Consider the following 57058-nt stretch of genomic DNA (forward strand, 5'->3'; position numbering starts at 1 on the left):
GCGACCAGCCAGCCCTGGACGGCGTCGCAGCCCAGGTCGCGCAGGCGCTCCCAGGTCTCGTCGTCCTCGACGCCCTCGGCGACGACGAGCAGCCCGAGCGAGTGCGCCAGGTCGACGGTGCAGCGGACGATCTCCGCGTCCTGCGCGTCCACCGCGAGCCGCGCCACGAACGAGCGGTCGATCTTCAGTTCGCTGACCGGCAGCCGCCGCAGGTGCACGAGGGAGGAGTAGCCCGTGCCGAAGTCGTCGAGCGACATCTTCACGCCGTGCCCGGTCAGGCCCGCCATGGTGTCGGCGGCCCGCTGCGGGTCCTCCAGCAGCACGTGTTCCGTTATCTCCAGCTGGAGCCCGCTGGCCGGAACCCCGTGCCGGGCCAGCCGGGCCGCGACCGCGCCCGCGAAGCCGGGGGTGTGGACGTCGCGCGGCGAGACGTTGACGGCGACCGGGACCTTCAGGCCCTGTGCGCGCCAGCGCGCCACCTGGGCGAGGGCGGTCTCCAGCACGTACTCGGTGAGGTGGGGCATCAGCCCCGAGGTCTCGGCGATCGCGATGAACTCGTCCGGCGACACCCGGCCGCGCTCCGGATGCACCCAGCGCACCAGGGCTTCGAGCCCGGCCACCTGGCCGTCGAAGCGGACCTTGGGCTGGTAGTGGAGTTCCACTTCGCCGGCGTCGAGGGCGCGGCGCAGATCGCCGAGGAGGCCGAGCCGGTCGGGTGTGTTGCTGTCGCGCTTGGACTCGTACACCTCCACGCCGGTGCGGTCCCGCTTCGCCTGGTACATCGCGACGTCGGCGCGGCGCAGCAGCCCCTCCGCGTCCAGCGCGTGGTCGGGGTAGACGGCGAGGCCGGCGCTGGCCTCCAGGACGAGGGTCAGTCCGTCCAGGTCGAGGGGGGAGCTGAGCTCGGCGACGAGGTGGCGGGCGACCCGCTGGGCGCTGGTGGTGGAGTCGGCGACGGGCAGGAGCACGGCGAACTCGTCGCCGCCGAGGCGCGCGGCCTCGGCGTCCTCGGGCAGGGCCTGGCGGAGCCGGTCGGCGATCTGGAGCAGCAGCCGGTCACCGGCGAGGTGGCCCAGCGTGTCGTTGACCGCGCGGAACCGGTCCAGGTCGATCAGCACAAGAGCTGACCGGGTGCCCAGACGTTCAGCCTCGTCCAGAGCGGACCAGGCCCGCTCCAGCAGCCACTGCCGGTTCGGCAGCCCCGTCAGCGGATCGCGCAGCTGCTCCTCGGCGCGCGCCCGGGCGATCCACAGCGTGGAGTCCAGGGCGATCAGGGGTACGGCGAACAGCGGCAGCAGCACCGGCTGCGTCACGGCGACCACGCAGATCAGCGGGGCGATGCCGAGCAGGGCGACCGCCACTAAGGCCTGGCGGAGCAGGGCCGTGCGGGCGACGGTGGGCAGGGCGCCGCCGCGCGGGGTCTGCGCGAGCCACAGCAGCACCTTGGTGACCAGCAGGTAGGCGAGGGCCACCAGGACGATCTCGGGGACCGCCTCCAGCCCCCAGGCGGTGGGCCGCCAGGGGGTCTCGACGGTCGGCGCCTCGCCGAACGCGGCGAGTACGAGGGCTCCCGCGCCGATGCCGAGGATGTCGGTGGCGCCGTGCAGCAGCCCCTGCCGCCAGCGGTGCCGGCGCGCGGCCCCGACCAGGGAGACCACTGCGAGCGAGACCAGTCCCGCGGGCACCCAGCCGTAGAGGACGAGCACGCCGAGGGTCAGCGCCGCACCCGAACCGGTGCCGCCCCACCAGCGGTCGCGGCCCAGCGCGACGAGGTGGCCGACGATGATGCCGGTCAGCAGCGCGAGCGCCCAGCCGACCGGGCCGCCGGGGAACAGGGCGTGACGCTCGCTCAGCGCGGAGGCGATGCCGATCGCGAGGACGACGGCGGACAGGCCCACGACGATGAACGGCAGCACGGTGCGCTGCTCCGCTCTGCCCGATCCCGTGCCGCCGTCGAGCGGGCGGGTGTCCGGCGTCCTGGCACCCAGGACACCGAGCCGGCCCGTCCGCATGGACGGGATCTCGCCGCCGACATCAGGTGACGGGTCGGCGCTTTCGGTGGGTTTCATGCCCGTCCCTCTCACAGCCGGCAATGCCGATGCCACGCGATGGCCCCGATGTCATGCCATCACGGCTGGAAGCGCATCACGCAGCCGTGCATGACGGGCGCCCCCCTCAACAGTAGGACGCGAGAGGCCCCCAGGGGCAGCGGTCGGCGGCGGTTGCCCGAATGCGACCCAGCCATCCTCATCAGTACGGTATCCGCCGAACGGGTGAGTTTGGACCAGGACTCCCGGGTCACCCATCCGATGATCCGACAGGTCACCGCCCTGCGAACAGCCCTGTACCGGCCTTTTACCACCGGGAGTTGCGCCTGGCGTGCGCCCGCCCGTACGGCCGCACGCCACGCATCCGTTCGCCTTCGCTACTCCCCCGGTACGAGACCTGCGTGTCGGCCGGGGGGTGTTACTCCGCTTCGGCTCCGCCGTCCACCGGGAGCGCCGCCTCGCGCGCCGCGTCCGGGCCCTGTTCGAGCAGCACCGCGAAGCCCGCGTCGTCGAGGACGGCCAGTTTCAGCTGCATCGCCTTGTCGTACTTGGAGCCCGGGTTCTCGCCGACCACGACGAAGGAGGTCTTCTTCGAGACGGATCCGGTCACCTTGGCGCCGCGGCTCTGCAGGGCCTCCTTCGCGCCGTCGCGCGTGTGGCTCTGCAAAGTGCCGGTGACGACGACGGTCAGGCCCTCCAGCGGGCGCGGCCCCTCCTCCTCACCGGAACCCTCCTCCTCCATCCGTACCCCGGCCTCCCGCCACTTGCGCAGGATCTCCTGGTGCCAGTCGACGGCGAACCACTCCTTCACCGCCGCCGCGATGATCGGTCCGACGCCCTCGGTGGCGGCGAGCTCCTCCTCGGAGGCCTGCTCGATCCGCTCGATCGACCGGAACTCGCGGGCCAGGGTCTCCGCCGCGACGGGCCCCACGTGCCGGATGGAGAGGCCGTTGATGAACCGGGCCAGCGGGCGGTCCTTGGCGGCCGCGATGTTCTCCAGCATGGAAAGGGCGTTCTTCTTCGGCTCGCCCTTCTGGTTGGCGAAGACCGTGACGATCTTCTCCTCGCCGGTCTTCGGATCGCGCTTGGGCAGCCCGCTGTCGGCGTCCAGGACGTACGCCTTGATGGGCAGGAGCTGCTCGATCGTGAGGCCGAACAGGTCGCCCTCGTCGAGCATCGGCGGCTCGGCCGGCTCCAGCGGGTTGGTGAGCGCGGCCGCGGCCACCGCGCCGAAGTTCTCGATGTCCAGGCACTGGCGGCCGGCCAGGTAGAACAGCCGCTCGCGCAACTGGGCGGGGCACGTCTGCCCGTTGGGGCAGCGGAGGTCGATGTCCCCCTCCTTCATCGGCCTCAGCGCCGTCCCGCACTCGGGGCACTCGGCCGGCATGACGAACTCGCGCTCGCTGCCGTCGCGCAGGTCCACCACCGGGCCGAGGATCTCGGGGATGACGTCGCCGGCCTTGCGCAGCACCACGGTGTCCCCGATGAGGACGCCCTTGGCCTTGACGACCTCCTGGTTGTGCAGGGTCGCGAACTCGACCTCCGAGCCGGCCACCGTCACCGGCTCCACCTGCGCGTACGGGGTCACCCGGCCGGTGCGGCCGACGCCGACCTTGATGTCGACCAGCTTGGTGTTGACCTCTTCGGGGGCGTACTTCCACGCGATCGCCCAGCGCGGGGCGCGGGCCGTGGAGCCGAGGCGGCCCTGGAGCGGGATCTCGTCGAGCTTGACGACGACGCCGTCGATCTCGTGCTCCACGGAGTGCCGGTTCTCGCCGAAGTAGGCGATGAACTCGCGGACCTCCGCGAGCGAGGACACCGCCTTGTTGTGCCGGGCGGTGGGCAGGCCCCATTCGCCGAGCAGCTCGTACGCGTGGCTCAGCTTGTCGATCTCGAAGCCGGCGCGCGCGCCGATGCCGTGCACCACCATGTGCAGCGGGCGGGTCGCGGTGACCTTCGGGTCCTTCTGGCGCAGTGAACCGGCCGCCGCGTTGCGCGGGTTGGCGAAGGGCTTGTCGCCGGCCTCGACGAGCCGCGCGTTGAGCTCTTCGAACTTCTCCATCGGGAAGAAGACCTCGCCGCGGATCTCGACCAGCTCGGGGATCCGGTCGCCCTTGAGGCGGTCCGGGATCTCCGCGATGGTGCGGACGTTGGGCGTGATGTCCTCGCCGGTGCGGCCGTCGCCGCGGGTGGCGGCCCGGGTCAGGCGGCCCTTCTCGTACGTGAGGTTGACGGCGAGGCCGTCCACCTTGAGCTCGCACAGGTAGTGGAAATCGGGGGTGTTGACGTCCCGGGCCACCCGCTCGGCCCAGGCCGTCAACTCCTCGTCGTCGAAGGCGTTGTCGAGGGAGAGCATGCGCTCCCGGTGCTCGACGGACGCGAAGTCCGTCTGGTACGCCCCGGCCACCTTCTGGGTGGGCGAATCGGGCGTGCGCAGCTCCGGGTACTGCTCCTCCAGCGCCTCCAGCGAGCGCAGCAGCTTGTCGAACTCGGCGTCGCTGACGACCGGCTGGTCGTTCACGTAGTACCGGAAGCGGTGCTCCTCGACCTGCTCGGCCAGCAGCGCGTGCTGCTCACGCACCGCCGCCGGTGCGGCCGTGCCGCCGCCGGCCTGCTTCTGTTCGGCTGCCATGCCGTGTCCTCCCGTGGCCCGTCCGTTTACGTCACTCAGGGTTGTCGGCGAGCGACCTCGCCGCCCTGACGCAGTGCGCCTGCGCGGCGCGGGCGTAGGCGGGCGAAGCGCCCGCCAGACCGCACGCGGGGGTGACCACGACGGACTCCGCCAGAGTCCCCGGGGCCAGCCCCAGCCTGCGCCAGAGCTTCCTGACACCCATGACGCTACCGGCAGGGTCCGACAACGGGGCGTCGGTGCCCGGCACCACTCCGGCGAAGAGTTTCGTGCCGCCTTCGACGGCCTCGCCGATGGCGTCGTCCTCGCGCTCGGTGAGCAAGGAGAAATCGAACGACACACCCGTGGCACCGGCCCGCCGGAGCAGCCCGAAGGGCACCTCGGGCGCGCAGGAGTGGACGACGACCTCCCCGTCGTGGACGGCGAACAGCTCGCGCAGGGTGCCCTCGACGACCTGCCGGTCGACGGCCCGGTAGGTCCGGTACTTGCTCGCGGACCGTACGCGCCCCAGCAGCACCGCGGTCAGGGACGGCTCGTCGAGCTGGAGCACGATCTCGGCGCCGGGGATGCGCCTGCGCACGTCGGCCAGGTGGTCGCGCAGGCCCTCCGCGAGCGATCCGGCGAGGTCGCGGCAGGCGCCGGCGTCCTGGAGCACGGCCTCGCCGCCGTGCAGCTCCAGGGCGGTGGCCAGGGTCCACGGGCCGACGGCCTGGACCTTGAGCTTGCCGGTGTACCCCTGGGTGAACTCCTCCAGGGCGTCGAGGTCCTCGCCGAGCCAGGAACGGGCGCGCCGGGTGTCGCGTCCCGGGCGGTCGCTGATCCGCCAGCCGCTGGGCTCGACGTGGGCGTACATCTCGACGAGCAGCCCGAGGGAGCGGCCGATCATGTCCGCGCCGGGCCCGCGGGCGGGCAGCTCGGGGAGGTACGGGAAGTCCTCGAAGGACCCGGTGGCGGTCTTGGCGGCCTCGCGGGCGTCGCCGCCGGGGAGGGAGCCGACGCCGGTGGCGCTCGCGGTCATCGGCCGGGCCGCACGCTCAGGTCGTTGACCTCGGCGTCGCGCGGCAGGTCGACGGCCATCACGATGGTGGTCGCCACGGACTCGGGGTCGATCCACTGGCCGGGGTCGTACTCCTTGCCCTCCTGCGAGTGCACCTTGGCCTGCATGGCGGTCGCGGTGCGCCCGGGGTAGACGGAGGTGACGCGGATGCCGTTCGGCTTCTCCTCGGCGCGCAGCGAGTCGGCCAGGGCCTTGAGCCCGTGCTTGGAGGCGGCGTACGCGCTCCAGTCGGCGTGGGCGGTCAGGCCGGCGCCGGAGTTCACGAAGACCACGGTGGCGCGGGAGGCGCGCAGGGTGGGCAGCAGCAGCCGGGTGACCTCGGCGGGGGCGATCAGGTTCACGTTGAGCTGCTGCTGCCAGGTCTTGGGGCGCAGCTCGCCGACGGGGCCGAGGTCGACGATCCCGGCGATGTGCAGGAGCGAGTCGATCCGCTCGGGGATGGGCTGCTTGGAGAAGGCCCACGAGAGCCGCTCGGGGTCGGAGAGGTCGCCGACGAGGGCGCGGGCGCCGGGGTAGCGCTCGACGAGCTGCTTGCCGCGGGCGGCGTCGCGGGCGAGCAGGACGAGGTCGTCGCCGCGGGCGTGCAGCCGCGCGGCGACGGCGGCGCCGATGCCCGCACCGGCACCGGTGATCAGGTGAGTAGCCATACCGCCCATGCTCGCAGGTCGCCGCCGCCGGACAGGGCCTGGCCCGGACGCCGCCCGCCGGTGCGGTGGCCCCGTCCGGTCAGTGGCCCCCGGCCGCGCGGTGGGCCGCCGCGATCGCGGCGCGGGCGGCGGCCGCCCGTTCGGCGGTGACGGCGGGTGCGAAGCCGTGGCCGGCGGTGATCTGCGGATGCGCCGCGACGAGCCGCGCCCGCGCGTCGGCCCGCGGCCCGGACCACCGCTCCGGGGTGGCGGGCCGGTTGCCCGTCAGCGGCTGGATTCGGCGCGCAGGCGGGCCGCCGTCTTCTTCGCGTCGTAGCCGGGTGGGACGCCGTCCGCCAGGATGACCTCGCCCGGGATGTGGCGGGTGCGCAGCGGGATCAGGGCCTGGTAGGCCGGGGAGGCGTACCAGGCGCGGGCCCGCTCGATGTCCGGGAAGCCCAGGACCACCACGGTCCCGGGGAAGGGGCCCTCCATGACCTCGGGCTGCGCTCCGTGGACCAGGAAGCGGCCCTCGAAGGGGTCCATCGTCGACTGGATCTCCTCGATGTAGCGGAGGATGTCCTCGTTCATGGTCTCGGGCCGTATGTGGGCGATGGCGTACGCGGTCATGGGCCTGGCCTCCGAGGTCTCAAGTGGTGCGCCGGATCGGACTGTTGATCCGATCGTGCCAAGACGGGGAGTCGAAGGCCATGACCTCCGGGGTCATGCCCCCACGGCCACCGGGCTGCCGGGGCGGTAGGTCCGGCGGTAGGCGATCGGGGAGATGCCGAGGGAGGCCCGCATGTGCTGGCGCAGCGAGTTGGCGGAGCCGAAGCCCGACCGGTGCGCGACCAGGTCGACCGGCAGGTCGCTGGACTCCAGCAGCTGGCGGGCGACTTCGAGGCGCTGGACGGTGAGCCACTGCACCGGGGTCATGCCCACCTCGTCGCGGAACCGCCGGGTGAAGGTGCGCAGGCTCATCCGGGCGTGGGCGGCCAGCTCGGCCAGCGTGACCGGCTCGGCGAGCCGCTCCAGGGCCCAGGCGCGGGTGGCGGTCGTGGTGGCGACGGTGGGTTCGGGGACGGGCCGGTCGATGTACTGGGCCTGCCCGCCGTCCCGCCACGGCGGTACGACGCACAGCCGCGCGGCGCGGTTGGCGGCGGCGGTGCCGTGGTCGGCGCGGATCAGGTAGAGGCAGAGGTCGATGCCGGCGGCGACGCCCGCCGAGGTGAGGATGGAGCCGTCGTCGACGAAGAGCACGTCCTCGTCGAGGAGGACGCGCGGGAAGGCCCGCTGGAACTCCGGCGCGTGCGCCCAGTGCGTGGTGGCGCGCCGCCCGTCGAGCAGCCCGGCGGCGGCGAGCACCTCGGAGCCGGTGCAGATGGACACGATCCGGGCGCCGGGCCGGATGGCGGCGAGGGCGTCGACGAGGGGCTGCGGCAGGGGCTCGCCCCGCAGCAGCCCGGGCATGGCGTGGGTGGGCGGAACGATCACGGTGTCGGCCGCGGCGAGGGCCTCGGCGCCCGCCGTGACGCCGATGGTGAAGCCCGCGTCGCTGGTCACGGGCTGCCCGTCGGCGGTGCAGACGGTGACCTCGTACAGGGCGCCACCGTCCTCCGCGTGGGCGTTGCCGAACACCCGGGAGGGCATTCCGAGCTCGAACGGGGCGACCCCTTCGAGGGCGAGTACGGCGATTCTCTGCAAAACGGGCATGGCCAGATTCTGTCACATGGTGGCCGTACGGCCAACACCACACGGGGCCCGATGCGGCCAAGCTGGAGCCATCGGCCGGGAAAACCGGCACGGAGTACCCCAAGCACTACCAAGGAGACAGACATGCGCGCGGTCGTCGTGAGCCAGTGGGGCGGACCCGAGGTTCTCACCGAGGTCGAGACGGAGCGGCCCGAGCCGGGTCTGAACGAGATCCTCGTACGGGTCCACGCGGCCGGCGTGAACCCCGTGGACTGGAAGACCCGGGCCAGCGGCGGCCTCATCGGCTGGGGCGAGGTCCCGATGGTCGGCTGGGACGTCTCGGGCACGGTCGAGGCGGTCGGCCCGGGCGTGACGCTGTACCGCGAGGGCGACGAGGTGTACGGCATGCCGAACTTCCCGCGCCAGGCGGGCGGCTACGCCGAGTACGTGGTCGCCCCGACCCGGCACTTCGCCCGCAAGCCGGCCTCCCTGGACCACGTGCAGGCGGCGGCCCTGCCGCTGGCGGCGCTGACCGCCTGGCAGGCCCTGGTGGACACGGCCGGGGTCACGGCCGGGCAGCGGGTGCTGATCCACGCGGCGGCCGGCGGGGTCGGCCACCTGGCGGTGCAGATCGCCAAGGCCCGCGGCGCGTACGTGATCGGCACGGCCAGCGCGGCCAAGCACGGGCTGCTGCGCGAGCTGGGCGCCGACGAGGTGCTCGACTACCGCACCACGGACTTCGAGGACGCCGTCTCCGACGTGGACGTCGTGATCGACGCGGTGGGCGGGGACTACGGGCAGCGTTCGCTGAAGGTGCTGAAGCCCGGCGGGCACCTGGTGACCCTGCCCGGCCCCGACGGGATCCCGGCCGACACGCAGGGCGTGCACGCCTCCTGGGTCCTGGTGGAGCCCGACCTGAAGGGGCTGGAGGAGATCGCGGCGCTCGCCGACCGCGGCCTGCTGAAGCCGCTGGTCGACACGGTCCTGCCGCTGGAGCAGGCGGCGAAGGCCCATGAGATCGGCGAGCTCGGCCGCACCACCGGCAAGATCGTCCTGACGGTCGCCTAGACGGCCCCGGCACGCGCCGACGGCCGCCTGGACGGCCGGGGCGCGCCGCCGCGCCCCGGCTGCCGGGTGCCGGCTGCCGGGTGCCGGCTGCCGGGTGCCGGCTGCCGGGTGCCGGCTGCCGGGTGCCGGCTGCCGGGTGCCGGGTGCCGGCTGCCGGGTGCCGGCTGCCGGGTGCCGGCTGCCGGGTGCCGGGTCAGACCGCGGCGGCCGCGGCCCGGGTGGTCGTCGCGATGGTGGCGGAGCCGACCACGCGCGTGCCGTCGTAGAGGACGATCGCCTGGCCGGGGGCCACGCCGCGGACCGGCTCGGTGAAGGAGACGCGCAGCTCGCCGTCCACGAGCTCGGCGAAGACCTCGGTCTCGCCGCCGTGGGCGCGCAGCTGCGCGGTGTAGGTGCCCGGGGCGGCGGCCGTGGAGCCGCACCAGCGCGGGCGGATCGCGGTCAGGGCGCTGACGTCGAGGGCCTCGACGGGGCCGACGGTGACGGTGTTGTTCACCGGGGAGATGTCGAGGACGTAGCGCGGCTTGCCGTCGGGGGCGGGGTGGCCGATCCGCAGGCCCTTGCGCTGGCCGATGGTGAAGCCGAAGGCGCCGTCGTGGGTGCCGACCTTCTCGCCGGTCGCCCCGTCGACGATGTCGCCCTCGGCCTTGCCCAGGCGGCTCGCGAGGAAGCCCTGGGTGTCGCCGTCGGCGATGAAGCAGATGTCGTGGCTGTCGGGCTTCTTCGCCACGGCCAGGCCGCGCTCCTCGGCCTCGGCGCGGATCTCTTCCTTGGTGGTGAGGGTGTCGCCGAGCGGGAACAGCGCGTGGGCCAGCTGCTTCTCGTCGAGCACGCCGAGGACGTACGACTGGTCCTTCGCCATGTCGGAGGCGCGGTGCAGCTCGCGCGAGCCGTCCTCGTTCAGTACGACGGTGGCGTAGTGGCCGGTGCAGACGGCGTCGAAGCCGAGGGCGAGGGCCTTGTCGAGCAGCGCCGCGAATTTGATCTTCTCGTTGCAGCGCAGGCAGGGGTTCGGGGTGCGCCCGGCCTCGTACTCGGAGATGAAGTCCTCCACGACGTCCTCGCGGAAGCGCTCGGCGAGGTCCCACACGTAGAACGGGATGCCGATGACGTCGGCGGCGCGGCGGGCGTCGCGGGAGTCCTCGATGGTGCAGCAGCCGCGGGCGCCGGTCCGGAAGGACTGCGGGTTCGCGGAGAGCGCGAGGTGGACGCCGGTCACGTCGTGTCCGGCTTCGACGGCGCGGGCGGCGGCGACGGCGGAGTCCACGCCGCCGGACATGGCGGCCAGGACGCGAAGGGGGCGATCGGTGCGCGGCAGGTTCTCAGTCATAGCACCGTCCAGAGTACGGGGGAACCGGCCGGGGTCACAGCGCGTTATCACGTGCGGGGGGTGGATCACATGGGGAGCAAGGCCGGGACCGCGCCGAAGGGGGCGCCGCGCAGGACCCGCCGGGCGGTGCTGTTCGGCGGGCTGGGGGTCTTCACGGTGGCGGCGATCGCCGGGCAGGACGAGCTGCGGCGCGCCTGGTGGCTGCTGCCGGGCGTGGGCAAGCCCCGCGAGGAGGGCGAGGTGGACCACGCGGGCGTGGGCTGGACGTCGGCCTCGCCGGCGAACTGGCGGATGGCGGACCGGCCCGGGGACTACCGGGTGGACCGGATTGTCGTGCATGTCACGCAGGGCAGCTTCGCGTCCTCGGTGGACGCCTTCAAGAACCCCTTCCACCAGGCGTCGGCGCACTACATAGTCGGCCAGGACGGGCGCATCGAGCAGATGGTGCGCGAGATGGACGTCGCCTTCCACTCGGGCAACCGCTCGATGAACGAGCGCAGCGTGGGCATCGAGCACGAGGGCTTCGTGGACCGGCCGCAGGACTTCACGGAGGTGATGTACGCGGCCTCGGCCCGGCTCGCCGCCGACGTCTGCCGCAGGTACGGCATACCCGTGGACCGTACGCACATAGTGGCCCACTCCGAGGTCCGGGGCACGGACCACACGGACCCGGGCCCCCACTGGGACTGGGACCGGTACCTGGGCCTGGTCCGCTCGGAGCTCGCGGCGGCGCCTGCCGCTGAGGACACCCCTAGCTGAGGCCTGCCGTACGGGCCCGTTCGACCGCCGGCCCGATGGCGGCGGCCACGGCCGCGACGTCCTCCTTGGTGGAGGTGTGGCCGAGGGAGAAGCGCAGGGTGCCGCGGGCCAGCTGCGGGTCGGTGCCGGTGGCCAGCAGGACGTGGCTGGGCTGGGCCACGCCGGCGGTGCAGGCGGAGCCGGTGGAGCACTCGATGCCCTGGGCGTCCAGGAGGAGCAGCAGCGAGTCGCCCTCGCAGCCGGGGAAGCTGAAGTGCGCGTTGGCCGGGAGCCGGTCGTCCGGGTCCCCGCCGAGGACGGCGTCGGGCACTTCGCGGAGCACGGCGGCGACCAGTTCGTCGCGCAGCGCGCCGATCTCGGCGGCGAACCGCTCGCGCCGTTCGGCGGCGATCACGGCGGCCACCGCGAAGGCGGCGATGGCGGGCACGTCGAGGGTGCCGGAGCGCACGTGCCGCTCCTGGCCGCCGCCGTGCAGGACGGGTACGGGGCTCTGGTCGCGGCCGAGCAGCAGCGCGCCGATGCCGTACGGGCCGCCGATCTTGTGGCCGCTGACGGTCATCGCGGCGAGGCCGCTGTCGCCGAAGCGGACGTCGAGCTGCCCGAGGGCCTGGACGGCGTCGGAGTGCAGGGGGATCGCGAACTCGCGGGCGACGGCGGCCAGTTCACGTACCGGCATGACGGTGCCGATCTCGTTGTTGGCCCACATGACGGTGGCCAGGGCCACGTCGTCGGGGTTGCGCGCGATGGCCTCGCGGAGGTCCTCGGGGTGCACGCGGCCGTAGCGGTCGACGGGGAGGTACTCGACGCGGGCGCCCTCGTGCTCGCCCAGCCAGTGGACGGCGTCGAGGACGGCGTGGTGCTCGACGGGGCTGGCGAGCACCCGGGTCCGGGCGGGGTCCTGGTCGCGGCGGGCCCAGTAGAGGCCCTTGACGGCGAGGTTGTCGGCCTCCGTGCCGCCCGCGGTGAAGACCACCTCGCTCGGGCGGGCGCCGAGTGCCTCGGCGAGGGCCTCGCGGGCCTCCTCGACGGTACGGCGGGCACGGCGGCCGGCGGCGTGGAGGGAGGAAGCGTTGCCCGTGGCGGCGAACTGCGCGGTCATCGCCGCAGCGGCCTCCGGGAGCATCGGGGTGGTGGCGGCGTGGTCGAGGTAGGCCATGATCCCCTGATTCTACGAGTCCCCTCCCGGGCACCGGACCCCCCGGGGCGGCGGGGGCCCGGGAGGGGCCGGATCCGGGGGTCAGCGCGGGGCGCGGGCCAGTTGGCGGGACTGGGCCACCAGGTGGTCCGTGGAGTCCCAGACCTCGGCGTCCTCCTCCAGGAAGCCGCCGGCCAGGTTCCGCGTCGTGATGGAGATCCGCAGCGGGCCCGGGGCCGGGCGCCGGCGCACGTGCGCGGTGAGCTCGATGGTCGGGCTCCAGCCCATCAGGCCCAGGTCGAAGCAGGTCGGCGGCAGTGCGTCCACCGCGAGCAGCATCGACAGCGGATCGGCGTCGCGGCCGTCGGCCAGCTCGAACCAGGCCCGCATCTCGCCCTTCCCGGACGGCGCGCCGACCGCCCAGCCCGCCGTGGCCGGATCCAGCCGCAGCCGGAGCCGGTCCACGATCGCGTTGCTGCCGGGGATCGGGGCCGGGCCGGCCTCCGGGCCCAGGCAGTCCTCGTACGCCGGGAACGCCGGCGGGACCGCGGTGGTGCGGACGTCGTCCGGGAGGGAGGCGAGGTCGCCGTACGAGGCGACGACCCGGATCCGCTCGATCTCGGCGCCGCTCTCGTCGTACTGGAACAGGGAGGCCTGGCCGGTGGAGAGGGTGCGCCCGACCCGGACGACCTCGGTGCGGATCACGGCGGGGCCGGGCACCGACGAGGTCAGGTAGTGGGCGGAGACGGTGAAGGGGTCCGGGTGCGGCAGGGCCGCCGACAGGGCCCGGCCGACCAGGGCCAGCAGGTAGCCGCCGTTCACGGCGGTGATGATCGTCCACCCGGCGGAGAGCTCCGCGTCGTACACGCCGGACTCGTCCGCGCGCGGGGTGACGGCGGTGTCCCGGTCGAATTCGCTGTCGCCGATGGAGGCCTGGGTCGCTGCGTATGCCATGGATTCGAGCCTACCGCCGGTTACTACTAAGCGGTAGCTTTCCTTTGCTACATGCTTGTTACGGCTCTTCGGCCACCGAGGAGCGGCGGTTCCAGGCCAGCGGGGCCCGCCAGTGGTAGCGCATGGCGAGGAGCCGGAGCACGAACGTGGTGATGATCGCCGCGGCGGTGGTCACGGCGTTGAGCATCTCGAACGCGATGGACACGGCCACCATCGAGGCACCGACGATGGCGGGGACGGCGTACATCTCGCGGTCGCGCAGCAGCGACGGCACCTCGTTGGCCAGGACGTCGCGCAGCACGCCCCCGCCGACGGCGGTGACCAGGCCCAGCGCGGCGGACGCTGTGAGTCCGAGGCCGAACTCGTATGCCTTGGTCGTGCCGGTCACGCAGAACAGGGCGAGGCCCGCGGCGTCGAAGACGTTGATGGCCCGGTTGATGCGCTGCACCTCGGGATGCAGGAAGAAGACGCACGCCGCGGCGATCAGCGGGGTGACGAAGAAGCTGAGCTCGCCGAAGGCGGCCGGCGGAACGGCGCCGATGACGAGGTCGCGGAAGAGACCGCCGCCGAGGGCGGTGGCCAGCGCGAGGACGCAGATGCCGAAGACGTCGAAGTTCTTGCGTACGGCGAGCAGCGCGCCCGCGGTGGCGAAGACGAAGATGCCGGCGAGGTCCAGGGCATGCTGGATCCCGGGCGGGAAGAGATCGTGGAGCACGGCCCCATTGTGCCGTTCGCCCGGCCGGTGGTTCGACGGGTACGGCCCGCCGTCCCGGAGACGGGCACGGCCGCCGTCCCGGAGACGGGCACGGCCGCCGTCCCGGACGCGGACATGCCGCCGCCCCGGGGCGCCGGGCCCCGGGGCGGCGGGTGCTTACTCCGAGACCGTGGCCAGGGCCTCCGCGGCGCCCGGCAGCGCCGGGTCTCCCGGGGCCTGGTCGGCGGCGTTCTCCGGGTGGTGGCAGGCCACCTGGTGGCCCGTGGCCAGCGCCAGCATCGGCGGCTCCTGCGTCGTGCAGATCTGCGTGGCCTTCCAGCACCGCGTGTGGAACCGGCAGCCGGAGGGCGGCGAGATCGGCGAGGGGACGTCGCCCTTCAGCAGGATGCGGCCGCTCTTCGTGCCCCGGCGGCGGGGGTCCGGCACCGGCACGGCCGACAGCAGGGCCTTGGTGTACGGGTGCATCGGGTTCTCGTACAGCGACTTGCGGTCGGTCAGCTCCACGATCTTGCCGAGGTACATCACCGCGATGCGGTCCGAGACGTGCCGGATGACCGACAGGTCGTGCGCGATGATCACGTACGTGAGGCCCAGCTCCTCCTGGAGGTCGTCCAGCAGGTTCACCACCTGGGCCTGGATCGACACGTCCAGCGCCGAGACCGGCTCGTCGGCGACGACCAGCTTCGGCTTCAGGGCCAGCGCGCGGGCGATGCCGATGCGCTGGCGCTGACCGCCCGAGAACTCGTGCGGGTACCGGTTGTAGTGCTCCGGGTTGAGGCCCACCAGGGACAGCAGGCGCTGCACCTCGCCCTTCAGCCCGCCCTCCGGCTGGACGCCCTGGAGCTTGAAGGGGGCGCCGACGATCGTGCCGACCGTGTGCCGCGGGTTCAGCGAGCCGTACGGGTCCTGGAAGATCATCTGCACGTCGCGGCGCAGCGGACGCATCCCGGAGACCCCGAGGTGCGTGATGTCGCGCCCCTCGAACTCGACCGTGCCGCCCGTGGGCTCCAGCAGGCGCGTGATGAGCCGGCCCATCGTCGACTTGCCGCAGCCGGACTCGCCGACCACGCCCAGCGTCTCACCGCGCCGGACGTCGAAGTCGATGCCGTCCACGGCCTTGACGGCCCCGACCTGCCTGCGCAGCAGCCCCTTGTTGATGGGGAAGTGCTTGACCAGGCCGGTCACCTTCAGCAGCGGTTCCTCGGACGTGTCCGTCTTCTTCATGTCGGTCACAGCTTCGGCGCAATCTCTTCGGTCCAGATCCGGGTCCGCTCCTCCTGCGACATGTGGCAGGCGGACCAGTGCCGGCTGTCGTCCTCGGTGAGCTCGGGCCGCTGGGTGCGGGTGATGCCGCCCTTGGGGACGTCGGCGTACGGGCAGCGGGGGTTGAAGGCGCAGCCGCTCGGGATGTTGATGAGGCTGGGCGGCGAGCCCTTGACCGGGATCAGGCGCTCGGTCTGCTCGCGGTCGATGCGCGGCATGGACCCGAGCAGGCCCCAGGTGTAGGGGTGGCGGGGTTCGTAGAAGACCTTCTCGGCGGTGCCGCGCTCGACGCACCGGCCGCCGTACATCACGAGGATGTCGTCGGCCATCTCGGCGACCACGCCGAGGTCGTGCGTGATCATGATGACCGCGGAGCCGAACTCCTTCTGGAGGTCGCGGATCAGGTCGAGGATCTGCGCCTGGACGGTGACGTCGAGGGCGGTGGTCGGCTCGTCCGCGATGAGCAGTTCGGGGTTGTTGACCAGTGCCATCGCGATCATGGCGCGCTGGCGCATACCGCCGGAGAACTCGTGCGGGTACGCGTCCACGCGCCGGTGGGGCTCCGGGATGCCGACGCGGTCGAGCATCTCGACCGCCCGGGTGCGGGCGGTCTTCTTGTCGACGCCCTGGTGGGTCCGGTAGGCCTCGATGATCTGCTTGCCGACCGAGTAGTACGGGTGCATCGCGGACAGCGGGTCCTGGAAGACCATCGCCATCTTGCGGCCGCGCAGCTTGCGCACGTGGTCGGCGTCGGCCCGTACGAGGTCCTCGCCGTCGAGCACGACCTCGCCCGAGATGTGCGGGCGGCTGCGGGCGCTGCCGGTGCGGTGCAGGCCCATGATGGCCAGCGAGGTCACCGACTTGCCGGAGCCGGACTCGCCGACGATCCCGAGCGTCTTGCCGCGCTCCAGGTCGAAGGAGAGCCCGTCGACGGACTTGACCAGGCCGTCGTCGGTCGGGAAGTGCACCTTGAGGTCGCGCACGGAGAGGAAGGCCGTGCCGGTGGACGGCCCGTCCGTGGGCCCGGCCTGCTCGGGCACGAACGCGGGCCCGCTGCCGGTGGTGGGGTTCTCGGTCACGTCAGCCTCACGCGCGGGTCGATGACGGCGTACAGCAGGTCCACGATCAGGTTGGCCATCACCACGAACAGCGCGGCGAGCAGGGTGACGCCCATGATCACGGGCAGGTCGCCCTGGCCGATGGCGGCCACGGCCGCCGTCCCCAGACCCTGGAAGTTGAAGGTCGTCTCGGTGAGCACCGCGCCGCCGAGGAGTCCGCCGAGGTCCAGGCCGAACATCGTGACGATCGGGGTGAGGGTGGAGCGCAGGGCGTGCTTGCGGATGACCACGCCCTCCTTGAGTCCCTTGGCGCGGGCGGTGCGGATGTAGTCCTCGCCGAGCACGTCCAGCATCGTGGCGCGGGTGATGCGGGCGTAGGTGGCGGCGAAGAGGAAGGCCAGGGTCACCCAGGGCAGGAGCATGGAGTTGAGCCAGGCCACCGGATCCTCGGTGAGCGGTCTGTAGTTGGACACGTCCAGCCAGCCGAGCCCGTAGACGAAGATCGCGGGGGCCACCATGCCGGTGAAGAAGATCGGCAGGGAGACGCCGGCGAGCGCGCCGACCATCACCGTGCGGTCGATGGCGGTCCGGCGTTTGAGCGCCGAGACCACACCGGTGGCCACACCGGCGATCACCCAGATGACCGCCGCGCCGAGGGCGAGCGAGAGGGTGACCGGCATGCGGTCGACCATGGTCTCCCAGACGGGCGCCTCGGTCTTGAAGGAGTATCCGAAGCACGGGGCGGCGCAGTGGGTGACATCCGTGCCGCCGTCGTAGTCACGGCCGACGAAGATGCCCTTGACGAAGGTCAGGTACTGCTCGGAGATGGGCTTGTCGAAGCCCATCTTCACGCGGATGCCCGCCAGGGCGGTCTCGTTGGTCTCGCGGCCGGCGTACATCAGGGCCGGATCGCTGCCTGTGATCTTGGGGACCGCGAAGAAGATGCCGAAGGTGACCACGGAGACCACCAGCAGCGTGGCGACGACGTTGAACAGCCGCCGTATGAGGTAGACGAGCACTGCAGTCGGCCGCCCGGGGCGGGCGGCTGCCGCCCCTCGTGGGGACGGCAGCCGCCGCGCCTGCGGCCTTCACCTGCCCTTCGGACTAGCGCATGTGCGGTGAAGGCACTTGCCTGTTGTTACGTGACGACTCGACGGCTCGGGCCGGTCGGTTTACTTGGCGGCGATACCGACCGTGGCGAGGTCGATCTTGCCCATGGAGTCGTTGAAGTAGACGTTCGTCAGACGCGGGTTGTGGTAGACGAAGGCCTTGTCGAAGTTGATGGGAAGGTAGAGCGCCTTCTCCATGATCTTCTTGTTGATGTCCGTGTAGAACGGGGCGGCGGCTTCCGGAGTCGCGGCGGCGGCGGCCGTCTTGAAGAGCTGGTTGATCTCCGGGTCGTTGATCATCGTGTAGTTGTTGTTGCCGTTGGGCTGGATGAACGATCCGTCGACGAGCGGCTGGAGGAAGCCCGAGCCGGAGTTGTAGTCGGCGCCCCAGCCCATCACGATGATGCCGTAGTTCTTCTTCTTCACGTTCTCGGGCGAACCGATCACGGAGGAGGAGAGCTTGCCGTCGTACTGGTCGATGGTGACCTTGATGCCGACCTTGGCGAGGGAGGCCTGCAGGGACTCGGCCGTCTTCACCTCGGGGGCGCGGTTGTTGCGCACCGCGATGGTGGTCTCGAACCCGTCCGGCTTGCCACAGGCCTTGAGGGCCTCCTTGGCCTTGGCCTCCTGCGGCTCGCCCTTGGTCAGGCCGAAGGGGTCGTAGCCCTTGTCGGCACCGGGGATGCCGGGCGGCAGCATGTTCGCGCCGAGGTCACCGCTGGTCGGGCCGCCGCGGGCGGTCTGCAGGGACTTCGGGTCGGCCGCGTAGATGACGGCCTTGCGGCACTCGATGTTGTCGAACGGCGCGACCGTGGTCGGGAAGGCGAAGTAGCGGATGTAACCCGTGAACGGGTTGTCCGCGTTCTGCTTCAGCTTCTCGTCCTTGAGGACCTTGTTCTTGCCGGCCTGCTGCATGCCCGTGCCGTCGATGGCGAGGTCGATGTCGCCCGACAGCAGACGCGCGTCCATGTCGTCCGGGTTGGTGGTCACCGTGAAGGAGACCTTGTCCGGCAGACCCTTGCGGATCGTGTCGGTCTTCGGGTCCCAGTTCTCGTTGCGGACGAAGGTCGCGCCCTTGCTCGCGGTGAAGCTCTCGACCTTGTACGGGCCGGTGGAGACCGGCTTGTTGGTGTACGTGGCGCCCGTGTCCTTGGCCGCCGGGACCGGCGAGGAGGACGGCATGGCCAGCAGGTAGCTGAAGTCGGAGTTGGCGCTCGCCAGGTTGAAGACGATCGTCTTGTCGTCCGGCGTCTCGACGGACTTCAGACCCATCTTGCCCGGGTCGGTGTCCTTGTACGGGCCGGGGTACTTCTGGCCCTGGTCGAGGATGTCGATCAGGTAGGTGGGGCCGCCGGACAGCACGTCCTGCGCGAAGACGCGCTCGATGCCGTACTTGAAGTCCTTCGAGGTGATCGGCGTACCGTCCTCGAACTTCACGCCGTCCTTGATCTTGAGGGTGTACGTCTTGCCCTCGTTGCTCAGGACCGGCAGGCCCTCGGCGAGGTCCGGGACGAGCTTGCTGCCGTCCTTGCCCGGCTTGCTGTCGTACGCGAGCAGCTGGCGCACGTAGAGGCGCTGGATGTCCCACACGAAGCCGTAGTAGGCACGCGCCGGGTCGAGGTAGTCGACGTCCTGCGGCGACCAGAGCTTGAGCTCCCCGCCCTTGGCGTCCGAGGGGTTCACCATGCCGGTGGTGGCGGCGTTGAAGGCGGCGCCGCCCTTGCCCTCGGTCTTCTTGCCGCTGTCACTGCCACCGCACGCGGCGGTCAGGGACAGGGCGGCGATCACGGCGGTGATCGCGAATGCCTGCTTTCTGCGGATCACGTTGGTCCAACCTCCATTGGTGGGTGAATCGTTGAAGCGGTTCAGCTGCCCTTGGGGTCGAGTGCGTCGCGCAGCCCGTCCCCGAAGAGGTTGAACGCCAGGACGGTGATGAAGATCGTGATACCGGGGACCACCATGTACGCGGGGTCGTCCTGGTAGATGGGGATGGCGTCGGACAGCATCTTTCCCCAGGAGGCGGTGGGCGGCTTGACGCCGGCGCCGAGGAAGCTGAGGGCCGCCTCCGTCAGGATGTTGGTCGGGATGAGCAGCGTCGAGTAGACGAGGATCGGCGCGACCAGGTTGGGCAGCAGTTCCTTGATGAGGATGTAGCCGCGCCCGGCGCCGAGGCTGCGTGCGGCCTCGACGTACTCGCGCTCCCGCAGGGAGATCGTCTGGCCGCGCACGATACGGCCGATGTAGGGCCAGCCGAAGAAGCCGATCACGACGATCAGTACGCCCATCCGGACGCCCGAACCCGAGAACCCCCAGAGGGAGTTGGGGACGACGGAGACCAGGGCGATGGTGAACAGCAGCTGCGGGAAGGCCAGCAGCAGGTCCATCAGGCGGCTGATGATGCCGTCGACCCAGCCGCCGATGAACCCGGCGAGCGCGCCGAGCAGGCTGCCTATCGTGACCGAGACGAAGGCCGACAGGAACGCGACGACCAGCGAGATGCGGGCGCCGTAGACGATCCGGCTGAACACGTCGCGGCCGTTGGTGGGTTCGACGCCGAGCAGGAAGTCGGAGCTCATGCCGCCGAAGGAGCCGAGCGGTGTGCCGAGGTCCGGGTCGATCAGGTCCTCGTGGAACTCGTTGGGCGGGTGGCCCAGCAGGCTCACGATCTGCGGTGCGAAGACCGCCACCAGGATCAGGAAGATCACGACCACGCCGCCGGTGAGCGCGACCTTGTCGCGCTTGAGCCGCATCCAGGCGATGCGGCCGGGCGAGCGGCCTTCGATGGCCTTGGCTGGGACGTCGGCTACGGACACGGGTGCGGGTGATTCCGCGCTCGTGTCATGCAGTGGTGCCGTCATCGTGGTGGGGACCCCTCTCGGCCGACGGGTTGCCGGCCCATGCCCGCCGCTGTGGCGGCGTTGGTGCGGAGTGGCGCTCGGAGTGCGTGGTGACACGCAGGACGCGTGTGAGGTGCAGGAATTGCGGGAAGTGCCGTGCAAAGCGACATGCAAAAAATCATTTGCCGAACCGGGCCTTGGAGGACTGACCGGCTCTTGGGTGGGGAGTCTTCATCGGCGCTGCGATCAGCCGCCAGACCCGCAGATGAATGGATGCGCAACCGTGATGTGAGGGTCGGGTTCCCGTTATCCGGACTTCGCTCTCGCCTGAGCGGATCAAGACCGTCCGTTCGGTACGCAATCGGACATGGCGCCCAACTCGCGGTAGGAGCATGCCTTTTGGGCCCACAAGGGTGGTGAAATCCGGACAAGCCGAAGGCCGCGGGGAACGATCGTTCCCCGCGGCCTCGGTTGGCTGGATACGGCCTCCCGGTCAGTAGACCGGAGCCTGGCCCTCCCGGTCGTAGAAGGGGCGCGTCTGGGCGCGCAGCCACATCGCGACGGGATCGTGCTCGTCCGCCAGCGCCACCGTGCACACCGGCACGCCCTCGGGCACCGCGCCGACCGACTGGCGCATCATCTCCCGTACGGATTCCAGCGCGGGTGCGGAGGCGTCGTACAGGTCGAGCCCCACCGCGAGGTACGGCGAGCCCAGCGAGGGCTGGACCCAGGCGCGGCGCAGCGAGCGCACGGCGGGGGTGCGGTGCGCGTGCTGGGTCAGCAGCCCGTAGAACTGCGGGAGCTCCAGGGCGGGCTCGGACAGCCGCAGCGGGCCGGCCGGCATCCGGTCGAGCCCGGTGGCGATGCGGCGCAGGTCGGCCCAGGGGATGCCGAGGCCGCCGCCCTGGACGTGCGGGTTGAGCCACAGGCCCCAGCGGTCCGGGTAGAGGGCGCGGGAGACGTCCCGGCCGGTGACCACCTCGTAGCCCCGGTTCCAGCCGCTGGCGGCCAGCTCCTGGGGGGAGGTCACGCAGGGCGCGTACCCGAGGCCCTCGACCTCCATGCCGCCGTACTGGGCGTCCGGGGAGCCCGGCTGCCCCTGCCAGAGCAGCATCCACAGGCGGCCCTCGGCGAGGGCGTGCAGAAGCGACTCGTAGCTCTCGAAGCGCCCGGGCGTCACCTGGCGCATCATGTGCTCGACCTGCCCGGCCGCGGCCGTGCCTGACGCACTCACCCGGTACCCCTCTTCGTCCGCCCGTCCACCCGTATCGGCACCCAGCTTAAGCGGCGCTACGCGAGGTAGAAGGGCCGTACGCGCTCGGCGATGAAGTCGACCACCGGGTCCTGTACGGCGTCGAGGAGGATCAGCTGCACGGGCCAGGGCGGCGCCACGCGGGCCAGGGCCCGGCCGAGGGCGTCCATCGGGGCGTTCCGCATGGCGGGCTCCCATCCCAGCAGCCGGACACCGATGTAGAGCTCCGGGGCCCCGCCCTCGACGCTGGCCAGGCAGCGGTGGGCGGCGGCGACCACGCCGGTGGCGCGGAACTCCTCGGCGGCGGCGGCCAGGAAGTCCACCGGGTCCTCCTGCCAGTCGGGCTCGTAGAGCCGGACGCGGCCGCCGGTGGCGGGGCCGTCGAGGGGGCTCCGGCCGGTGCGGCAGAGCTCCGCGACGGCGGGCGGGGGCAGCGGGACGCCGACGGCGCCCTCGGGGTTGACGGCGATGCCGAGCTGCGGGGGCAGGCCGCGGGCGAACTCGACGGCGGGGGCCACGGCGAAGTCCATGGTGGGGCCGGCGCAGGCGCGGAACTGGGCCTCGGAGCTGTACACGGGGACGTACGGCGCCCCGTTGATCTCCATCGTGGGCAGCGTGAGGCCGCCGGCCGCGTCCGGGCCGCCACCGCCGGGCAGCGGCACCCAGAGCCGGCTGCGGCCGAGCACCTCGACGATCCGGGCGCCGGCGTCCGCCTGCCCGAGCGCCGCCCCGAGCACCTGCTCCAGCTCGTTGTCCGGCCAGCCGCCGCCCTGCATGTACGCCTCCGCTGTCTCGCCCCACGCTGTCGGCCCGAGGTTAACGGCTCGGACCGACACCGCTGCCGGGGGCCCCGGCCGGCCGCCGGCGCTCCGGGCCCCTGCGGATCCGGGCCCCTGCGGACACCCCCTACGGCCGCCGGAACGCTATGCGGCTCACGCGGGCCGCCGAGCCGCGGTCCAGCAGCACCGCCGAGGTGCAGCCCGCCGGGAGGCGGCCCGATTCCGCGTCGCGCAGCAGCCGGGCCACCGCTCCCCGGTGGCGGGCGAAGGCGTAGGCCGACACCCCGCGCCCCCGCGCCGCCTGCCCGGCCAGCGCCTCCTGCGGGCTGGTGTCCAGCAGCAGCAGGTGCAGCGCCCGGCCCCGGCGCCGCGCGGTCGCGGCCAGCAGGCTGCGGACCCACGTCTGCGTTCCGCAGTCGTGGACCACCGCCGAGGCTCCGGAGCGCAGGGTGCGCCAGAGCCCCCAGTAGTGGTCGAAGCGGACCAGCGGCCGGTACACCGCGTACGGCAGCGCCCTCGGCATCCGGCGCTCCCAGCGCTCGCGCACGTCCTGGGAGTCGATGCCCCCGTCCTGCGCGGCCCGCTTGATCAGCGTGCTCTTGCCGCCGCCGGGCAGGCCGGACACCACGACGATGTCGCCCTCCGTGAAGCCGAGCCACTGCGGTCCGTGCGCGCCCCGGCCGCGCAGGTCGCGGACGGCAGCGCCCTCTGCGGACGTCCGCGCCGTCGCCGCCGCGTCCACGGATCCCGTCCCGGTCAACGCCAGCACTCCGAATCTCCGCACAGTGATCGCCTCCCCCAATCGGGCCCCGCGGGGGCCCATGCCCACTGAGTGTAAAGAGACGGTAATCCGGCACCCCCGGTTCCGGTCGGCGCATCCCGGCCGCATCCCGGATGCGTCACCGGTCCGTCATCACCGGTCCGCACTTCTTCCGTACCTTCCTCCGTACGTCCCTGCGCACCTTCCTCCGCACGTTCTTTCGGGCCCGCACCCCCGATCCCCCGGACGGCGTGCAATGATGTGCGCCATCTGGACCAACTGCATACCGGCCGCTTGAATCCGCGCGGGAGAGTCCCGGCACGCCGTGAGGCGGTGCCCGGGCGCCGAAGGAGCAAGTACCTCCCTTGAATCTCTCAGGCCCCGTACCGCGTGGATGAGGCAGATCTGAAAAGCGAGCCGCGCCGCCGTCCCCCGCGACGGCATCCGCGTGCGCTCCACCCAAGGTGCAAGTCGACGTTCCCCGGGTCCGACCGGGAACTCTCGGCGAACCTCTCAGGTTCCGATGACAGATGGGGAGGATCGTCCTCGTCATGTCATGCCCTGGGACCCGGGAGCCACACCCATGAGCACTGCCCCCCGCCTGACCGCCCTCGACGCGCTGCACCGTTCGCTCGGTGCGACCATGACCGATTTCGCGGGCTGGGACATGCCCCTGCGGTACGGCAGTGAGCGCGACGAGCACAACGCCGTCCGGACCAAGGCCGGCCTGTTCGACCTCTCCCACATGGGCGAGATCACGCTGACCGGCCCGGAGGCCGTCAAGGCCCTGGACTACGCGCTGGTCGGCAACATCTCCACCGTCGGCGTCGGCCGCGCCCGCTACACGCACATCTGCCAGGAGGACGGCGGGATCGTCGACGACCTGATCGTCTACCGCCTGGGCGAGACCGAGTACATGGTCGTCGCGAACGCCTCCAACGCCCAGGTCGTCCTGGACGCCCTCACCGAGCGCGCCGCCGGCTTCGACACCGAGGTCCGCGACGACCGTGACGCGTACGCGCTGATCGCCGTACAGGGCCCGGAGTCCCCCGGCATCCTCGCCTCCCTCACCGACGCCGACCTGGACGGGCTGAAGTACTACGCCGGCCTGCCGGGCACGGTCGCGGGCGTGCCCGCGCTGATCGCGCGTACGGGCTACACGGGCGAGGACGGCTTCGAGCTGTTCGTCGCCCCCCAGCACGCCGTCGAGCTGTGGCAGGCGCTGACCAAGGCCGGCGAGGGCGTCGGCCTGGTCCCGGCCGGCCTGTCCTGCCGCGACACGCTGCGCCTGGAGGCGGGCATGCCGCTGTACGGGCACGAGCTGACCACCTCCCTGACCCCGTTCGACGCGGGGCTGGGCCGGGTCGTGAAGTTCGAGAAGGAGGGCGAGTTCGTGGGCCGCGCCGCCCTGGAGGCCGCCGCCGAGCGCGCCGCGACCAACCCGCCCCGCAAGCTGGTCGGCCTGATCGCCGAGGGCCGCCGCGTCCCGCGCGCCGGGTTCCCCGTCGTGGCCGACGGCCAGGTCATCGGCGAGGTCACCTCGGGCGCCCCGTCCCCGACGCTGGGCAAGCCGATCGCGATGGCTTACGTGGACGCGGCCCACGCCGCGCCCGGCACCTCCGGCGTCGGCGTGGACATTCGCGGTACGCATGAGCCGTACGAGGTCGTGGCCCTGCCGTTCTACAAGCGGCAGAAGTAACTCCCGTACGCCGTACCGGTGCCGCGGCGGTCCCGTACGGGCGCCGTCCCCGGGTCCGTACCGGCCGTCTCAGTACGCAAGACCACTGTTCGTTCGCACTCCCCCGCATCCAGGAGAATCAGGTCATGAGCAACCCCCAGCAGCTGCGTTACAGCAAGGAGCACGAGTGGCTGTCGGACGCCGAGAGCGGCGTCGCGACGGTCGGCATCACGGAGTTCGCGGCCAACGCGCTCGGTGACGTCGTCTACGCCCAGCTCCCCGCCGTCGGCGACACGGTGACCGCGGGCGAGACCTGCGGTGAGCTGGAGTCGACCAAGTCCGTCAGCGACCTGTACTCGCCCGTCACCGGTGAGGTCGTCGAGGCCAACCAGGACGTCGTGGACGACCCGGCGCTCGTGAACACCGCCCCGTTCGAGGGCGGCTGGCTGTTCAAGGTGCGCATCGCGGAGGAGCCGGCCGACCTGCTCTCCGCCGAGGAGTACGCCGCGCTCACCCACTCCGACAACTGACACCCCAGGGGTTCCTGATGTCCGTTCTCAACACCCCCCTGCACGAGCTCGACCCCGACGTCGCCGCCGCCGTCGACGCCGAGCTCGTCCGCCAGCAGTCCACCCTGGAAATGATCGCGTCGGAGAACTTCGCTCCGGTCGCCGTCATGGAGGCCCAGGGCTCGGTCCTGACCAACAAGTACGCCGAGGGCTACCCGGGCCGCCGCTACTACGGCGGCTGCGAGCACGTCGACGTGGTCGAGCAGATCGCGATCGACCGCATCAAGGAGCTGTTCGGCGCCGAGGCCGCGAACGTCCAGCCGCACTCCGGTGCGCAGGCGAACGCCGCCGCGATGTTCGCGCTGCTGAAGCCGGGCGACACGATCATGGGCCTGAACCTGGCCCACGGCGGTCACCTGACCCACGGCATGAAGATCAACTTCTCCGGCAAGCTCTACAACGTGGTCCCGTACCACGTCGACGAGACCGGCCGGGTCGACATGGCCGAGGTCGAGCGCCTCGCCAAGGAGTCCAAGCCGCAGCTGATCGTCGCCGGCTGGTCCGCCTACCCGCGCCAGCTGGACTTCGCCGCCTTCCGCCGCATCGCGGACGAGGTCGGCGCGTTCCTGATGGTCGACATGGCGCACTTCGCCGGCCTGGTGGCCGCGGGCCTGCACCCGAACCCGGTGCCGCACGCCCACGTCGTGACCACCACCACGCACAAGACCCTCGGCGGTCCGCGCGGCGGTGTCATCCTGTCGACGCAGGAGCTGGCCAAGAAGATCAACTCCGCGGTCTTCCCCGGTCAGCAGGGCGGCCCGCTGGAGCACGTGATCGCGGCCAAGGCGGTCTCCTTCAAGGTGGCGGCCTCGCCCGAGTTCAAGGAGCGCCAGGAGCGCACCCTGGAGGGCGCGAAGATCCTCGCCGCCCGCCTGGTCCAGGACGACGTCAAGGCCGTGGGCGTGGACGTCCTCACCGGCGGCACCGACGTGCACCTGGTCCTGGTCGACCTGCGCAACTCCGAGCTGGACGGCCAGCAGGCCGAGGACCGCCTCCACGAGGTCGGCATCACGGTCAACCGGAACGCGATTCCGAACGACCCGCGGCCCCCGATGGTCACCTCGGGTCTGCGGATCGGCACGCCGGCGCTGGCCACCCGCGGTTTCGACGCCGAGGCCTTCACCGAGGTCGCCGAGATCATCGCGCAGGCGCTGAAGCCCGCCTACGACGCCGAGGACCTCAAGGCGCGCGTCTCCGCGCTCGCCGCGAAGTTCCCGCTGTACCCGACGCTCTAGGCGCCGGCCTGGAAGGGCCCGGCCCTGTTTTCCACAGGGCCGGGCCTTTCTCATGACCGGAATCGTTCGCGGACACCGTCCTGGAGCGGGAACGTGACCTGACCCACGCCCAACCGCAACCTCGCGCACCCGGTCCGGCAGACAAGCCGTTCACTTCGCCACGTTAAGCTCAGCTGTCGGACAAAATCCGAACAATCACCCCTCGCGAAGCTCCCGAACCACCCGCACCACCTCTCCTGCCCCCTCCCACCCCACGAGCAGACAAGGGAGTCCGCCACCGTGGCCATCTCCGTCTTCGATCTCTTCTCCATCGGCATCGGCCCCTCCTCCTCCCACACGGTCGGCCCGATGCGGGCCGCCCGCATGTTCGTGACCCGGCTGAAGAAGGACGGCGTACTCGCCCAGACCGCTGCGGTCCGGGCCGAGCTGTACGGCTCCCTCGGCGCGACCGGCCACGGCCACGGCACGCCCAAGGCGGTGCTGCTGGGCCTGGAGGGCCACTCCCCCCGCTCGGTGAACGTGGAGAGCGCCGACGACGAGGTGGAGCGCATCCGCAAGACCGGCCGCCTGCGGCTGCTCGGCACCGAGATAGGGAGCGCGCACGAGATCGCCTTCGACGAGCCGAGCCAGCTGATCCTGCACCGCCGCCGGTCCCTGCCGTACCACGCGAACGGCATGACGCTCTTCGCGTACGACGCCGCGGGCGCCCCGCTGCTGGAGAAGACGTACTACTCGGTAGGCGGCGGCTTCGTGGTGGACGAGGACGCGGTCGGCGAGGACCGGATCAAGCTCGACGACACGGTGCTGAAGTACCCGTTCCGCAGCGGTGACGAGATGCTGCGCATGGCCCGGGAGAGCGGCCTGTCGATCTCCGCGATGATGCTGGAGAACGAGAAGGCCTGGCGCACCGAGGAGGAGATCCGCGAGGGCCTGCTGGAGATCTGGCGGGTCATGCAGGCGTGCGTCGCGCGCGGCATGTCGCGTGAGGGCATCCTGCCGGGCGGCCTGAAGGTCCGGCGCCGGGCCGCGAACACCGCCCGCAAGCTCCGCTCCGAGGGCGACCCGCAGGCGCTCTCGATGGAGTGGATCACCCTCTACGCGATGGCCGTGAACGAGGAGAACGCGGCCGGCGGCCGGGTGGTCACCGCCCCGACGAACGGCGCCGCGGGCATCATCCCGGCGGTCCTGCACTACTACGTGAACTTCGTGCCCGGCGCCGACGAGGAAGGCGTGGTCGACTTCCTGCTGGCAGCGGGTGCGATCGGCCTGCTCTTCAAGGAGAACGCCTCGATCTCCGGCGCCGAGGTCGGCTGCCAGGGCGAGGTCGGCTCGGCCTGCTCGATGGCGGCGGGCGCCCTCGCCGAGGTCCTGGGCGGCACCCCGGAGCAGGTGGAGAACGCGGCCGAGATCGGCATGGAGCACAACCTGGGCCTGACCTGCGACCCGGTCGGCGGCCTGGTCCAGATCCCGTGCATCGAGCGCAACGGCATGGCGGCGGTCAAGGCCGTCACCGCGGCCAAGATGGCCATGCGCGGCGACGGCACCCACAAGGTCTCCCTCGACAAGGTCATCAAGACCATGAAGGAGACCGGCGCCGACATGAAGATCAAGTACAAGGAAACCGCCCGCGGCGGCCTGGCGGTCAACGTCATCGAATGCTGATCCTCTGATCCGGCACGCATGACGAAGGAGGGGCCCAGCGCACTGCGCCGGGCCCCTCCGGCGTTCCACAACACGGTGAATTCGCAGGCCAATTGAGGTTTGCCGGGAGTTGATCACGCTTGAGGGCGAACCCTCCGCCCCGGGCTGGTCTCTCGATGATCACGTGCGCCATGGTGATCACGTGACGTCGCGGCCACACCCCCGGCGGTCGGCCAACCGCCTTGGACCGCAGCCTTTTTGTGTACTGGAGGACTTCATCATGGCAAGCAACCGCAGCATCCGTGTCCTGGCGGCTGTCGCAGCGCTCCCCTTCGCCGTCGCGCTCTTCGCGGGCACGGCCCAGGCCGACAACGGAGCCGGTGCGGGCGTCTCGTCCAACGCCGCCGTCGGCGAGATCCTCGGCAGCGGGGTCGCCGGCAGCAACACCGGCAACTCCTCCACCACCCAGCAGATCGCCACGGGCTCCGGGGCGTCCAACCAGAACAACGGCGCCCAGGCCAACGGCGCCGGCTTCACCGCCATCGGGCAGTCCAACGACTCGTTGGTGTTCCACCCCGTCCCGTAACGGCCCGGTGACGCGGCGGCCCGCCCTCCCCCCGGAGGGCGGGCCGCTTCGCGTTCCCGCCCGCGTTCCTGTGAGAAGACGGGCCCAGCGGCCCCCGGGGTCGGGACCTTCGGCCCGCGGGGGCGGCCGCGGGGTGGGCTAGCTTGCCCGAGGGGGCCCGAGAGAGCCCGAGAGGGCCGCAAGCCCCCCGGCCGGGACACGACAGAGAGGCGCAGCGCATGGACGGCATCGAGTACCGCGTCCTCCCGCTCCGGCTGGAGGCCTCGCCCGAGCCCGTGCCGGTGTGCGGGGCCTTCACGTACCGCCGCGACCGGCCCTACGAGCTGGCGCTCGACTTCCGGGGCGCCGGGATGCACCTGGCGCGCTGGGTGTTCTCCCGGGACCTGCTGCTCGACGGGGAGACCTGCGCGACGGGCGAGGGGGACATCCAGGTGTGGCCGCGCTGGCAGGGCGGGGAGCCGCGGGTCTTCCTCGCCTTCAGGAACGGCGAGCAGAGCTGTGTGGTGTCCGCCCGGGCGAAGGACGTACGGACGCTGTGCCGGCGGCTGGTCGCTCTGGTGCCGCGGGGCGAGGAGCGGCGGCACTACGACCTCGACGCCGAGCTCAGCACCCTCCTGCCCCGGTAGGGGAGGATTGGGGGAAGTTTCCTCCGATTGGTCCGGTTTGGGTGCAACCAATGCGCCTGCCGGGAGTGTCCTCAGCAGTGACACCGGTCCCCGCCTCCGAAGAACCAGGGGGACGTCATGAACCACCTCCGCCGCCGGCAGCTCGTGGCCCTCGCCACAGGTGCGCTGCTCACCGCCGGGATCACCCTCGCCGCTCCTGCCTCGGCCGCCGTCCGGCCCACGCCGCTCGTCGTGAACGCCCGCTGGGGCGGGCACTGCACGTACGACCGCATCGTCATCGACCTGCGGGGATACGTTCCCCGGGCCACCGTCACCCGCGTCCCCCGGCTGGTCCACGACGGGTCCGGCGCACCCGTCCCGCTGGCCGGGAAGTACTTCCTGGAGATCCGGCTGCATCCCGCCGCGGCGCACAACCGCGCGGGCGACAGCACGTACCGCGGGCCGAAGCTGGTCAAGATCCACCTGCCGCAGCTGAAGGGCCTGGCCCTGACCGGCGACTTCGAGGGGTACGTGACCTTCGGCGCCGCCTTCGGCGCCAAGCCCTCCGTCAGCTCCTTCAAGCTGCACGCGCCCGAACGGTTCGTGCTGGACGTCGCACACCGCAACGTGTGCCGATAGAGGCAGGAGCGAGGGGTGGGCGGGCGCCGCCGGGTGCCCGCCCGCCCCGCTCCGCGGGGTCAGCCCGCCGGGCGGATCCGCATGTGGCTCGGGTCCCCGTTGCCGAACCAGTCCTGCGTGCACGCGTACCGGCCCGGCGCGGCCGCGCCCACCAGCCCGAGGCAGGCGGCCAGCGCCCGCTGCCCGTGGGCGTTCGGGTGCATGGACTCCTCCAGCGTGCCTTGCGTGTTCACGTAGTCCAGGAAGCGGAACCACTCGTCCTGGCGCGCGTCCGGGCCCCTCTGGCCCACCTGCTCCGTGCCGAGCGAGCACACCTCGTGCCCGGCCAGCGCGTCGCGCAGGTCCATGTAGTCGGTGCCGCGGGCCCCGGCCACCGCCTTGACCATGTCGCTGATCTGCGGGACGAGCGTGTAGGCCGCCCAGGTCGCGTCGCGGTCGTTGAAGGGGCAGCCGTCCTTGAACATGCGGTCGGAGTCGTTCTGCGACAGCCGGAAGGACTCCCCGCCCGGGATGGGCGACGGGTAGGACTGCAGGACCAGCCGGTAGTCCCCGTCCGCGTAGCCGGCCGCCCGCATGGTGGCCCGTATGTCGTCGACCACCGCCGTGACCTTGGCCCGCACGCCCGGCAGCTTCTGCTCGACGACCGGGGCCTGCGTCTTCCAGCACAGCCGCTTGAAGTACCAGTCGTACGCGCAGTCGCCGATGATCGTGCCGAAGCCGAGGTCGTTCCCGCCGATGGACAGGGCGATCACCTTGACCCGCTTGGCGCGGGCGAGGGCGGCGAGCCGGTCGGTCTGCGGGGCCTCGCCCTGGTACGGCCGCCCGCCCGCGGCGGCGCTCAGGACGTTGACGGTCTCGGCTCCGGAACAGGCGAGGTTGACGCGCTCGTCGATGCCGGGCAGCGGGGCGGTGGCGATCTCCGAGACGTCGGAGCGGTGGCAGCCGCCGACCGCGCCGGTGCTTGCGTAGACCTTGCCCGGGTCGTACTTCGAACCACCGGTCCAGGCGCGGTCGGTGCCGCTGCGGCTGCCGTCGTAGCGGTCGGTGTTGCCGAGCCAGCGGCCGCCCTCGCCGGAGATGAAGCTGTCGCCCATCGCGACGGCGACGGTGGGGCCGACGGGGGCCGCCTCGGCGGGAGGCGCGGTCAGGCCGGCCAGGCCGAGGAGCGCGACGGTCAGCAGCGCGGCGCCCCGGGAGGCGGTGCGCGTGCGGGTACGCATGGGGGATGTCCTCTCGAATCGGTGGGGAGGCGGCCGAAGACGCGGAAGCGGAAGGGGAGCGACCCCTGCTCCGACCGGGTGGCCAGACGTTACGATCGGCGCCCACCGACGGCCCATCCGCGGCCCATCCGTCCGCCCTCGGAGTGCCCATGGCCCTCGCTTTCACGCTGCTCGGGCCGGTCGAAGCGAGCATGGACGGCCGCCCGTTGGCGATCGGCGGACCGCGCAACCGCAGGGTGCTGGCAGCGCTGCTGCTGGAGGCGGGGCGCGTGGTCCCGTCGTCCGGACTGGCGGCGGCGGTGTGGGACGACCCGCCGGCCACGGCGCGGGAACAGCTGCAGAACGTGGCGGCGGCGCTGCGGCGCCTCGGCCTCCCGGTGGCCCGGACGGACGCGGGATTCCTGCTGGAGCCGGGACAAGCACTGCTGGACGTACGGGAGTTCGCGCGGCTGCGGCGAGCGGCCGACTCGGCGCAGGGGCCGGCGCGAAGGCGCGCCCTCCTGAGCGAGGCGCTGGACCTGTGGCGGGGCCCCCTTGCGCTGGGCGGGCTTCGGGGGCGCGTCTTCGAGTCGGCGACGGCCCGGTTGGCGCAGGCCCGGCTGAACTGCGTCGAACAGGCGCTGGCCGCCGACCTGGAGCTCGGCCGGCATGCGGAGGTGTGCGGTGAACTGGCCGCGCTCAGCGCCGAACACCCCTTGCGGGAGCGGCTGGTGGAGCTGCACCTGCTGGCCCTGTACCGCGCGGGCCGCCGCGGCGAGGCCCTCGACGCGTACGCCCGGGCCCGCATCCGGCTCGCCGACGAGACGGGCCTGGACCCCGGCCCGGAACTGCGCGCCCTGCACGCGGCGCTCCTCGCCGACGCGGATGCACTGCGCGGGCCGGCTGCGCTGCCGGCCGCGGCTCCGGCGCCGGCCCCGGCACCGGCGCTTCGCCCGGCGGAGGGCGGGGGCCTCGGCGGAGGCGGCCCCCGCCCTGCCCAGTTGCCCGATGGCGGCGGGGCGTTCGTCGGGCGCGAGCGGGAGGTCGAGCTGCTGTGTCAGGTGGTTCGGCGGGGCGGGGTGGGGGTGGTCGGCGGGCCGGCCGGGGTCGGGAAGACCGCGCTCGCGCTGCGCGTGGCGCACGGCCTGAGCGCCGGGTTCCCCGACGGGCAGCTGTACGTCGACCTGCGCGGCGCCGATCCGGCCGCCGCCGCCGATCCCGCCGAGGTCCTCGCGGGGTTCCTGCGCGGGCTCGGCGTCGACGGGGCCGCCGTGCCCGCCGATCCGGGTGAGCGCGGGGCGCTCTACCGCAGCCTGGTCGCGGACCGGCGGGTCCTCGTGGTCCTGGACAACGCGGCGACCGAGGCCCAGGTCCGGGCCCTGCTGCCGGGGCCGGCGGCGCAAGGCTGCGCCGTGCTCGTCACCAGCCGCCGCCGGCTCCCCGCACCCGACCGGACGACGACCGCCCTCACGCTCCCGCTGCTCGACGAGGCCGGCGCCCTCGCCCTGCTCGGCCGGATCGCCGGGCCCGAGCGGGTCGCCGCCGAGGCCGCCGCCGCCCGGGAACTGGTGCGGCTGTGCGGGCGGCTGCCGCTCGCACTGCGGATCGTCGGCGCCGAGCTGGCCGCGCTCCCCCACCGGGAACTCGCCCCGCTCGCCGCGCGTTTGGAAGACGAGCGGGCCCGGCTCGACGTGCTCGACGGGGTACGGGCCGGCCTGCGGCTCAGCTACCGCGCGCTGCCCGGCGACGCCCGCACCCTCCTGCGCGGGCTGGCGCTGCTCGACGCCCCCGACTGCGCGGCCTGGACGGCGGCGGCCGTCCTCGACCGCCCGCCGGCCACCGCCGAGCAGGCCCTCGACGCCCTCACCGCAGCCCACCTGCTGGAGGTGGCCGGCCGGGACGAGGCGGGCGGGCTGCGCTACCGCATGCACGACCTCGTCCGCGCCTTCGGCCGGGAGCTCGCCGGTCCCGCCGCCACCCGCGCGGAGCCGGTGCTGCGCCGGGTGCTGGCCTGCTGGGTGGCCCTCGTACGGGAGGGCCGCCGCGCCCACCAGGGCCTGGACTACCCCGGGCTCGGCGCGGCACGGCCGGCGGACCGCGCCCCCGACCACCGCCCCGACCCGGCCCTGCTCGCCGGGGTGCGGGCCGATCCGGTGCGCTGGCTGGGGGCCGAGCGGGACGCGCTGGTGGCGACCGTACGGCAGGCCGCGCGGGTGGATCCGTACGCCTGCCGGGAGCTCGCGGCGGCCGGGGAGTACGTGTTCGACCTGCGCAGCGACCTGGCCGGGTGGCAGGCGGTCCAGGAGGCGGGGCTCGCCGCGGCGCGGGCCGCGGGCGACCGGACCGGCGAGGCGGTGCTGCTGGTCGGGCTCGGCCGGCTGCGCGCCTGCCGTGAGGAATGGGGGCCGGCCCGGGACATCCTGACGGCCGGCGAGGCCCTGTTCCGGCAGCTCGGGGACGCGCACGGGGCGGCGTACGCGGGCTGGGTGCTCTCGTACCTGGACCGGATCCAGGGCCGGCACGAGGAGGCGCTGCGCCGCTGCCGCAACGGGGCGGCCGTCTTCGAGGCGGCCGGCGACCGCTACGGCCAGGCGCATTCGCTGCGCGGCATCGGCCAGGTGCTCCTCGCGCGCGGCGAGAGCGCGCGCGCCCTGGAACTGCTGCGGGAGGCCCTGGCCGTGGCGGAGCTGGGCGGCGCGGCCTGGCCCCGGATGTGCATGCTGCGCTGGGTCGCGGACGCGCAGCGGATGCGGGGGCACCTGGACGAGGCGGCGGCCGGCTTCCGCGAGGTCCTCGCCCACACGGAGGGCTCGGGGGACCTCGCCGGGCAGAGCGCGGCCCGGATCGGGCTGGGCCGGATCGCCCTGGCCCGCGGGGACACGGCGCAGGCGCTGCGCCAGCTGCGTTCGGCGGACGGACTGGGCCGCCGCTCGGGCCAGAGCCTCGTACGCGCACTGGCGGCGGCGCCGCTGGCCCGGGCGCTGCTGGCGTCCGGGGACGCGCCGGCGGCCCGCGCCCTGCTGGAGGAGGCACTGGCCGGCTGCCGCCGCATGAACGCCCAACCCCTGCTGGCGCTATTGGAGTCGGCGCTGGCCGACGTACCGGCGTAGGCGGGCCGCGCGCTGCGCGGTGGCGGCCGGGGCCGGGGCCGGGGCCGGGCCGCCGGCCGAACGCACCCGTTCGGGCCGGGTTGGTGCCGGTCCGTCCGTCCGACTAGGGTCATCGGGCCTTGGTGTTCGGGAAACCGGTGGAGAACCGGTGCGGCCCTCGCCACTGTGAACGGGAAGTCCGGCTCCATCCTGCGGGAGGCCACTGGGCGGCGCGGGAGGTTCCGCACCGCCCGGGAAGGCGGAGCCAGGGCATCAGCACCCGTGAGCCAGGAGACCGGCCGGGGCGCGTTGTCCATCCACGAGGTGCTGGAGAGGTCTCCCCACTCATGCATATAGCCGAGGGGTTCCTGCCCCCTTTGCACGCGGTCGCCTGGGGCGCCGCGTCCGCTCCGTTCGTCGTCCACGGTGTCCGCGCCCTCACCCGCGAGGTGAAGGCGAACCCGGAGAGCACGCTGCTGCTCGGGGCGTCCGGAGCGTTCACTTTCGTCCTGTCCGCCTTGAAGATCCCGTCGGTGACGGGCAGTTGCTCGCACCCCACCGGGACCGGGCTCGGGGCGATCCTGTTCCGGCCGCCGATCATGGCGGTGCTCGGCACGATCACCCTGCTCTTCCAGGCGCTGCTGCTGGCGCACGGCGGGCTGACCACCCTCGGCGCGAACGTCTTCTCGATGGCGATCGCCGGGCCCTGGGCGGGGTACGGGGTCTACCTGCTGCTGAAGCGCTTCGGCGTCCCGCTGATGGTGACCGTCTTCTTCGGCGCCTTCTTCGCCGACCTGGTCACCTACTGCGTGACCTCCGTGCAGCTGGCGCTGGCCTTCCCGGACCCGGGTACCGGGATCCCGGGCGCCCTCGCGAAGTTCGGGGGCATCTTCGCGGTGACCCAGATCCCGCTCGCGGTGAGCGAGGGGCTGCTGACGGTGCTCGTGATGCGGCTGCTGATGCAGTCGAGCAAGTCGGACCTGGTCCGGCTGGGCGTGGCGAAGCTCAGCGGGCGCGGTGGGCGCAGTGGGAGCAGCGGACAGGAGGCGACGGTCTGATGAGCCGGAACGCGAAGATCAACGGCCTGCTGCTGCTCCTGGTGGCGGCGCTGGCCGTACTGCCGATCGCGCTGGGGATGGGCGAGGGCAAGGAGGAGCCGTTCACGGGCGCCGACGCGCAGGCGGAGACGGCGATCAGCGAGCTGAAGCCGGACTACGAACCGTGGTTCTCGCCGCTGTACGAACCGCCCTCCGGGGAGGTGGAGTCGGCGCTGTTCGCCCTCCAGGCGGCACTGGGCGCGGGCGTGCTCGCGTACTACTTCGGCGTCCGCAAGGGCCGCCGCCAGGCCGCGGCCGCCGCGAGTGCCGCTGCCGCGAGTACCGCGGGCGCCGCCTCGGACCCCGCCGCCGCGGAGTCGTAGGCGGTGCTGCCGATCGACGTGGCGGCGCACGGCAGTCGGTGGCGCCGCCGCCATCCCCTGGAGAAGGCCCTGCTGGGGCTCGGGCTGACGGTCACCGCCGTCTGCCTGCCGCCCTGGCCCGGCGGGCCGCTGGTCGCCGCCGCCACGCTGGCCGTGCTCCTCGGCCCGGCGGGCGTGGCCGGGCGTCAGCTGTGGCGGGCCTTCCGGATCCCGCTGGGCTTCTGCTTCACCGGCGCGCTGCCGCTGCTCGTCGCCGTCGGCGGCCCGGCCGGGTTCGTCTCGCTGGCGCCCGACGGCCCCCGGCACGCCGCCGAGCTGCTGCTGCGGACCTCGGCGGCCTCCCTCGGGGTGCTGCTGTTCGCGTTCACCACGCCCGTCTCGGACGTCCTGCCCCGGCTGGTCCGGGCCGGGGTACCGGCCCCGGTGGTGGACGTGGCCCTGGTCATGTACCGCATCGGCTTCCTGCTGCTGGACTCGATGGCCCAGGTCCGGCGCGCCCAGGCGGCCCGGCTCGGCCAGTCCGGGCGGGCGGCGGTGTGGCGTTCGCTGGCCGGGCTCGCCGCCACCTCCTTCGTACGGGCCTTCGATCGCGCGGCACGGCTCCAGGAGGGCCTGGCCGGGCGCGGCTACGACGGCGCGCTGCGGGTCCTCGTACCGCAGGCGGCCCTGTCGTGGCGTTTCCTGGCGGCGTCGGGGGCCCTGCTGGCGGCCCTGATCACCCTGACCCTCACCCTGAAGGGGCTGTACTTGTGAACCCGTTGGACCGGTTGAACCCGCTGGTGGAACTGGCCGGCGCCGGCTACGCGTACGAGGACGGCCCGACGGTCCTCGCCGACGTGGACTTCGCCATCGCCGAGGGCCGGGCGCTGGTCCTGCTGGGCCGCAACGGCAGCGGGAAGACCACGCTGATGCGGCTGCTGAGCGGGGGCCTGCGGCCCGGCTCGGGGTCGCTGCTCCTCGACGGCACGGCGGTCTCGTACGACCGGGCGGGGCTGACCCGTCTGCGCACGGCGGTGCAGCTGGTGGTCCAGGACCCGGACGACCAGCTGTTCGCGGCCTCGGTGGAGCAGGACGTGTCGTTCGGCCCGATGAACCTGGGGCTGCCGGCGGACGAGGTCCGCGCCCGGGTGGACTCGGCGCTCGCCGCGCTGGACATCACGGCGCTGCGGGACCGCCCGACGCACCTGCTCTCGTACGGCCAGCGCAAGCGCGCGGCGATCGCGGGGGCGGTGGCGATGGCTCCGCGGGTGCTGATCCTGGACGAGCCGACGGCCGGCCTGGACCCGGACGGACAGGAGCGCCTGCTGGACGTCCTGGCGAGGCTGCGCGCGGCCGGCACCACGGTGGTGATGGCCACGCACGACGTCGACCTGGCGGTCCGCTGGGCCGACGACGCGGCGGTCCTGACCCCGTCGGGCATCCGCACGGGCCCGGCGCAGACCCTCCTGTCGGACCCGGAGCTCCTGGCCGCGGCGGGACTGCGCCAGGCCTGGTCCCCGGCGGTGGCGTCCTTCCTCCGCGCCCACGCCCTGCTGGCACCCCAGGACCCGGGCCCGAAAACCCCGGAAGCCCTGTCCGCCTGGCGCTGAGGAGCGGCATCCCTAGGATGGCGGCATGTCGCTGCCGCACGCCATCCTCACCGCCCTGATGGAGAAGCCCTCGTCGGGGCTGGAGCTGACGCGGCGGTTCGACAAGTCGATCGGGTACTTCTGGTCCGCGACGCATCAGCAGATCTACCGCGAGCTCGGCCGGCTGGAGGAGGCCGGGCTGATCCGGGCGCTGCCCAGCGAGGTGCCCGTACGGGGGCAGAAGAAGCAGTACGAGGTCCTGGACGCCGGCAGCGCGGAGCTGGCCCGGTGGGTCGGCGAGAGCCAGGACCCGAAGGCCATCCGGGATCCGCTGCTGCTGCGGATCCGGGCGGCCGCCGTGGTGGGGCCGCACGGGCTGGCCGCGGAGCTGCGGCGCCATCTGGAGCTGCACCGGCGGCAGCTGGCGGTCTACGAGGCCATCGAGGAGAGGGACTTCCCGCCGGGGCGGGACTCCGACGAGGACCGGCTGCGGCGGCTCGTCCTGCACGGCGGCACCGGTCTGGAGACGTTCTGGCTGCGCTGGCTGGAGGAGGCCCTGGCCGAGGTCGAGGACATGGCCTGACCAAGGCAGAGCCCCCGCCCGCCCGGCAGGCGGGCGGTGCGGGGGCTCTCGCAAGGGCTGGCTTACTTGTTCAGGGCGGCCCAGAACTCGTCGAAGCTCATGCGGCCGTCGCCGTTCGCGTCCTTGGCGGCGATCACGGCATCCGCGACGGCGCCGGTGACGAACGCGTCGCCCATCGCCTTCATGGCCGCGCTGTACTCGTCCGCCGTGACGAAGCCGTCACCGTCCGCGTCGAACTTGCCGAACGTCGCCCGCGCGCTCTCGATGTCAGCCACTGGGATCCACCCCTTCTCGGTGCTTGTTGACCGGCCAAGGGTAGCGGCAGTCACCCCCCGCCCCGTCCGGGGGCCTTGCCTAGCGGAAGATCCCCGTGTGGCCGAGGGAGTAGCGGCCCGGCTGCGGGTAGACGGCCAGGCCGTGCGGGCCGCCGCCCACCCGGATCTTGGCGAGCTGCTGACCGGTCGCCGTGTCGATCGCGTAGACCTCGGAGTTGTAGCGCCCCGACAGCCACAGCACCTTGCCGTCCGCGGAGACGCCGCCCATGTCCGGGCTGCCGCCCTCCGGCAGCTCCCACTTCTTCGTGAGCTTGTTCTGCCTGAAGTCGAAGACGGAGATGCTTCCCTCGCCCCGGTTGGAGATGTACATCTCCCTGGAGTCGCGGCTCACGTACAGGCCGTGCGTGCCCTTCCCGGTGGGCAGCAGCTTGGGGATGTCGAACTTGTCCCCGCTGAGCACCCACATGCCGTCCGCCATCATGTCCGCGACGTAGAAGGTCTTCCCGTCCGGGGAGACCTTCACGTCCTGCGGCATCGCGCCCTCGTACGGCAGCTTCTGCTGGCCGACGACCTCCATCTTCTCGGTGTCGACCTTGAGGAGCTCGCCGGAGAACTCGCAGCTCACGATGAAGTACCGGCCGTCGGCGGAGAAGTCCGCGTGGTTGACCCCGAAGCAGGTCACCGGGACCGTCTTGACCCGGTTCATCGTGTGCGGATCGCGGAAGACCAGCTCGCGGTCCATGGACGCCATCACGACCGCGTACTTGCCGTTCGGCGTGAAGTACAGGTTGTACGGGTCGTGCACCTCGACCGGCTCGCCCGCCTCGCCCGTGGCCGGGTTGATCGGGGTGAGCGTGTGGCCGCGGTTGTTGTTGACCCACAGGGTCTTCATGTCCCAGGAGGGGACGACGTGCTGGGGCTGGATCCCGACCGGGATGGTGTCGATGACCTTGTACGTCTTCGGGTCGATGACGGACACCGTGTTGGAGGTGGTGTTCGGCACGTAGACGCGCGACGGGAAGTCCTTCACCAGCGGCGAGAGGTTGTTCGGCCGGTCGGCCGCGTACACGTCCTTCGGGTCGAGGAGCGGCGGCATGCCGGCCAGGCCGGGCGGTACGGCCGGGACGGCCTTGACGGGCTGCCTGGCCGGGGCCGCGGAGCCGAGCGCCTCGGCGGGCTCCTTGTCGGCCGCTCCGCAGCCGGCCAGGGCGGCGAGGACCAGACCGGCCAGCAGCACGGTGGCCTTCCGGGGAAGGCGGGTGGTCGTCATGAGGTCAGCAGCTCCGTGGTGGTCACCGCGCGCAGCTTCCGGCGCGCGAGTTCTTCGAGGAGGGGCGGCATCGCGTCGACCGTGTCCGCGTAGCCGAAGTGCAGGCTCACCACCGATCCGCCGTGGATCGTCCCGGTGACGGTGCGGATGACGGCCGCGGCACCGGGCGAGGTGAAGTCGAGGGAGTCCACGTCGTACGAGAGGACGTGCGGGTAGCCCGCCCGCCGGGCCAGCTCCTTGACGAGCGGGGTGGCGTACTGGGTCTGGGAGGGCCGGAACCAGGTGCCGATGGAGCCGGTGAGCCGCTTCAGCCGCTGGGCGCAGCCGGTGATCTCGGCGTAGGCCTCCGCCTCGGGCATGTCGTTGATCGCGAGGTGGCGCTGGGTGTGGTTGCCGAGCTCGTGGCCGCCGTCGAGGACCCGGCGGGCCATGTCGGGGTGGGCGTCGAGCCAGCTGCCGATCGCCAGTACGGTGACCCGCGCGCCCGCCTTCTCGGCCTCGGCCAGTACGGCCCGGGCGATGGCGGGGTCCCCGTTGCCGTGGAAGGTGAGGGCGACCAGGGGGCGGTCGCGCGGACCGTGCGCGATCTCGTCGGGCTGGCCGGGGAACCGGCGCGGGGCGGCGGCGGCCCGGACGGGGGCGGGTTTCGCCGAGGGCGCCTGGGCGGGCGGGCCGGCGGGCGTACGGGCGCCGGTGCCGCAGGCGGCGGTGAGGGCGCCGACGGCGGCCGCGGCTCCGGCGCGGAGGGCGGTTCGGCGGTCCGGGTAGCAGAGCACCTGCCCATTTAAGGGGTGGATGCCATGGAAGATAACGATTGACCCATTTCGGGACCTTCATCGGAGTGCACCCGGATGAGGGGGTGTCCGGTATTCGATCAATGAATCACACGGAGCGATGGATAGTCATTCAATGATTGTGAGGCGAGTGGCCCACCTCACCTAGGATTTATCCCGAAACTCTTACTATTTGCACACTTATGTCCAGGTTGGGACTTTTGGTGTTTGGTCGCCCGTCTGCCATAGTCGGAATCACGGCTTCCCCATTGACCCGAGCGAAGTCGCCACGCCGAGGATCACACCCCCTTCGATCCTCGGCGCATCCATGAAGCCCCCACGACGCCCCATCACGGCGACCGGGGGCTTCAGGCATTCCAGGGGGCCTGCGCCCGCGCGGGGCGGTCGGCGCTCAGCGGTCGGCCACCCTCATCTCGAACCAGGTGATCTTGCCGCGCGGCAGCAGGTCGGCGCCCCAGCGGTCGGAGAGCTTGTCGACGAGGAAGAGCCCCCGCCCGGTGGTGTCCAGCTCGTGCACCGGCATCAGGCAGGGCAGCCCGCGCGAGGGGTCGCGCACCTCGACCCGGATCCAGCCGCGCCGCCGGTGCATCCGTAAGCCGAAGGACCGGGCGCCCGTGTGCCGGACCGCGTTGCCGACGAGCTCGGAGACCAGCAGGACGGTGTGCTCGGACACCTGCGGGGAGAAACCCCAGAAACGGATCACCACGTACTGGGTGAGCCGGCGGGCCCTGCTCGCCGACTCCGGCATGGACGGCAGGATCACTTCCGCCTCAGCCGGATTCCCGTACAACTCCAGTGCCTTGAGACCCTGTTCGTCCTCAAGAGCCGCCGTCAGCCGTACGGCGGCGGCGCTGTTGCGCTGCCGCGGCTGTTCCACACCCTCCAGGCCCGCCATGAACCCATCATGGACGGCCGATGCGCCCGCCCGGGCCGTTCCGCAGGAAAACACCCCCCGGAATCATTGATTCCAAGGGGGCGTTCCGTCATATGCGCGGGGCAACCGGAGAGCCGTGGGACCACCCTGATCTGCGGTGACCCACCGCTCCCGGAAGATCACCCGCAGTCGATCTCCACCACTCCTTAAGGCTCCCTTAAGGCCTGGCTAATCCACCCCTAGGGAGGACCAACGGCTTTCCGGCTAGACGAACTTCGCCTTGCCCGGGCCCTCTTCGACGAAGCTGCGCATGCCGCGCTCGCGGTCCTCGGTGGCGAACAGGCCCGCGAACCAGTTGCGTTCGATGGTCAGGCCGGTGTCGATGTCCGCCTCCAGGCCCGCGTCCACGCACTCCTTGGCGGCGCGCAGCGCGATCGCCGGGCCCTGGGCCAGCTTGGCGGCCCAGGCGTGCGCTTGCTCGTACACCTCGGCGGCGGGCACGACCCGGTCCACGAGACCGAGGGCGAGCGCCTCATCGGCCTTGACCATGCGGCCGGTGAAGATCAGGTCCTTGGCCTTGGACGGGCCGATCAGCCGGGACAGCCGCTGGGTGCCGCCGGCCCCCGGGATCAGGCCCAGCAGGATCTCGGGCTGGCCGAGCTTCGCGTTGTCGGCGGCGATCCGGTAGTCGGCGCACAGCGCGAGCTCGCAACCGCCGCCGAGGGCGTAGCCGGTGACGGCGGCCACGACCGGCTTGGGGATCCGGGCCACGGCGGTGAACGCGTCCTGGAGCGCGCGGGACCTGGCGATCATCGCCGCGTGGTCCATCGTCTGCATCTCCTTGATGTCCGCGCCGGCCGCGAACACCTTCTCGCCGCCGTAGATGATCACCGCGCGTACGTCGGCCCGGTCGGTGGCCTCCACCGCGAGCTCGCGCAGCCGGTCCTGGGTGGCGATGTCCAGGGCGTTCATGGGCGGCCGGTCCAGGCGGAGGGTGCCGACGCCTTCGGAGACTTCGAGAGAGAGGGTCATACGCGAAGGTTAGCGGCGGTTAACGGGGAATGGCCCGGTGCTGTGGGTCACAGCACCGGGCCACTCGACTACGTACGGGGGAGGACTACTTGATCCACTCCGCCCAGTCCATGTTCCAGCCGTTGAGGCCGTTGTCCGGGGCGATCTGCTTGTCCTTGGAGTTCTTCACGATGACGACGTCGCCGATCAGCGACTCGTTGAAGAACCAGGCGGCGGGCTGATTGCCGTCACCCGCGCCGCGGACGTCCTTGAGGCCCACGCAGCCGTGGCTGACGTTCTCGGAGCCGAACGTGCCCGAGGAGGCCCAGTAGTTGCCGTGGACGAAGGTGCCCGACTGCGACAGGCGCATCGCGTGCGGGACGTCCGAGATGTCGTACTCGCCGCCGAAGCCGACGGTCGCGCCGTTCATCCGGGTCACCTTGTACTTCTCGCTGATGACCATCTGCCCGTTGTACGTGGTCGTCGACGGGGCGCCCGCGGTGATCGGGAGGTCCTTGAGCACCTGGCCGTCACGGACGACCTGCATCGTGTGCTCGCTCGCGTCGACCGTGGAGACCTGCGAGCGGCCGATGGTGAAGGTGACCGTACGGGTCTGCTTGCCGTAGACGCCGGGACGGCCTTCGACACCGTCGAGGGCGATCTTCACGGTGACCTTGGTGCCCGCCGCCCAGTACTTCTCGGGGCGGAAGTCGAGGCGGTCGTTGCCGAACCAGTGGCCCTCGACCGGGACCGACGGCTCTGCCGTCACCGTGATGGCCTTCTCGACGGCCTCGGTGTTGGTGATGCCGCGGGTGAAGTTGAACGACACCGGCATGCCCACGCCGACGGTCTCGCCGTCCTCGGGCGTGTAGTGGCCGACGAAGGTGTTGGTCGGGGTGAGAGTGGTGAACGTGGTGTCCTTGGCGGACTCGCGGCCGGCCTCGTCCTTGGCGACGGCGTGCACCTTGTACTCGGTGGCGGCGGCCAGGTTGCGGGCGGGCTCCCAGCTCGCGCCGTCCTCGGCGAGCTTGCCGTCGACGGCGTTGCCCTTGGTGTCGGCGACGGTCACCGTGGTGAGCTTGCCGCCGGTGGTGGTTATCTTCAGGATGCCGCTCGTGGCGACCTCCTTGGCCCCATCGTCCGGCTTGACGTTGACCACGGCCTTGGACGCCTCGGTGCCGTTCTTGCCGCCTCCGCCGGCGCCGTTGTCGCCGCCTCCCCCACCCGTGTTGCCGCCGCCGCTGCACGCACTGGTGAGCAGCAGTGCCGCTCCGAGCAGGAGGGCCGGCAGGCCGGTGCGGCGGGCGCGGCCGCGTATCGGCTGCAGGTTCACTCTTATTCTCCCCATGTCCCCCGCGCGCGGACAGTCGCGCGCATGTCGACAGGAAATCACACGGGGGGATCACGAAGAGAAACGGTCTTGTCACCGTTCCGTCCCAAGAGGAGGGAACACCCGGCGGACCGGGGCGGGCTCAGTCCTCGGTACCGGGTTTGGTGCCCCAGACGTAGACGGCGTCGCCCTCGTCCAGCAGGTTCCACAGGCGTTCGGCGTCCGGTACGGAGAGGTTGACGCAGCCGGCCGAGCCGCCGTGCGCGTAGAGGTCCCCGGGACGGCCGTGCAGGGCCTGGCCCCCGTCGAAGAACTGGGCGTACGGCATGGGGGCGTTGTCGTACAGCGTGGACTCGTGGTCCTTGCTGCGCCAGTAGATCTCGTGCCAGCCGGGGCGGGTCTCCTGGTCGTCGCGGCCGGTGCGGACGGGTACGGGCGGGAAGACGACGCCGCTGCCGCGCTGGACCCACAGCAGTTGCCGGTCGAGGTCCACGCAGGTCACCCGGCCGGTGCGGACGGGGCAGGCGCCGTCGGCGTTGGGGCGGGCACGGGCGGCCACGGCGGCCATCGTGCGGTAGGTGGCGAGGCCGGGGTAACCGTCGGCGGGGGTGATGCCGTTGGCGCTCTGGAAGGCGCGGACGGCCGCGCAGTCGGCCGGGGACTGCGTCCCGTCGACGGGACGCCCGAGGTGGGCCTCCAGCTTGCGCTGGTAGGGCCCGGTGCCGGCGGTACAGGCGGGCTCGGGGGCGGCCGCCAGGGCCGCGTGCGCCGGGGCCGGCGCCGTCAGGGCGAGTACGGCGGCGGCCAGGACGGCCGCGGCCGCGCCTCGTACCGCGGGTACGGGCACGGGTGCTCCTGCGGTCATACGGGCCTCCTCGGGCCCTTGCCCCCGTCGTCCTTGCCCTTGCCCTTGCCGTGGTCGTCGCGCCGGTTGTCCACCGTCACCACCAGCGTGTGGCCGGGGGTCTGCTCGTCGAGGCGCAGCGGCCCGGTCACCCCGTCGTCCGGCAGCACGTAGCCCTCGGGTACGTCCGTCTCCCGCAGGTAGTACGCGCCCGACTCCAGGTACTCGAAGGTGCAGACGCCCCCGCCGTCGGTCGCGCAGCCCGCCTTGACCAGGACGTCGGCGTTGATGCCCGCGGCCTGCAGGCCCTCGGTCCCGTTGCTCTCCTTCCAGACCTCGAACACCGCGCCGCGCAGCGGCCGCTTGGTCTTGGCGTCCTTCTTCAGGACCTCCAGCACCCCGCGGTACTCCTTGCCGTTGACGACGGTGGCCGTGATACCGGTGGTGACGTCCGCCCCGGTGAGGACCACCGTGGTCACCGGCTGCGCGGGCAGTTCGTAGCCCGCGGGGGCGACGGTCTCGCGCCAGTGGTAGGTACCGGGCTCCACCAACCGCCCGCACCGGCCGTCGGCTCCGGTGACGCACGTGTTCTCGACGAGCGTGTCCGGGGAGCCTCCTGCGCCGTCCGTCTGGAGGCCGGTCTGTCCGTTGGTCTCGCGCCACAGCTCGAAGTGCGCCTCGGCCAGCGGATTGCCGCTCTCGTCCCGCTTGAGGACGGAGACCGATCCGGTGACGGGTACGGGCGGGGTCACGGCGCAGTCGGGCAGATCGCCGTTGAAGGGGTACGCGTGGAGCTCCTGGCCGCCGCCGAGGCCGTGGACGCTGGTGTGGGTGAGCGTGCCGGTGGTGAAGAAGCGGCCGTTCATGCCGGGCAGGGTGACCGTGGTCTGTGAGGCCTGCTCGCCGATGAGCACGGCGCCCTGGAACTGGCCGCTGCCCTGGAGGTGAACGGTCGTGGCGTCCGGGAAGTTCCACAGCAGCCGGGTCCGCAGCGCGTTCCAGGGGCTGTGGGTATCGCTGATGGTGCCGCTGTAGGTGCTGATGGTGCGGCTGGTGCCGAGGACGTTGACGAGGACGGTGGCGTCCGCCGGGATCCGGTCGAAGCGGACGCCGATCGCGCCGCCCGCGCCGCCGCCTCTTCCCCCGGACACCAGGTTGAAGTCGACGTTGAAGACCTGGAGTTTCGAGACGCCGTCCCCGGTGAAGACCGTGGTCCCGGAGGCGTTGACGGCCGTGCCGGTGGCCGTACGGGGCTGCCCGTCGACCCGCGCGTAGCACTTGCTGGCGGCGGTGAGCCGGTCGCGCAGGCCGGCGTACTTGGTCACGGCGACCGTGTCGTTGACCAGCGTGCCGGTGACCCGGCCGGGGCCGGGTGCGGTGCCGGCGTACCGGACCACGCCGCCGTCGGAGATCAGCCGCTCACCGGTGGCGATGTGGACGTCCTGGCCGGCGGCGAGGAAGTCGGAGCCGGGCGGGGGCTGCACCAGGGAGCCGGCGCCGACGATGCCGATGTTGTAGGCCTGGCCGGCCTGCGGGTCCTTGTCCTGGTCGAAGCTGCCGAGGACGACGACCTTGCCCTCGGCCTCGGCCGCGCGTTCGCGGACCCGGAAGTCCCCGCCGACGAAGACGTTGACGGCGTCGTCGTAGCCCCTGGCCACGGTGCCGACGTCGACCGGCGGGAACGGATCGGGGCACCGGCCCGGGACGCAGGGGCCGAGGCCGTCCGGCAGCGGGGCGCGCAGGGCGGCCCGCGCCGGTGCCCGTCCCTGCGCAGACCGGTCCGCACCGGGACCCGCGCCGGGACCCGCCGCGAGGGCCGTGGAGGCACCGACGGCCAGAACGGCTCCGACCGCGAGCCCGAGGGTCCAGTTCCTTGCTGACATGGCGCTCCGTCCGTCTCCTGGCGCTGCTGCGCTGCTGCGCTGCGGCGCCGCTCGGCTGGAGCAAGCTGAGCGCAGGACCAGGCGTGTCGGACGCAGGACACACTCGGACTACGGCATTCCGGTATGACGATCACTCGACTGGTGCGTCCGGCGGACGTCAGGTGATGGCGGAGCCCGCGACCCAGTCCGCCCAGGACATGTTCCATCCGCCCAGCCCGTTGTTCGGGGCGACCGTCTTGTCCTGGGAGTTCACGACCTCCACCACGTCCCCGACCAGGGTCCGGTCGAAGAACCAGCCGGCCGGGGTGTCCGAACCGCCGCCCTTGTCGTCACGCAGCCCCACGCAGCCGTGGCTGGTGTTGGTGGAGCCGAAGGTGTCGGGGCTGGCCCAGTAGTTCCCGTGCAGGAAGGTCCCGGAGGTGGTGAGCCGCATGGCGTGCGGGACGTCGGGGATGTCGTACTCGCCGCCGAACCCGACGGTCTGGCCGTTCATCCGGGTCACGTCGAACATCTCCAGCACCACCATCTTGCCGTTGTAGGTGGTGTTCTTGGGCGCTCCGGCGCTGATCGGGAGGGTCTGGACCAGCTTCCCCTCGCGTCGGACCTCCATCGTGTGCGCCTCCGCGTCCACGAGGGAGATCTGGGAGCGGCCGACCGTGAAGGTGACGGACTTGTCCTGGATGCCGTACGAGCCGGGCGCGCCCTGCACGTCCCGCAGGTTCATGGTGATGGTGACCTCGGTGCCGGGCTTCCAGTACTGCCTGGGCCGGAAGTCGAGGCGCTCCTTGCCGAACCAGTGGCCGACGACCTGCACCGGGGGCTTGGAGGTGATGGTGATGGCCCGCTCGACGTCGGCGCGGTTCGCGATCGACCGGTTGAAGTTGAAGGAGACGATCATGCCGGTGCCGACGGTGGAGCGGTTCTCGGGCTTGAAGTAGCCGATGAACCGCTCCTCGGGGACGTAGGTGGTGAAGGTGGTGTGCCGGGCCTGGCGGCGGTTGTGGCCGTCGAGGGCGACCGCGTCCACCGTGTACTTGGCGGCGAGCGCGAGCCGGCCGCCCTCGGTGTCGGGGCTCCAGCTGAGGCCGTCGGGGGCGATGGAGCCGGGCACGCGCTCCTCCTGGGCGTCCTCGACCTTGGTCACCACGACCCGTTCGAGGCGGCCCTCGGGCACTCTGACGGTCAGCGGGCCCTCGGCCGGGACCCCCTTGGCGTTGTCCTCGGGGGTGATCCGGATGGCCTCGTCGGGCGACCGGGGCTTGCCGGGAAGCTGGATCTCGACGGGGGAACCGCCGCTCGCGGTGCATCCGGCCAGGCCGCCCAGCAGGCCCGCCCATGCCGCCACGGCGGCCAAGCCCGCCCCTGCCCGCCTCGTCAGAAGTGTCACGATCCCTCCAACGACCGGGCCCTCCGGGGGAAACGTGAGCGCGGGCCACGTTCCGGGCAGATCTCTCCGGGCAGAACAGTGGGAAGGACCAGACGGGGGCGGGCCCTGGCAGGGACGCCGGGGTCGCACTGCCTTCCCCCGCCGGTACCCAGGAGCCGTGGAGGCGGGCAGTGTCGAGCGCAGCCGAGCAAGAGGCGGTGGATACCGCCGCCATGGAGTCAGTGACCTCAGTGACCTCAGTGGAGTCGCCCGCCCCGCATGTCAACGGTCAGCGGAGCGGGCCGCTGGTACAGGGTCGCGAGTCGGCCTTACGGGCCGTCGCGCGCTCGGGGCCCCCGGTGTGGCCGGGGTCCTCGCACCCGCTGGGGGCGCGGTTCCGTACCGGCCCGGACGGGACGGCGGGCACCAACTTCGCGCTGTGGGCGCAGGGCGCGGAGGCGGTGGAGGTGTGCCTCTTCGATGCGGAGGGCGCCGAGACCCGGTGTGCGCTGACCGAGCTGACGCACGAGATCTGGCACGGCTTCCTGCCCGGGGTGCGCCCCGGGCAGCGGTACGGGTTCCGGGTGCACGGCCGCTGGGACCCCTGGACGGGGGCCCGGTTCAATCCGGCCAAGCTGCTGCTGGACCCGTACGCCCGGGCCGTCGACGGGGACTTCGCGCTGCCGCCGGAGGTGTACGGGCACGTCCGCGACTGGCCGCAGCAGTACATCGCGGACACCGTGCGCGACGACCGCGACTCGGCGCCGTACGTGCCCAAGGGGGTCGTCGTCCACGATGACGACGACTGGGCGGACGACGTCCGGCCGAAGACCCCGTGGGCCGATTCGGTGATCTACGAGCTGCACGTGCGCGGGTTCACGATGCGCCATCCGGGTGTTCCCGAGGAGCTGCGCGGCACGTACGCGGGCCTGGCCCATCCCGCGGCGGTGGAGCACCTGGTGAAGCTGGGCGTGACGGCGGTCGAACTGCTGCCGGTGCACCAGTTCGCGCACGAGGACCACCTGCTGCGCCGGGGCCTGCGCAACCACTGGGGCTACAACTCGATCGGCTACTTCGCCCCGCACGCCGGCTACTCCTCGTCCGGTACGGCCGGCCAGCAGGTCGGCGAGTTCAAGCGGATGGTGCGGGCCCTGCACGCGGCCGGGATCGAGGTCATCCTCGACGTGGTCTACAACCACACGGCGGAGGCGGGCGAGCTCGGCCCGACGCTGTCGCTGCGCGGGATCGACAACCGGGGCTACTACCGGCTCCAGTCCGACCAGCGCCGGTACGCCGACTACACGGGCTGCGGAAACACCCTGCACGCGGGGCGCCCGCACGTGCTGCGACTCATCACGGATTCGCTGCGCTACTGGGTGACGGAGATGGGGGTGGACGGGTTCCGCTTCGACCTGGCGGCGGCACTGGCCCGCTCGATGCACGACGTGGACATGCTGTCGCCGTTCCTCGCGGTGATCGCCCAGGACCCGGTGCTGCGGCGGGTCAAGCTGATCGCCGAGCCCTGGGACGTGGGCTCGGGCGGCTACCAGGTGGGGGCGTTCCCGCCGCTGTGGACGGAGTGGAACGACCGGTACCGCGATGCCGTACGGGACTTCTGGCGGGGCGCGCTGCCCGACGTACGGGACCTCGGGTACCGATTGTCGGGCTCCAGCGACCTGTACGCGTGGGGCGGGCGGCGACCGTACGCCTCGGTGAACTTCGTGACGGCGCACGACGGCTTCACCCTGCGCGACCTGGTGTCGTACGAGCGCAAGCACAACGAGGCCAACGGGGAGGCGGGCCGCGACGGGACCAACGACAACCGCTCGTGGAACTGCGGGGTGGAGGGTGAGACGGACGATGCCCGGATCGGGGTGCTGCGGCGGCGGCAGCTGCGCAATCTGCTGACCACGCTGCTGCTGTCGACCGGGGTGCCGATGCTGGTGGCCGGGGACGAGTTCGGGCGGACGCAGGGCGGCAACAACAACGCGTACTGCCAGGACAACGAGACGGGCTGGGTGGACTGGTCGCTGCTGGAGGATCCGGCCTGGCGGGAGCTGTTCGCGCTGGCCGCGCGGCTGGTGGCGCTGCGCCAGGAGCATCCGGTGCTGCGCCGGCGGGCCTTCTTCTCGGGGCGGCCGCAGGGCGCGGACGGGCTGCGGGACCTGGCCTGGTTCACCCCGGCGGGCACGGAGATGACCGAGCGGGACTGGTACGCCCCGGCCGCCGCGCTCGGCATGTACCTGTCGGGGCGGGACATTCCGGGCCGCGACGAGCGGGGGCGGCAGGTCGCCGACGACAGCTTCCTGGCCCTGCTGCACGCCGGGGACCGGCCGGTGGCGTGGGTGCTGCCGGGCGCTCCGTGGGCGGCGGTCTACGAGCTGGTGCTGGACACCGCGCGGGAGGACCAGGCCGCGCCGCCCGGCACCCGGCACCGGGGCGGGGAGACGCTGACGGTGCCGGCCCGGTCGGTGCTGCTGCTGCGGGTGGTCGGCTGAGGCGGGTGGCGCACCGGTGGCCGGCTGGGGCGGGTGGTCGGCCGAACCGGAGCGGGAGAGCTCACTCGTCCTGCGATGATGTGGCCTCGTACACACGTGCACCCGTACACGTGTGCCACACCGGCAGGGATCAGGGGTACGCATGGCGAGAGTGGGGACCGCGCTGCGGGAGCTGCGCGGGGCGCAGAAGTCGGCGAAGGGGGTGTCGCTCTATTCGCGGTTCGTCAACCGGCCCGCGGGGCGGTATCTGGCCGCCGTGTCGTATGCGCTCGGGCTGACCCCGAACCAGGTGACGCTGGTCAGCGCCGCCTTCAGCTTCGCCGCCGTGGCCGCCGTGGCGCTCGCCGCGCCCTCGTGGGGGCTGGGCGTCGCCGTGTGGGCCGCGCTCGCCGTCGGCTTCGCCTTCGACTCGGCCGACGGGCAGCTGGCCCGGCTGCGCGGGGGCGGCAGCGCTGCGGGCGAGTGGCTGGACCACGTCGTGGACTGCGCCAAGCTGACCGCCCTGCACAGCTGCGTGCTGATCGCGTTCTACCGCTTCCCCGAGGCGTACGGGACGGGCGGGCCGGGCGGGGACGGCTGGCTGCTGGTGCCGCTGGGCTTCCAGTTCGCCTCGGTCGTCACCTTCTTCGGCGGGCTGCTGACCGAGAAGCTCAAGCCGAAGCCGGCGCCGGGGAGCCCCGCCGCCGCGCCCTCGACCGTGCGTGCGGTGGCGCTGCTGCCGGTGGACTACGGCGTGTTCTGCCTGGTGTTCCTCGTGCTCGGGGGCGGAGGGCTGTTCCGCTGGGCGTACGCGGGGCTCGGCGCGGTCGCCGTGCTGTTCCTGGCGGCGTTCCTCGCGAAGTGGTTCCGGGAGCTCAGCGCCGTTCCGCGCTGAGCGGCTCGGACAGCGCGTCCAGGGCCCGGCGCAGCTGGGTGCTGGAGGTGTGCACCGTGTAGGGGAAGTAGACGACGTCGACGCCGACGGCGGCGAAGTCCTTCTCCAGCTTGTCGCCCTTGGGAGTGCCCCGCCAGTCGTCGCCCTTGAAGATCACGTCGAAGCGGACCTGCCTCCAGGTCTCCACCTTGTCCGGGACCGTTTCGACGAACGCCGCGTCCACGTATCGGACGCTACGGACGATTTCCAGCCGCTCCACGAGCGGGATCATCGGGCGACGCCCCTTGGCCAGTTCCGCCATCTCGTCGGAGACCACCCCGGCGACCAGGTAGTCGCACTGACTCCGGGCGTGCCGAAGGATATTGAGATGTCCGATATGGAACAGATCGTACGCACCTGGGGCGTACCCCACTCGGTACGGTCTGTGCGCAGGTGCGCCAAGGTCGGACATGTCGCGCTCCGTCATGAGTTACCCCCCAGCGACCACACCCCCCGGTGTGGCGGTTCAGCAGACAATAGCGTGCACGTTCCACGCTCTGTCGGTGAACGAATAGGGTGACGTGCGCATCATCCTGGGGAGAAGGGGACGTTCAGTGTCGAGATCCGGTCACCGGCGCCTACTGCTGGTTTCCACCAACTACGCTCCCGAGCACGCGGGGATTGGGCCCTACGCCACCCAGATCGCGGAGCACTGGGCGGATCTCGGCCACGACACCCATGTGCTCGCCGGCATGCCGCACTACCCGTCGTGGTCGTTGGAGCCGGAGTACAAGGGGGCGCTCCGGCGCACGGAACGGCGCGCGGGGGTCACAGTGCACCGGCGCGCGCACACCGTGCCGCCCCGCCAGACCGCCGTCAAGCGGGCCCTTTTTGAAGGATCGATTCTGCTGCACGGTTCCGTGGCCCCGCCCCGGATGCCGCGGCCGGACGCGGTCATGGCCCAGATGCCCAGCCTGGCCGGCGGGGTCATCGCGGCCCGGCTCGCCGCCCGCTGGAAGGTCCCGTTCATCCCGGTCGTCCAGGACCTGATGGGCGCGGCCGCCGCGCAGAGCGGAATCAGCGGCGGCGACAAGGCGGCCGCGGTCGCCGGTCGCGCGGAGGCGTACGCCCTGAAGCGGGCCACCCTGGTCGGCGTCATCCACGAGACCTTCGTGGACCGGGTCGTCGGCATGGGCGTGGACCCGGAGAAGATCCGCCTCGTGCCCAACTGGTCCCACGTCCCGCAGCCCACCCGGCCGCGCGGCCAGACCCGGCGCCACCTCGGCTGGGCCCCCGGCGAGCCGGTCGTCCTGCACTCCGGGAACATGGGCCTCAAGCAGGGCCTCGAAGTCCTCGTGGGCGCCGCCCGCCTGGATCCGGGTGTCCGTTTCGTCCTCATGGGCGACGGCAGCCAGCGCTCGGCCCTGGCCGACCTCGCGGCGGACGTGCCGAATCTGGACATCATCCCCCCTGCCGCCGACGGAGAGTTCCCGGATATCCTCGCGGCGGCGGACGTACTCGCCGTGACGCAGCACGCGGCCGTGCTCGACATGAGCGTGCCGTCCAAACTGACCTCCTACTTCCAGGCCGGCCGTCCCGTCATCGCGTCCGTGGCGGCGGAGGGCGGCACGGCCCAGGAAGTGGAACGTTCGGGCGCAGGGGTGCTCGTACCACCGGAGGACCCCCACGCCCTGCTGAAGGCCGTACGGGCCCTCGCCGAGGACCCCGAGGGCGCGGACGCCCTCGGGGCGGCCGGGCCCCGGCACGTGGCGGCCCACCTGAGCCGTGACGCGGGCCTGGCCCGCATCGACGCACTGATAGACGAAGCACTTGGGGGTCCGCAGCCGTGATCGAGACGAACCGCCCTGCGTCGGTCCCGGCGGAGGACGAACCGGACCTCCTCAGGGACCAGTTCAAACAGCTCCTGCGCTACCGCCGCCTCCTCGGCGCGGGTGTCGGCATCGGCCTGCTGGGCGGCGTCTACCTCGGCATCTCCACGTCCGACACCTATGTCGCCACCGCGGACGTCGTGCTGCGCGCACCCACGGACGACCCGTTCAACCCGAGCCTCGCGCCCGACAAGGCGATCAACATCGGCTCGGAGCGGCAGGTCGCACTCAGCTCCTCCATAGCCAACGAGGCCGCGAAGAAGCTCGGCGTGACCTCGAAGGACTTCGCCGGCCTGCGCAGCGGCCTCCAGGTGACCAACCCGCCGCAGACGATGGTGCTGCGCTTCACCTACACCGCGTCCTCCGCCAAGGAGGCCGCCACCCGCGCGAACGCGATGACCGAGGCGTACCTGCTCAAGCGGCAGGAGTCCCTCGACGTCACGCGCGACAAGATGGTCAAGGGCTACCAGGACCAGCGCGATCCGGTCGCCAAGAACCTGGACGATCTCGTCAAGCAGATCAACGCCATGCCGGCCGGCACGGGCCGCGACGCCGCGTACGCCTCGAAGACCGACCTGCAGAGCAAGGTCAACACCCTCAACAGCAACATCGCCAAGCTCCAGGCCCTGGACATGAGCCCGGGCCGGGTCACCAGCCCCGCGACCCCGCCGTCCGACACCGACGGCCCGGGCCTCCTGATGTCGCTGGCGCTCGGCGCGGCCGTGGGCCTCGCGCTCGGCCTGCTCGCCGCGTGGGTCCGGCTCGTTTTCGACCCCGCGCCGCGCTCCGAGGGCGATGTCGCGCGGGCCCTGCGCGCGCCCGTACTGGGCTACCTGCCGCGGGCCAAGACCGGCGGCGGGCCGCTGCTCGCGGCCGGCGAGGAGGACCCGCGGCTCGCCGAGGAGTTCCGCTCGGTGGCCTTCCGGCTCGCCTACGACTCCCGCTTCGCCGACCGGCGCCGACTGCTGGTCGTCGCCCCGCGCGGCAGCAGCGAGACCGCCGCCGCGGCGGCGGTGAACCTGGCCGCCTCCTTCGCGGAGACCGGCAAGGACGTCCTGCTCATCGAGGCGGACCTGCGCACGCCGGTCCTGGCCAGCCAGCTGCCGACCGGCGCCGGCCGGCCGCGCTGGAGCCAGGCGCAGGGCGGCGGCCCGGCGGCCCACGGCGACGCCGAGTGGCCCGACGGGCGCCAGCTCGTCGTCGACGCCGGGGAGTCGGGCGCCTTCGACCTGATCCCGGGCGAGCCGGTGCGCAACGTGGCCCGCGCGCTGACCTCCCCGCGCGCCACCCGCCTCATCTCCGAGGCCGACTCCCCCAACTCCACAGTCGTCGTGCTCGCGCCGCCCGTGCTCTCGTACGCCGACGCCCTCGCGCTCGTCGACCGCGTCGACGGCGTCCTCGTCGTCTGCGACCCGCGGGCCGTCCACCGCAGCGACCTGTCCCGGATCCGCGAGCTGATCAGCGGCGCCGGCGGTACGGTGCTCGGCGCGGTGCTGCACGCTCCGCTGCCGGGCGAGAAGCGCGGCCGGGGCGGTCGCGGAGGCAAGGCGAATGCCGCGTCCGCCGCCCCGGCGCAGGCTTCCCGGCCCTCCGCGCCGCAGGCGCAGCCGCTCACGCGGCAGCCGAACCAGGGGCAGCAGGGGCAGGGGCAGCAGGCGCACCGGCAGGCCGAACCGGAGCAGCACATCCCGGGCGACGGCACGGACACGGTGGCCCTGCGCACGGTGCGCATGGGCCGCAGATGAGCCGGCGCGGCCTCGCCGCCGTCTCCTCGGTCCTGGACCAGGCCGCCTCCAGCGCCACCAACATCCTGGTGCTGGTGCTGGCCGCCCGGCTGTCCTCGGCGTCCGGCTTCGCCGACTTCTCGATGGTGTACGTGACGTTCAGCGTGCTCCTCGGGCTGAACATGGCGTACGTGGGCCAGACGGTGGTGCTGGAGAAGGACGAGGACCGCCTCGGCGCGGTCTGCCGCTCGGGCCTCGCGTTCACCGGGGCCGCCTCGGCGGCGGCGGGCGCGGCGCTGGCCGTCGTCGGCCTCGCCGTGCCCGGGGCCGGCGGCTGGGCCTTCCTCGCGCTGGGCCTCGTACTGCCGTTGGTGCTCGTCCAGGACGGGCTGCGGTACTGCTTCTCCGCGCTGCGCACCCCCGAACGGGCGCTGGCCGCGGACGCGCTGCGGCTGGTGTGCGTCGTCGCGGCGCTGCTGCTCCAGCCCGAAGGGGCTTCGGCGGGGCGGCTGGTGCTGGTGTGGGGGGTCTCGGCGCTTCCGGCGCTCGCGCTGGGGCTGTGGCTGCTGCGTCCGTACGTCCGGGGCTCGGCGGCCGACCTGCGGCCGTACCTGCGGCGGGGGCACCTGGGACAGCGGTTCGTCGTCGAGTTCGCGGTGGGCAACGGCTCCAGCCAGCTGGCGGTGCTGGGGCTCGGCCTGTTCGCGACCCCGCTGGCCGTGGGTGCGCTGCGGGGTGCGACGACCTTGTTCGGGCCGCTGAACGTGCTGTTCAACTCGGCGAACGCGTTCGGCCCGCCCGTGGTGGGCCGAGCGTCGGGCAAGCGGGGCGTGGTCCGGCTGACGGCGGCGATGGGCGGTGTGCTGGCGGCGCTGGGCGCCGGCTGGGGCGCGGCCTTGTACGCGCTGCCCGAAGGCCTGGGCCGGGAGCTGCTGGGCGACACGTGGGCGGCGGCGTCCGCGCTGCTCCCCGCCACGGGAGCCCAGTACGCGGTGATGGGGCTGGGCACGTGCGCCCTGCTGACCCTGCGGGTGCTGAACCCGAAGGCGACGCTGTCCTTGCAGGTGGTGTTCTCCCTGCTGTCGGTGGCACTGCTCCTGGGCGGCTACGCGCTGGCCGGCGTGACCGGCGCCGCCTGGGGCCTGGCGGCGGGCTCGGCCCTGAAGGCCACGGCGGCCTGGCTGCGCGTCTCGCGCGTCCCGGCCCGCGCGGCCGAGCCGCCGGTGACGACGGCGGCCTGACCCGCCTTTCGCCGGGGCCGGTACGCGCCAGACACCCCTAGCGCAGGACGGTGGTCTTGTCCTGGCGGTACGTCGCGACCAGCGCCAGGCAGAGGGCGGCGATCGCCACCCGGCCGGAGGCCTGGAGCAGGGGACCCCGCAGGAGGATGAACGAGTAGCCCGCGACCAGCGGGACCACCACCGAGATCAGGCTGCCCGGAGGCGAGCGCCGCGTGGCGCGCTTCGCGTAGCGGCGGTCCACCCGGGCCGCCGCGTACCCCATGCCCAGGAGCCCGGCGCCCATGCCCAGCGGGCCGAAGTCCAGCCACAGCTCGGCCCAGACCGGGGACGAGAGGTTGGTGTTGACCGTCCCCATCCACTCACCGACCATCACGCCCGTGTCCTTCGGCTTGCCCGGCCAGACCGAGCGCGGCACCGCGAAGAAGACCGATCCCGCGAGCTGGCGCCCGTACAGGTGCCCGGGCCCGGAGTTCGAGTACGTGATGGTGTTCGCGAACATGCCGATCTGGTCGTAGTCCTTCAGCGCCATCGGCTCCAGGAACGACGTCGTCTCGACCGGCTTGTAGTTCTTCTCGTCGTACCGGAAGCGGTCCGCGAACGGGAACACGAGCAGGGCGATCACCACGGCCATCGACAGCGCCACCCGGTACATCGCGGCGCTCACCGGGAAGACGGTGAACAGCAGCGCGAACATGACCGTGAGGAACCAGTACCGCGGGTTCGAGATCGGGTTGTTGACCACCAGGTTGAGCAGCGCCAGCGCCCCCCAGGTGACGATGATCGACACCTTGCGGCGGGCGTACGTCGACGTGATCAGCCAGCGCGTGTACAGCAGCAGGGCGAGCAGCGCCGGGACCGTGCCGAAGCCGCGCAGCAGGGCCTGTCCGGCCTGGCCGTCGCCGTTGGAGACGCCCGCCTCCTCGATGCCCGCGATGATCTCCTGGCGGCTGGAGAAGAACACCGCCGGGCCGCCGAGCTTCATGATGAACGCGGCGCTGCACAGGAAGGCGATCCCGGTCAGCAGTTGGAGGCGTCGCCGGTGGGCCATGACCGGCCGCGGCTCCTTCTGGGAGCCGCCGGCCCGCCCGGCCGGCCGGTGGCGGGCGAGCAGGACGCCGACGTCGAACGCCGTGCAGCCGAGCAGGACCAGGCCGATCGCGACGGTGAGGTCGGAGCGGGGGCCGACCACGGGGGTCGGGACCCGGCCGAGGACGGCCTGCGCGAGCGGGGCCACGCCCATCGCCATGTAGACGAAGAGCCAGAAGGAGCCCTGGAGCAGCTTGCGGCGGCTGGTCAGGACCATCGCGGAGAGCCGGGCTCCCG

50 protein-coding genes and 2 riboswitches (2 of these 52 only partly in view) are annotated in these 57058 nt (G+C 72.4%); of the genes, 20 read left to right on the forward strand and 30 right to left on the reverse strand.

Annotation, left to right across the window (positions count from 1 at the left end; genetic code table 11):
* From IF02_RS0120975 to IF02_RS0121000, 6 genes are all read right to left on the reverse strand, one after another.
* A protein-coding gene (locus IF02_RS0120975) for a bifunctional diguanylate cyclase/phosphodiesterase (protein WP_324603777.1) crosses the window boundary here: on the reverse strand, positions 1 to 2069 show its 5' portion. Its footprint begins 130 nt before the window's first position; the window shows 2069 of its 2199 coding nt (coding positions 1–2069); it begins with the start codon at positions 2067 to 2069; its stop codon lies beyond the left edge, outside the window.
* 397 nt (positions 2070 to 2466) lie between these two features.
* Positions 2467 to 4680, reverse strand: coding sequence for an NAD-dependent DNA ligase LigA (gene ligA / locus IF02_RS0120980; RefSeq protein ID WP_030159142.1), 2214 nt, complete (start codon positions 4678 to 4680; stop codon positions 2467 to 2469).
* A 31-nt stretch (positions 4681 to 4711) separates the two neighbouring features.
* The gene (locus tag IF02_RS0120985; protein ID WP_030159144.1) at positions 4712 to 5695 is read right to left on the reverse strand and encodes a methionine synthase; all 984 of its coding nucleotides are present in this window, start codon (positions 5693 to 5695) and stop codon (positions 4712 to 4714) included.
* Positions 5692 to 6381 (reverse strand): SDR family oxidoreductase, encoded by a 690-nt coding sequence (locus IF02_RS0120990; RefSeq protein WP_030159145.1) that lies wholly within the window; start codon positions 6379 to 6381, stop codon positions 5692 to 5694. Before IF02_RS0120990 ends, IF02_RS0120985 begins: the two co-directional genes overlap by 4 nt.
* A 264-nt stretch (positions 6382 to 6645) precedes the next feature.
* Complete coding sequence (locus tag IF02_RS0120995; protein WP_030159147.1) at positions 6646 to 6990, reverse strand: DUF1330 domain-containing protein; 345 nt, start codon at positions 6988 to 6990, stop codon at positions 6646 to 6648.
* Positions 6991 to 7083: 93 nt separating this feature from the next.
* On the reverse strand, positions 7084 to 8073 hold the full coding sequence (locus tag IF02_RS0121000) for a GlxA family transcriptional regulator (protein ID WP_030159149.1): 990 nt from the start codon (positions 8071 to 8073) through the stop codon (positions 7084 to 7086).
* Positions 8074 to 8196: 123 nt separating this feature from the next.
* Here IF02_RS0121000 and IF02_RS0121005 point away from each other — a divergent pair, with 123 nt between their 5' ends.
* Entirely contained in the window at positions 8197 to 9120 is a 924-nt protein-coding gene (locus IF02_RS0121005) for an NADP-dependent oxidoreductase (RefSeq protein ID WP_030159150.1), read from the forward strand.
* A gap of 193 nt (positions 9121 to 9313) precedes the next feature.
* Here IF02_RS0121005 and mnmA read toward each other — a convergent pair whose 3' ends face one another.
* Entirely contained in the window at positions 9314 to 10450 is a 1137-nt protein-coding gene (mnmA, locus tag IF02_RS0121010) for a tRNA 2-thiouridine(34) synthase MnmA (RefSeq protein ID WP_030159152.1), read from the reverse strand.
* A gap of 69 nt (positions 10451 to 10519) precedes the next feature.
* On the opposite strand from mnmA, the gene IF02_RS0121015 reads away from it, so the two are divergent.
* Positions 10520 to 11209, forward strand: a complete 690-nt coding sequence (locus IF02_RS0121015; protein WP_030159154.1) for an N-acetylmuramoyl-L-alanine amidase — start codon at positions 10520 to 10522, stop codon at positions 11207 to 11209.
* Here the strand turns inward: IF02_RS0121015 and IF02_RS0121020 are convergent.
* From IF02_RS0121020 to IF02_RS0121070, 11 genes are all read right to left on the reverse strand, one after another.
* Complete coding sequence (locus IF02_RS0121020; RefSeq protein ID WP_030159156.1) at positions 11202 to 12365, reverse strand: cysteine desulfurase family protein; 1164 nt, start codon at positions 12363 to 12365, stop codon at positions 11202 to 11204. The two genes, IF02_RS0121015 and IF02_RS0121020, sit on opposite strands and share 8 nt — an antisense overlap.
* Positions 12366 to 12446: 81 nt before the next feature.
* Positions 12447 to 13298: a thioesterase family protein gene (locus IF02_RS0121025; protein WP_030159158.1), complete on the reverse strand. Its 852-nt coding sequence runs from the start codon at positions 13296 to 13298 to the stop codon at positions 12447 to 12449.
* 58 nt (positions 13299 to 13356) lie between these two features.
* Positions 13357 to 14013, reverse strand: a complete 657-nt coding sequence (locus tag IF02_RS0121030; protein WP_030159160.1) for a trimeric intracellular cation channel family protein — start codon at positions 14011 to 14013, stop codon at positions 13357 to 13359.
* A 156-nt stretch (positions 14014 to 14169) separates the two neighbouring features.
* A complete protein-coding gene (locus IF02_RS0121035) occupies positions 14170 to 15237 on the reverse strand; it encodes an ABC transporter ATP-binding protein (protein WP_051696422.1) in 1068 nt (355 codons plus the stop codon).
* A 5-nt stretch (positions 15238 to 15242) separates the two neighbouring features.
* Positions 15243 to 16316 carry an ABC transporter ATP-binding protein gene (locus IF02_RS0121040; RefSeq protein WP_051696423.1) on the reverse strand — a complete coding sequence of 358 codons (1074 nt, stop codon included), beginning with the start codon at positions 16314 to 16316 and terminating at the stop codon, positions 15243 to 15245.
* A gap of 35 nt (positions 16317 to 16351) precedes the next feature.
* Positions 16352 to 17353 (reverse strand): ABC transporter permease, encoded by a 1002-nt coding sequence (locus IF02_RS0121045; RefSeq protein WP_030159166.1) that lies wholly within the window; start codon positions 17351 to 17353, stop codon positions 16352 to 16354.
* Positions 17354 to 17506: 153 nt separating this feature from the next.
* Entirely contained in the window at positions 17507 to 19267 is a 1761-nt protein-coding gene (locus IF02_RS0121050; protein ID WP_030159168.1) for an ABC transporter substrate-binding protein, read from the reverse strand.
* A 41-nt stretch (positions 19268 to 19308) separates the two neighbouring features.
* Positions 19309 to 20301: an ABC transporter permease gene (locus tag IF02_RS0121055; RefSeq protein ID WP_030159170.1), complete on the reverse strand. Its 993-nt coding sequence runs from the start codon at positions 20299 to 20301 to the stop codon at positions 19309 to 19311.
* A gap of 472 nt (positions 20302 to 20773) precedes the next feature.
* Positions 20774 to 21514, reverse strand: coding sequence for an enhanced serine sensitivity protein SseB C-terminal domain-containing protein (locus tag IF02_RS0121060; RefSeq protein ID WP_030159172.1), 741 nt, complete (start codon positions 21512 to 21514; stop codon positions 20774 to 20776).
* 56 nt (positions 21515 to 21570) lie between these two features.
* Positions 21571 to 22308, reverse strand: a complete 738-nt coding sequence (locus IF02_RS0121065; protein ID WP_030159174.1) for an enhanced serine sensitivity protein SseB — start codon at positions 22306 to 22308, stop codon at positions 21571 to 21573.
* Positions 22309 to 22438: 130 nt separating this feature from the next.
* Entirely contained in the window at positions 22439 to 23101 is a 663-nt protein-coding gene (locus IF02_RS0121070; protein ID WP_030159176.1) for an AAA family ATPase, read from the reverse strand.
* 265 nt (positions 23102 to 23366) lie between these two features.
* A riboswitch (glycine riboswitch) is annotated at positions 23367 to 23470 on the forward strand.
* Between the two features lie 184 nt (positions 23471 to 23654).
* Between IF02_RS0121070 and gcvT the strand changes: the two genes are divergently transcribed.
* The 7 genes from gcvT to IF02_RS0121105 all read left to right on the forward strand — a co-directional run bounded on the left by gcvT (position 23655) and on the right by IF02_RS0121105 (position 30024).
* Positions 23655 to 24770, forward strand: a complete 1116-nt coding sequence (gcvT, locus tag IF02_RS0121075) for a glycine cleavage system aminomethyltransferase GcvT (protein ID WP_030159178.1) — start codon at positions 23655 to 23657, stop codon at positions 24768 to 24770.
* Positions 24771 to 24895: 125 nt separating this feature from the next.
* The gene (gcvH, locus tag IF02_RS0121080) at positions 24896 to 25279 is read left to right on the forward strand and encodes a glycine cleavage system protein GcvH (protein ID WP_030159180.1); all 384 of its coding nucleotides are present in this window, start codon (positions 24896 to 24898) and stop codon (positions 25277 to 25279) included.
* Between the two features lie 17 nt (positions 25280 to 25296).
* Positions 25297 to 26553, forward strand: coding sequence for a serine hydroxymethyltransferase (gene glyA, locus IF02_RS0121085; RefSeq protein ID WP_030159182.1), 1257 nt, complete (start codon positions 25297 to 25299; stop codon positions 26551 to 26553).
* Between the two features lie 279 nt (positions 26554 to 26832).
* Positions 26833 to 28215: an L-serine ammonia-lyase gene (locus IF02_RS0121090; RefSeq protein ID WP_030159185.1), complete on the forward strand. Its 1383-nt coding sequence runs from the start codon at positions 26833 to 26835 to the stop codon at positions 28213 to 28215.
* Positions 28216 to 28474: 259 nt separating this feature from the next.
* Entirely contained in the window at positions 28475 to 28780 is a 306-nt protein-coding gene (locus IF02_RS0121095) for a hypothetical protein (protein WP_030159186.1), read from the forward strand.
* A 218-nt stretch (positions 28781 to 28998) separates the two neighbouring features.
* Positions 28999 to 29406 carry an SsgA family sporulation/cell division regulator gene (locus tag IF02_RS0121100; RefSeq protein WP_030159188.1) on the forward strand — a complete coding sequence of 136 codons (408 nt, stop codon included), beginning with the start codon at positions 28999 to 29001 and terminating at the stop codon, positions 29404 to 29406.
* Between the two features lie 117 nt (positions 29407 to 29523).
* A complete protein-coding gene (locus IF02_RS0121105) occupies positions 29524 to 30024 on the forward strand; it encodes an AMIN-like domain-containing (lipo)protein (protein WP_030159190.1) in 501 nt (166 codons plus the stop codon).
* Between the two features lie 59 nt (positions 30025 to 30083).
* Here the strand turns inward: IF02_RS0121105 and IF02_RS0121110 are convergent, their stop codons facing one another.
* Positions 30084 to 31244, reverse strand: a complete 1161-nt coding sequence (locus tag IF02_RS0121110; protein ID WP_051696413.1) for an SGNH/GDSL hydrolase family protein — start codon at positions 31242 to 31244, stop codon at positions 30084 to 30086.
* 149 nt (positions 31245 to 31393) lie between these two features.
* Here IF02_RS0121110 and IF02_RS35950 point away from each other — a divergent pair, with 149 nt between their 5' ends.
* From IF02_RS35950 to IF02_RS0121140, 6 genes are all read left to right on the forward strand, one after another.
* Positions 31394 to 34333, forward strand: coding sequence for an AfsR/SARP family transcriptional regulator (locus tag IF02_RS35950; protein ID WP_051696414.1), 2940 nt, complete (start codon positions 31394 to 31396; stop codon positions 34331 to 34333).
* Positions 34334 to 34436: 103 nt separating this feature from the next.
* Positions 34437 to 34631: riboswitch (cobalamin riboswitch) on the forward strand.
* 28 nt (positions 34632 to 34659) lie between these two features.
* Positions 34660 to 35370, forward strand: a complete 711-nt coding sequence (locus IF02_RS0121120) for an energy-coupling factor ABC transporter permease (protein WP_030159195.1) — start codon at positions 34660 to 34662, stop codon at positions 35368 to 35370.
* Positions 35370 to 35732 carry an energy-coupling factor ABC transporter substrate-binding protein gene (locus IF02_RS0121125; RefSeq protein WP_030159197.1) on the forward strand — a complete coding sequence of 121 codons (363 nt, stop codon included), beginning with the start codon at positions 35370 to 35372 and terminating at the stop codon, positions 35730 to 35732. The genes IF02_RS0121120 and IF02_RS0121125 overlap by 1 nt, the downstream gene beginning before the upstream one ends.
* A gap of 3 nt (positions 35733 to 35735) precedes the next feature.
* The gene (cbiQ, locus tag IF02_RS0121130) at positions 35736 to 36485 is read left to right on the forward strand and encodes a cobalt ECF transporter T component CbiQ (RefSeq protein WP_030159199.1); all 750 of its coding nucleotides are present in this window, start codon (positions 35736 to 35738) and stop codon (positions 36483 to 36485) included.
* Complete coding sequence (locus tag IF02_RS0121135) at positions 36482 to 37321, forward strand: energy-coupling factor ABC transporter ATP-binding protein (protein ID WP_037836798.1); 840 nt, start codon at positions 36482 to 36484, stop codon at positions 37319 to 37321. The genes cbiQ and IF02_RS0121135 overlap by 4 nt, the downstream gene beginning before the upstream one ends.
* Positions 37322 to 37346: 25 nt before the next feature.
* Positions 37347 to 37883 (forward strand): PadR family transcriptional regulator, encoded by a 537-nt coding sequence (locus IF02_RS0121140; protein ID WP_030159202.1) that lies wholly within the window; start codon positions 37347 to 37349, stop codon positions 37881 to 37883.
* Positions 37884 to 37945: 62 nt separating this feature from the next.
* On the opposite strand, the gene IF02_RS0121145 is transcribed toward IF02_RS0121140, so the two are convergent.
* From IF02_RS0121145 to IF02_RS0121190, 9 genes are all read right to left on the reverse strand, one after another.
* Complete coding sequence (locus IF02_RS0121145; protein ID WP_030159204.1) at positions 37946 to 38158, reverse strand: EF-hand domain-containing protein; 213 nt, start codon at positions 38156 to 38158, stop codon at positions 37946 to 37948.
* A gap of 79 nt (positions 38159 to 38237) precedes the next feature.
* Complete coding sequence (locus IF02_RS0121150; protein WP_030159205.1) at positions 38238 to 39428, reverse strand: YncE family protein; 1191 nt, start codon at positions 39426 to 39428, stop codon at positions 38238 to 38240.
* A complete protein-coding gene (locus IF02_RS0121155; RefSeq protein ID WP_030159207.1) occupies positions 39425 to 40204 on the reverse strand; it encodes a polysaccharide deacetylase family protein in 780 nt (259 codons plus the stop codon). Before IF02_RS0121155 ends, IF02_RS0121150 begins: the two co-directional genes overlap by 4 nt.
* A 409-nt stretch (positions 40205 to 40613) precedes the next feature.
* Positions 40614 to 41117, reverse strand: a complete 504-nt coding sequence (locus IF02_RS0121160; protein ID WP_030159208.1) for an ATP-binding protein — start codon at positions 41115 to 41117, stop codon at positions 40614 to 40616.
* A 243-nt stretch (positions 41118 to 41360) separates the two neighbouring features.
* Positions 41361 to 42128, reverse strand: coding sequence for an enoyl-CoA hydratase/isomerase family protein (locus tag IF02_RS0121165; protein ID WP_030159210.1), 768 nt, complete (start codon positions 42126 to 42128; stop codon positions 41361 to 41363).
* Positions 42129 to 42213: 85 nt separating this feature from the next.
* Positions 42214 to 43434, reverse strand: coding sequence for a L,D-transpeptidase (locus IF02_RS0121170; protein ID WP_106977333.1), 1221 nt, complete (start codon positions 43432 to 43434; stop codon positions 42214 to 42216).
* 145 nt (positions 43435 to 43579) lie between these two features.
* Entirely contained in the window at positions 43580 to 44302 is a 723-nt protein-coding gene (locus tag IF02_RS0121175) for a L,D-transpeptidase family protein (protein WP_051696415.1), read from the reverse strand.
* Positions 44299 to 46164, reverse strand: coding sequence for a choice-of-anchor A family protein (locus IF02_RS32570; protein WP_051696416.1), 1866 nt, complete (start codon positions 46162 to 46164; stop codon positions 44299 to 44301). Before IF02_RS32570 ends, IF02_RS0121175 begins: the two co-directional genes overlap by 4 nt.
* A gap of 157 nt (positions 46165 to 46321) precedes the next feature.
* Positions 46322 to 47542 carry a L,D-transpeptidase gene (locus IF02_RS0121190; protein WP_030159217.1) on the reverse strand — a complete coding sequence of 407 codons (1221 nt, stop codon included), beginning with the start codon at positions 47540 to 47542 and terminating at the stop codon, positions 46322 to 46324.
* A 179-nt stretch (positions 47543 to 47721) separates the two neighbouring features.
* On the opposite strand from IF02_RS0121190, the gene glgX reads away from it, so the two are divergent.
* Both glgX and IF02_RS0121200 read left to right on the forward strand, forming a co-directional pair.
* Positions 47722 to 50028: a glycogen debranching protein GlgX gene (gene glgX, locus IF02_RS0121195; RefSeq protein ID WP_030159219.1), complete on the forward strand. Its 2307-nt coding sequence runs from the start codon at positions 47722 to 47724 to the stop codon at positions 50026 to 50028.
* A gap of 142 nt (positions 50029 to 50170) precedes the next feature.
* Complete coding sequence (locus IF02_RS0121200) at positions 50171 to 50902, forward strand: CDP-alcohol phosphatidyltransferase family protein (RefSeq protein WP_030159221.1); 732 nt, start codon at positions 50171 to 50173, stop codon at positions 50900 to 50902.
* On the opposite strand, the gene IF02_RS0121205 is transcribed toward IF02_RS0121200, so the two are convergent.
* The gene (locus IF02_RS0121205; protein WP_030159223.1) at positions 50883 to 51353 is read right to left on the reverse strand and encodes an adenylyltransferase/cytidyltransferase family protein; all 471 of its coding nucleotides are present in this window, start codon (positions 51351 to 51353) and stop codon (positions 50883 to 50885) included. The genes IF02_RS0121200 and IF02_RS0121205 overlap by 20 nt on opposite strands.
* A 172-nt stretch (positions 51354 to 51525) precedes the next feature.
* Here IF02_RS0121205 and IF02_RS0121210 point away from each other — a divergent pair, with 172 nt between their 5' ends.
* From IF02_RS0121210 to IF02_RS0121220, 3 genes are read left to right on the forward strand one after another with little or no spacing between them, the layout of a single operon-like run.
* On the forward strand, positions 51526 to 52731 hold the full coding sequence (locus IF02_RS0121210) for a glycosyltransferase family 4 protein (RefSeq protein ID WP_030159225.1): 1206 nt from the start codon (positions 51526 to 51528) through the stop codon (positions 52729 to 52731).
* Positions 52728 to 54515 (forward strand): tyrosine-protein kinase domain-containing protein, encoded by a 1788-nt coding sequence (locus tag IF02_RS0121215; protein WP_051696417.1) that lies wholly within the window; start codon positions 52728 to 52730, stop codon positions 54513 to 54515. Before IF02_RS0121210 ends, IF02_RS0121215 begins: the two co-directional genes overlap by 4 nt.
* Positions 54512 to 55735, forward strand: a complete 1224-nt coding sequence (locus tag IF02_RS0121220; RefSeq protein WP_037836799.1) for a hypothetical protein — start codon at positions 54512 to 54514, stop codon at positions 55733 to 55735. Before IF02_RS0121215 ends, IF02_RS0121220 begins: the two co-directional genes overlap by 4 nt.
* A gap of 37 nt (positions 55736 to 55772) precedes the next feature.
* On the opposite strand, the gene IF02_RS0121225 is transcribed toward IF02_RS0121220, so the two are convergent.
* On the reverse strand, positions 55773 to 57058 hold the 3' portion of the coding sequence (locus tag IF02_RS0121225) for a hypothetical protein (protein ID WP_078622227.1). The gene runs 235 nt beyond the window's last position; 1286 of the gene's 1521 nt are visible here — the last part of the coding sequence; its start codon lies beyond the right edge, outside the window; the stop codon is at positions 55773 to 55775.

The sequence above is a fragment of the Streptomyces sp. NRRL S-244 genome (assembly GCF_000717915.1).
Lineage (GTDB): Bacteria > Actinomycetota > Actinomycetes > Streptomycetales > Streptomycetaceae > Streptomyces.

Bases quoted from the DNA above. Each gene is read 5' to 3' on its own strand.
- ligA (WP_030159142.1), bottom strand. From the start codon at position 4,680: ATGGCAGCCGAACAGAAGCAGGCCGGCGGCGGCACGGCCGCACCGGCG.
- IF02_RS0120985 (WP_030159144.1), bottom strand. From the start codon at position 5,695: ATGACCGCGAGCGCCACCGGCGTCGGCTCCCTCCCCGGCGGCGACGCC.
- IF02_RS0120990 (WP_030159145.1), bottom strand. From the start codon at position 6,381: ATGGCTACTCACCTGATCACCGGTGCCGGTGCGGGCATCGGCGCCGCC.
- IF02_RS0120995 (WP_030159147.1), bottom strand. From the start codon at position 6,990: ATGACCGCGTACGCCATCGCCCACATACGGCCCGAGACCATGAACGAG.
- IF02_RS0121000 (WP_030159149.1), bottom strand. From the start codon at position 8,073: ATGCCCGTTTTGCAGAGAATCGCCGTACTCGCCCTCGAAGGGGTCGCC.
- IF02_RS0121005 (WP_030159150.1), top strand. From the start codon at position 8,197: ATGCGCGCGGTCGTCGTGAGCCAGTGGGGCGGACCCGAGGTTCTCACC.
- mnmA (WP_030159152.1), bottom strand. From the start codon at position 10,450: ATGACTGAGAACCTGCCGCGCACCGATCGCCCCCTTCGCGTCCTGGCC.
- IF02_RS0121015 (WP_030159154.1), top strand. From the start codon at position 10,520: ATGGGGAGCAAGGCCGGGACCGCGCCGAAGGGGGCGCCGCGCAGGACC.
- IF02_RS0121020 (WP_030159156.1), bottom strand. From the start codon at position 12,365: ATGGCCTACCTCGACCACGCCGCCACCACCCCGATGCTCCCGGAGGCC.
- IF02_RS0121025 (WP_030159158.1), bottom strand. From the start codon at position 13,298: ATGGCATACGCAGCGACCCAGGCCTCCATCGGCGACAGCGAATTCGAC.
- IF02_RS0121035 (WP_051696422.1), bottom strand. From the start codon at position 15,237: ATGAAGAAGACGGACACGTCCGAGGAACCGCTGCTGAAGGTGACCGGC.
- IF02_RS0121055 (WP_030159170.1), bottom strand. From the start codon at position 20,301: ATGACGGCACCACTGCATGACACGAGCGCGGAATCACCCGCACCCGTG.
- IF02_RS0121065 (WP_030159174.1), bottom strand. From the start codon at position 22,308: ATGCAGGGCGGCGGCTGGCCGGACAACGAGCTGGAGCAGGTGCTCGGG.
- gcvT (WP_030159178.1), top strand. From the start codon at position 23,655: ATGAGCACTGCCCCCCGCCTGACCGCCCTCGACGCGCTGCACCGTTCG.
- gcvH (WP_030159180.1), top strand. From the start codon at position 24,896: ATGAGCAACCCCCAGCAGCTGCGTTACAGCAAGGAGCACGAGTGGCTG.
- glyA (WP_030159182.1), top strand. From the start codon at position 25,297: ATGTCCGTTCTCAACACCCCCCTGCACGAGCTCGACCCCGACGTCGCC.
- IF02_RS0121095 (WP_030159186.1), top strand. From the start codon at position 28,475: ATGGCAAGCAACCGCAGCATCCGTGTCCTGGCGGCTGTCGCAGCGCTC.
- IF02_RS0121100 (WP_030159188.1), top strand. From the start codon at position 28,999: ATGGACGGCATCGAGTACCGCGTCCTCCCGCTCCGGCTGGAGGCCTCG.
- IF02_RS0121105 (WP_030159190.1), top strand. From the start codon at position 29,524: ATGAACCACCTCCGCCGCCGGCAGCTCGTGGCCCTCGCCACAGGTGCG.
- IF02_RS0121110 (WP_051696413.1), bottom strand. From the start codon at position 31,244: ATGCGTACCCGCACGCGCACCGCCTCCCGGGGCGCCGCGCTGCTGACC.
- IF02_RS35950 (WP_051696414.1), top strand. From the start codon at position 31,394: ATGGCCCTCGCTTTCACGCTGCTCGGGCCGGTCGAAGCGAGCATGGAC.
- IF02_RS0121120 (WP_030159195.1), top strand. From the start codon at position 34,660: ATGCATATAGCCGAGGGGTTCCTGCCCCCTTTGCACGCGGTCGCCTGG.
- IF02_RS0121125 (WP_030159197.1), top strand. From the start codon at position 35,370: ATGAGCCGGAACGCGAAGATCAACGGCCTGCTGCTGCTCCTGGTGGCG.
- IF02_RS0121140 (WP_030159202.1), top strand. From the start codon at position 37,347: ATGTCGCTGCCGCACGCCATCCTCACCGCCCTGATGGAGAAGCCCTCG.
- IF02_RS0121150 (WP_030159205.1), bottom strand. From the start codon at position 39,428: ATGACGACCACCCGCCTTCCCCGGAAGGCCACCGTGCTGCTGGCCGGT.
- IF02_RS0121160 (WP_030159208.1), bottom strand. From the start codon at position 41,117: ATGGCGGGCCTGGAGGGTGTGGAACAGCCGCGGCAGCGCAACAGCGCC.
- IF02_RS0121165 (WP_030159210.1), bottom strand. From the start codon at position 42,128: ATGACCCTCTCTCTCGAAGTCTCCGAAGGCGTCGGCACCCTCCGCCTG.
- IF02_RS0121175 (WP_051696415.1), bottom strand. From the start codon at position 44,302: ATGACCGCAGGAGCACCCGTGCCCGTACCCGCGGTACGAGGCGCGGCC.
- IF02_RS32570 (WP_051696416.1), bottom strand. From the start codon at position 46,164: ATGTCAGCAAGGAACTGGACCCTCGGGCTCGCGGTCGGAGCCGTTCTG.
- IF02_RS0121200 (WP_030159221.1), top strand. From the start codon at position 50,171: ATGGCGAGAGTGGGGACCGCGCTGCGGGAGCTGCGCGGGGCGCAGAAG.
- IF02_RS0121205 (WP_030159223.1), bottom strand. From the start codon at position 51,353: ATGTCCGACCTTGGCGCACCTGCGCACAGACCGTACCGAGTGGGGTAC.
- IF02_RS0121220 (WP_037836799.1), top strand. From the start codon at position 54,512: ATGAGCCGGCGCGGCCTCGCCGCCGTCTCCTCGGTCCTGGACCAGGCC.